Genomic DNA, 57,671 nt, shown 5'->3' on the forward strand with positions numbered 1-57,671 from the left:
AATTTGGCTGATCAGCTTCATGAGCTATGATCTGGGATACATCGACCTGGAGCAGAGAACACTACAGACAATCGACAACCCGTTCGGCACGAGGTTGTAACCCATGTCTCCGGTACAAACTGTTACCTATGTCTCCGGGTCGGACACCGGGGAGAAATGGTCGGAGTGAGAGGATTCGAACCTCCGACCCCCTCGTCCCGAACGAGGTGCGCTACCAGGCTGCGCTACACTCCGATCCAATATATTTCAGGTTTTTAAGGAAAACCCGACGGGAGCGGCGAAGTCTCCCCCGCCGATGTGGAGCGTCTATTAGCACCGTGTGCCGGTGCCCGCAAGGGGGTTGTGCAAGGGCAGGGCAGAAAAAATACATGCCGCCGATAAGCTCTTCAATTTGGAAAGGAATTGCCGAAAAAGACTGGAGGAGAGGGGAGCGCTTGAAGTCCCGGGCGCTGTGCCGTGTGAGGAAAATGCCTGCCAAAAGGGTATGGCGGAGCGCGTTGGGGAAAACTTTCAAAAACCCGCATTTCAGACGGCAGCCGCAGTCTTGCGCTCGCGCCTAAGCCCCGCTATACAGCGGCCTCACATTCTTGGGGTGTAGCCAAGCGGTAAGGCAGCGGTTTTTGGTACCGCCATGCGCAGGTTCGAATCCTGCCACCCCAGCCACCTTTTCTCCCCTCACATTGCCGCCTCGCGTGACATCGCAACCCCTCAGCTTTTCCCTGATCGTGGGCGCGCTGGCCGTCCCACTGGGCAGTCTGCCCCCGATACTGGCCCTTGCCGTGGTCTACTTCGTGACCTCGATCCTGACCGAAATCGTCACCAACAATGCCGTAGCTGTGATCATGACGGCGATTGCCGTCGGCGTTGCGACGCAACTCGGACTGGACCCGCGAGCCTTCGTGGTCGCGGTGATGTTTGGCGCCAGTGCCAGTTTCGCCACGCCGATCGGTTACCAGACCAACACGATGGTCTATAGCGCCGGAGGCTACCGTTTCGCCGATTTCCTTCGCCTCGGCTTGCCGATGAACCTTCTGTCGGGAGTGATCACGGTCCTGCTCGCACCGCTTATCTGGCCGTTGACGCCCTGATCATGGGCGCGTGGCGTAGGGATCGCGGTGGAGAGTGAGGGACGGAGGCGGTCGTGTGCGCCTGTCTTGTTCCTGGTTTGCCGCGGACTGGGAGGCCGACAGAAAGAGGATTACCGCTTGCCGAAGGTTCGTCCCTTGCCGCGGGCCCGGGACACCGATCCGGGAATGCCATCGTTACCGCTGGCGGCGGAAAAGCGCGATGCCATATCCTCGAGATCCGCGGTTTTCCTGAGGTTCGGCAGGGCCTGGTCCGACGGGCGCAGAACCTGGGTCCGTTCGAGCTTGATCGGCCGTTTTTCCGATACGAAATGCACGCCACAGGCCAGGCCGTCTTCCCAGCGCCGTTCACAGGTGACCTCGAACCCTTCCAGCTCGATACGCAGTTCGAATTCCTTCGGAATCAGATACGCTTGGTCGAATTCAAGGCGGGCGCCATGGGGCGAAATATTGCGAACGACGCAAGGGACGCTACGCAAACCTTCCTTGAACAGAACCTTCGCCTTCTTCAGAACGCGGGCCCTGTGTTCGCGCGGGACTTCGAGGTCCTCACGGTCCTCTCTTTCCACGTGGTTGGGTGTGTCTGTATCGTGCATCCGGCAAGTTCCTGACTGGCTTCCAGCCTCTCCACCTAATTTAACAGCTAAGCTATTGATATTCTCTGAACAAATATCGGTTGCAGTATCGGTAATTGTTGCAGTTAAACGTGTGGCGCAATGGGAATGGCGCCCTTTCGGAGTGGTCGAGGGCTGTTTTCAAGCGGAAACACGGCTCCGTGGACGGATTTTACCGGCCGGTTCCAGGCCGGCGGCACGCAGCCTCAGGCTTCCACGCGGATATAGCCGGTCAGTCCCGTTTTCTGATGTTCGATGACATGGCAATGGAACGCCCAGTTGCCCGGATTGTCCGCGACCAGGGCGACTTCCAGGGTTTCTTCCTTCAGCAGCAGAACCGTGTCGGTCACCAGCGGCGGCAGGGCGCGCTTGTTGGAACGCAACAGCCGGAACGAGTGCCCGTGCAGGTGAATGGGATGGGCGTTCGGGGACTCGTTCCTGAAGCGCAGGATATAGGATTTGCCCTGCTTCAGGACAGCGAGCGGATCGATCGGGCTGGGCACATCTCCCTTCCAGGCGACCCGGTTGATCGACCAGAACGTATAGCCGAGCGAGCCGCAGATGCTGGGCAACGGCGCATCTCCCTGGGGCGACCAGCCGAACACGAACTCGACGGTCTCGGCGTTGGCGAGATCGGCATCCGGCACCGGATTGGGCCGGAGCGGTTTCAGGTCTGCGAGGTTCCGTTTGGCGCTCGGCCCGGTCGGGCGGAAGGTCGCAAGGGTTTTCGGACCCTTTTGCGTTTGCAGGCTGAGGCTGACGGTCCGGTCTCCGGTGTCCGGAACCCGGAGCGCAATATCCGCCCGTTGTCCCGGAGCAATGATCAGATCCCTGGGTGCAAGCGGCTGGGGCAGGGGATTGGAATCGAGTGCGATCACCTGTGCGGAGCCGCCGGTCAGGTCATAGGTGCCGATGCGGGTCAGGTCCGTGACCGCCAGCCGCAGGCGCACGAGGCTTCCGGCGGGCAGCTCGTAAGTCGGCGCCATTTCCCAGTTCACGGTGGAAACGGTTCCGAGCGTGCCGCCGCGCGCCGCGTTGCGCGCCTTGAACAGTTTGATGAACTGGCCGTCGCCGCCGAGGCGGAAGTCGCGGATATTGAGCACGAGGTCCTGATCGAAGCCGGCGTCTTCGGCGTCTTCGACCACCAGTACGCCGGTCAGGCCCTTCGCCATTTGCGCTAGCGTGTTGCAATGGGGGTGATACCAGAAGGTCCCCGCGTCCGGCGGTTGAAGGGTGTAGCGGAAGCTTTCGCCCGGTTCGATCGGTTTCTGGGTCAGATAGGGAACGCCGTCCATCTCGTTGGCAACGCGCAGACCGTGCCAGTGAACGACCGTGGCTTCATTGAGATCGTTGACGACGTCGACGGTAAAGCGTTCGCCCTGGCGCATGCGCAGGATCGGCGGCGGCCCGCCCGCGCCGAAGCTCATCATGCCTTTGGTGACGGCGCCGGGCATGATGGAATGATCGAGGGCCGAGACCGGGAGCCTCAGATCCGCCGCGTTTGCCCGGGTTGCGGCAAACCCGCCGCCGGCAAAGGCCGTAGCGGTCGCAGCGCTGCCGATCATGAATTCGCGGCGGGACATACCCAACATGCAATCAGCCTTTCCGGTGCCGAAGAAACAAGACTATCAGGTTCAGGTTTTCTCGCAATCATCCGCCGAATGCAAGTCGTCCGGCGATCCCGGCGCCTACGAGGCCTCCATCTCCCGCATGTGCGCCGGGAACCACCAGCGGGTCGGTGTAGTCGGCAAGGGTCAGCTCCCGGGTCTTTTCGTCGATCAGCGCAATCAGCGCGGCCTCGTTCGACAGTCCGCCGCCGACGGGCACGATATCGGCGCCCGTCAGGTTGACGGCCATGGCAAGCGCGCGCGACAGCAGCGTGGCGTAAATCTCCACGGTTCGGCCCGTCTTCCGCTCGCCGTCCTGCCATCCGTCGGTGATGTCCCTGGCGGAGAGTGCTTCGTCGAACAGCGTCGCATGGATCCGCTTCAAGCCCCGGGCGGAGCCGGCCGCGTCGACGCAATTGGTCAGGCCGCAGCCGCATGGAAAGGGCGGGATCCCTTCGATCGTGCCGCCGGCCGTCGGGTCGATCACCGGTCCGTGGCCCCATTCGCCGGCAATCCCGCCGTGGCCGGTGACCAGCTTGCCGTCGATGACCAGTCCGCCGCCGACGCCGGAACCGAGAATGATCGCAAACACGTTCGCCTTGCCGCGGCCCGCGCCCTGAAGCGCTTCGGCAAGGGCGAAACAATCCGCGTCATTGGTAATCCTGACCGGGCGCTCGAGGGCGGCTGCGAGGTCTGCCTCGGCCCTGCGGCCGGTGAGTGAGGGAATGTTCGCGACCTTCGCCAATCCAGTGCGCCTGTCGTAGGCGCCGGCAAGAGACACCGAAACCGGCGCCTTTTCCGATCCCTTCAGGCAGGATGCGACGGCGGCCACGAACGCCGGCCAGTCCCCCGCGGGTGTCTTGATACGGGCTTCCTCAGCTATGGTGCCGTCTGGCTTCAGACGTCCATGCCGGATATAGGTACCACCGATGTCAAAACAGTCGATCATGGCATTCCTGAATCGCTTCCAGTTGCAGTTCAAAATGACCGCCTAAAGGAAACAGACCGGTGGCCACAGGCAAGGCTTATTTTTCCAGCGCGATTTTCGACGGTACGAACCTGCAAGAAGGCATGGCCCTGCTGGTGGAAGGCAGCCGTGTTGCCGGGCTTGTTCCCGGGGCAGAGGTTCCGCGCGATCATGAGAAGATCGACCTGGGAGACGGGATCCTGTCGCCGGGGCTGATCGATCTTCAGGTCAACGGCGGCGGCGGCCTGATGCTCGGTGAGATCGAAAGCCTTGAGGATCTGGCCGTGATCTGCCGGGCGCATGTCGGGCTCGGCACCACCGCGCTGTTGCCGACCCTGATTACCGACACGCCGGAGAACACCCTCAGGGTGCTGGAAATCGCCGGCATTGCAGCGCGGGAGAAGGTTCCCGGTTTCGCAGGCCTTCACCTGGAGGGACCGCATCTGGATCCGTCCAGAAAAGGCGCCCACGATGCCAGACTGATCCGCCCGATGGCGGCGCGGGACCTGGACGCCTATCTTGAGGCGGCCCGGGCAATGCCGAGCCTGATGATGACCGTTGCTCCCGAAGCCGTCAGCCGGGACCAGATCCGGTCCCTGACCGAGGCGGGCGTGATCGTCAGCCTGGGACACAGCAATGCCACCTACGATGCGGTTTATGCGTCCGTGGAGGCGGGAGCGACCTGTATCACCCATCTTTACAATGCGATGAGCCCGCTGGCGCACCGCGATCCGGGCATGGTCGGTGCTGCGCTCAACATCGGTCAGCTTCATGCGGGGCTGATTGCCGACGGCGTTCATGTGGATCCGGCGGCCGTTGAAATCGCCCTGCGCGCCAAGAAGGGACCGGGCGCAATCTTCCTCGTGACCGACGCCATGGCGGTCGCCGGAACCGGCCGGACCGAATTCTCGCTGGGCGGGCGCAGGATCCTGAGGGCGAACGGACGGCTGACCCTTGAGAACGGAACGCTTGCCGGGGCCGATATCACCTTGCCGGCAGCTCTGCGCTTCCTGCAGGAACAAGTGGGCGTTTCGCTGGAAACGGTGCTGAGGATGGCGACAAGCCTTCCTGCGGCCACGATCGGACGGCAGGACGAACTCGGTTGCCTGGTTTCCGGAGCGAGGGCCGACTTTGTCCAGTTTTCATCAGATGGGTCGGTACGGTCTGTTTGGCTTGGTGGTCTCAAACAACTATAGCGCGGTGAAGCACACGCTCTCGATGTTTTCGCAATTGCGCGAAATTGAGACTAAATTACCAAACAACCGATGTGCCGGAGAAATACCGTTTGTTTCCTGAAGACAGGGAGACCGGTAAAGTCCGCAATGTTCAGATGTGATGCAAGGAGCCGTGGTGACCCTCACCAAGTCAAATACCGTAGAGGCAACAGTTCAGCCGCTGCTCGCCCTGGCGATTGCCGCCGGAGCGAAGATTCTTGAGATTTATGCCGAACCGTTTGAATCGACTGAAAAGTCCGACGGATCTCCGGTGACGGCCGCGGATGCGGCTGCGGAAGAGGTCATACTGGCGGGTCTCGAACGGCTCTTTCCCGGAATTCCGGTTGTTGCGGAAGAGGCGGTCGAAGCCGGAAGCCTTCCCGCCGTTTCCGGACGGTATTTTCTGGTCGACCCTCTGGACGGAACCCGAGAATTCCTGAAGCGCAACGGCGAGTTCACGGTGAATATCGCTCTGATCGAGAACGGTGTCCCGGTTTTCGGCGTCGTGCTGGCGCCTGCCCTTGACGAGATCTACTGGGGCGGGGAACTGCCTGCGGATCTTGTCGGGGGAAAGCCGTCAGTTTCCGGTGCCTTTTCCGGAAAGATTTCGGGAGACGGAATAGCGGATGTGACACCGATAAAGGTCAGGGGCCGGCCGGCCGCCGGCCTGTCGGTTCTGGCCAGCCGGTCGCATCTGTCGGAAGAAACCGCCGCCCTGATCGACAGGCTCGACGTCGTCGAACGGCTGTCGGTCGGCTCCAGCCTGAAACTTTGCTGGGTGGCGGCAGGCAAGGCCGATCTTTATCCGCGGTTGTCGCCGACCATGCAGTGGGATATTGCGGCTGGAGATGCGGTTCTGCGGGCAGCCGGCGGCCATGTGCTTGAGGCGGAAAGCCTGAAGCCGCTCGCCTACACGGTGCCGGCGGGCGCCGAAAAAAGCGATCTTCTCAATCCGCACTTTATCGCTCTGAGCGAACCGGATCTGCTGGCGGCACTTGCCTGATCCGGACATTGAATTTACCGCCGGACGACGGGTCCGGCCTGACGAGTTGGGGTTTTAATACTCATGAACGTGACAGCAAACGGCTTGACGGCGCAGCGCTTGAGCAACTTGCGCCGGCTGGAGGCGGAAAGCATTCACATTATCCGTGAGGTCGCGGCGGAATTCCGCAATCCGGTGATGCTCTATTCCATCGGCAAGGATTCCGGCGTGATGCTGCATCTGGCGATGAAGGCGTTCTATCCGTCCAAGCCGCCTTTCCCGCTGCTCCATGTGGATACCACCTGGAAGTTCCGCGACATGATCACCTTCCGGGACGAAACCGCAAAGCGGCTCGGTCTCGACCTGATCGTCTATACCAATCCGGAAGGTGTGGCACAGGGGATCAATCCCTTCGACCACGGCTCTTCCGTCCATACCCACATCATGAAGACCGAAGCTCTGAAGCAGGCGCTGACCAAATACGGCTTCGATGCCGCCTTCGGCGGCGCGCGCCGGGACGAGGAAAAGTCCCGCGCAAAGGAACGGGTGTTCTCGTTCCGCAATTCCAGCCACGGCTGGGACCCGAAGAACCAGCGGCCGGAACTGTGGAACCTTTATAACGCTCGCGTGGCCAAGGGCGAGAGCATCCGCGCGTTTCCGCTCTCCAACTGGACCGAACTCGATATCTGGCAGTACATCCTGACCGAGAACATTCCGATGGTCCCGCTCTACAAGGCGGCGCGCCGACCCGTGGTGGAACGCGACGGCATGCTGATCATGGTCGATGACGAGCGCATGCCGCTTCTGCCGGGCGAGGTTGTCCAGGAGAAGATGGTGCGGTTCCGCACGCTCGGCTGCTATCCGCTGACCGGCGCGATTGAATCGGATGCCGATACCCTGCAGGCCATCGTCAAGGAAATGCTGATCGCCCGGACCTCGGAACGGTCCGGCCGCCTGATCGATCATGACGACTCGGCTTCCATGGAGAAGAAAAAGCGCGAGGGCTACTTCTGATGTCGATGAACGAACAGATCCTGGCCTCCGAAGAGGCGGTGACCGAATATATCCTTGCCCAGGAAGACAAGGACCAGCTGCGCTTCCTGACCTGCGGTTCGGTGGACGACGGCAAGTCGACCCTGATCGGCCGGCTTCTCTATGACACAAAGCTGATCTTCGAGGATCAGCTGGCGGCGCTCGAACGGGATTCGAAGAAGCACGGGACGGTCGGCGAGGAGATCGATCTGGCGCTTCTGGTCGACGGCCTGGAGGCCGAGCGCGAGCAGGGCATCACCATCGACGTCGCCTACCGGTTCTTTGCGACCGACAAGCGCAAGTTCATCGTCGCCGATACGCCGGGCCACGAACAATATACCCGAAACATGGCGACCGGCGCCTCGACCGCCGATCTGGCGGTGCTTCTGGTCGATGCGCGCAACGGCCTGATGGTGCAGACCCGGCGCCATGCGTTTATCGCCTCCCTGCTCGGCATCCGCCACGTGGTGCTTGCGGTCAACAAGATCGACCTGGTCGATTATTCCGAAACCCGGTTTGAGGAAATCCGGGCCGAATTCGAGAGCTTTGCCAACGGTTTCGATTTCGAAACCTTTGTCGCCATTCCCATGTCGGCGCGCTTCGGAGACAATGTCACCGCAAGAAGCGAGCGGATGGGCTGGTACAATGGTCCGACACTCCTGGAGCATCTGGAAACCGTCGATGTGGGAGAGCATGTGCTCGAGGCGCCGTTCCGCTTTCCCGTCCAGTGGGTGAACCGTCCCAACCTGGATTTCCGGGGCTATTCGGGCACGATAGCCAGCGGCAAGGTGGCCGTCGGCGACAGCGTTGTCGTGGCAGGGCCGGGCAAGACTTCGAAAGTCGCCAGGATCATCGCGCCTGAAGGGGACGTGAAAACCGCACGGGCCGAAGAGGCCGTGACCATCACGCTCGAGGACGAGATCGATATTTCCCGCGGGGATCAGCTGTGCGCCCCGGAGGCCCGTCCCGATGTGGCCGACCAGATGGCCGCTCACGTGATCTGGATGGCGGACGACGCCATGTTGCCGGGCCGGTCCTATCTGATGAAGATCGGCACCAAGACGGTGACGGCGACGGTGACGGAGATCAAGCACAAGATCAACGTCAATTCCTTCGAACATATTGCCGCGAAGAAGCTGGATCTCAACGAGATCGCCTTCTGCAATCTGGCGCTGAGCCAGGCCGTCGCCTTCGACCCTTATGAGGCGAACCGGTCGACCGGTTCCTTCATCCTGATCGACCGCATGACCAATGCGACGGTCGGCGCCGGCATGGTGTGGTTCGCGCTCCGGCGTGCGACCAACATCCATTGGCAGGCGCTGGAAGTGGACAAGGCGGCGCGTGCGGAAAGCCTCGGCCAGAAGCCGGCGGTTCTGTGGTTCACCGGCCTGTCCGGCTCCGGCAAGTCGACCATCGCCTCCATCGTGGAAAAGAAGCTCCACGCGGAAGGCAAGCAGACCTATACGCTCGACGGCGACAACATCCGCCACGGGCTGAACCGGGACCTTGGCTTCACCGACGCCGACCGGGTGGAAAACATCCGCCGCGTGGGCGAGGTGGCACGGCTGTTCGCCGATGCGGGCCTGATCACGCTGGTGTCGTTCATCTCGCCGTTCCGTTCCGAACGCGGCATGGCGCGGGAACTGCTGGACGAGGGCGAGTTTTTCGAGGTCTTTGTCGACACGCCGATCGAGGAGTGCAAGAAGCGCGATCCGAAGGGGCTCTACAAGAAGGCGGCTGCCGGCGAGATCAAGAATTTCACCGGCATCGACAGCCCCTATGAAGCGCCCGAGAATGCCGAGATCCACCTGCACAACGTCAATCGGGATCCCGAAGAGGTCGCCGACGAGGTGATCAGGTTCCTCAAGGACAAAGGCATCGCCTGAGGGCGGGATGCCACAGAAAAGGCCGGGCAAACAGCCCGACCTTTTCTATTGCTCGTCCGTATGCCGGATGATGTCGTCCTCGTCGAGGCAGGTTCCCGACTGAACCTCGATCATGCGCACCGGAATCTTGCCCCGGTTATAGAGCTTGTGCTTTGCGCCGAGCGGCACGTAGGCCGACTGGTTTTCCGATAGCAGCCGGACTTCGCCGTTGATGGTGATTTCGACGGTGCCGGAGACGACGATCCAGTGTTCGGCCCTGTGCAGGTGGCTTTGCAGGGTCAGGTTCTGGCCCGGCCGGATCATCATCGACTGAACCGAAAACCGGTCGCCGGAACTGATGCGCTCGGTGTATCCCCAGGGCTTGTAGGCGCGCGGATGAGCCTTGATCTCCCGCCGTCCTTCCGCTTCGAGTTGCTCGACGATCTTCTTCACGTCCTGGGCCTTGTCCTTGTGAGAGACAAGGACCGCATCCCGGGTCGCGATCACGAAGACGTCCTGGAGGCCGATGACCGAGACCAGGCCTTCGTCCGCATAGGCCAGGCAATTGTCCGAGTTCAGGAACCGGGTGTCGCCGAGGCCGCTGTTGCCGCGGGCATCCTTGTCCAGGACACCCCAGATTGCCGACCAGGAGCCGAGGTCGTCCCATTGCGGCGAGACGGGCACGCAGGAGACATTATTCGCCCGTTCCATGATCGCATAGTCGATCGAGATGTTCTCGATCCGGGAAAAGGTCTCTGCATCGAGCCGTGTGAAGTCGAGATCCCTTGTGCGCGTCGCCATGGCCTCGCGGATGGCCGCGAGCAGGTCCGGCTGATAGGTCTCAAAGGCTTCCAGCATCGCCTTGGCGGAATAAAGAAAGATGCCCGCATTCCAGACATAGTTTCCCGCGCTCAGGAATGTCTTCGCGGTTTCCAGGTCGGGCTTCTCGACAAAGGCCTCGACCTCCCGGACCGGGTCATCCCCGGTCATCAGCCGGATATAACCATAACCGGTGTTCGGTTCGGACGGTGTGATGCCGAAGGTCACGATCCGCCCGGCACGCGCGGCAGAGGCCGCGTTCTGAACCGCCTTGAGAAAAATGTCCTCCCGCCCGATCAGATGGTCGGAAGGCAGCAGCAGGACCAGCGCGTCCGGATCCTTTTCGGCTGCGATCATCGCGGCCATTGCGGCGGGGGCTGCGGTATTGCGCCCCATGGGTTCGAGCAGGATCGTGTCCGCTTCCACGCCGATTTCGGCCAGCTGTTCGCCCATCAGGAAGCGGTGATCGTTGTTGCCGATCACGATGGGCGAAGCGAACGCCTCGCCGCGCACTCTGTGACAGGTTTTCTGGAAAAGACTTTCGCCGTTGAATATGGGCAGGAACTGCTTCGGCCGGTCCTTGCGCGACAGGGGCCAGAGGCGAGATCCGATACCGCCGGAGAGAATGCAGGGAAAAATCATTTGGAGACCTGGGGTTTCGAAGGCCACATGAAACAGCAGCTATATATTAAGTTTTCCTGCTCCATACAGTAGCGGCCGAAGGCTGGCAAAAGGTAAAGGGCATTTCATCGGGATGGAAGCGGCCCGGGCAAGTGTCGCATCGCCCTGAAAGAGCCGTCCGGGCAGCAGGGCATAATTGTGCCCTATGAAAGATTTTTATTGTTGGTCGACCGGTTTTCCCGGAGTTGCGAGAAAAAAGTTACATGAAAACAGTTCTGGTTACCGGGTCCGCCGGCTTCATCGGATATTTCCTGTGCACGCGTCTGCTTCAGGACGGTTTTCGGGTCATCGGGCTCGATGCGATGACCGATTATTACGATGTGTCGCTGAAGGAACGGCGCCATCAGATGCTTCTGCAGAACCAGCATTTCAAGGCGGTTTGCGCGCGGGTCGAGGACCCGGATGTACTGATGAACCTGTTTCGGGCCGAAACCCCGGACATCGTCATTCATCTGGCCGCACAGGCGGGCGTGAGGTATTCGATCGAGGAGCCGCGCTCCTATCTGCAAAGCAATATCTGCGGCACGTTCGAACTGCTGGAAGCCGCGCGCGCCCATCCGCCGCAACACATGCTGCTGGCGTCGACCTCATCGGCCTATGGCGCCAACACCCATATGCCCTACACGGAGACGGACAAGTCCGACCACCAGCTTTCCTTCTATGCCGCGACCAAGAAGGCGACGGAAAACATGGCGCATTCCTATGCGCATCTGTTCGACCTGCCGGTCACCATGTTCCGCTTCTTCACCGTTTATGGCCCCTGGGGCCGGCCCGACATGGCGCTGTTCAAGTTCACCAAGGCGATCCTCGAGGGCAGGCCGATCGACGTCTACAATTACGGCGACATGAAACGCGACTTCACCTATGTGGAGGATCTCGTTGAAGGCATAAGGCTGCTGATCGATGCGGTGCCCGTGCGTCCTGAAGACGGCATCGTGCCGGAAGGCGACAGCTTGTCGCCGGTCGCGCCCTGGCGGATCGTCAACATCGGCAATTCCGAGGCCGTTCAGCTCACCGAGTTCATTTCGGCAATCGAGGACGCGACCGGCCGCAAGGCGGAGCAGAACCTGATGCCGATGCAGGCCGGCGATGTCCCGGCAACCTGGGCCAATGCGGACCTGCTGCAGGCGCTCACCGGTTACCGGCCGAAAACCTCGGTGCGCGAGGGTGTGGCCCGCTTCGTCGAATGGTACCGGGATTACTACCGGGTCTGATCCGGGCGCCTGTTTACGCTGCCGGATCCTGACAGACGTCCACCCAGATGGCGTTGGTGATCTCGGCCATCTGCTCCGGGCTGATGCGCAAGGCCGCATTGGTCGCGCCGGCGGCCGGGATGACCTCGTCGAAATCCTTCAGCGACACGTCGCAGTAGACCTTCAGCGGGTTCGCCAGCCCGAACGGACAGACGCCGCCGACCGGATGGCCGGTGATGTCTTCCACCTCCGCAAGCCCCAGCATCTTGACCTTGCCGCCGAAGGCCGCCTTGGCCTTCTTGTTGTCGAGCCTTGCATCGCCGCGGGCGACCACCAGGAACACCTCGTCCTTGAGCCGGAACGACAGCGTCTTGGCGATCTGTGCCGGCTGTACCCCGTGGGCGGCGGCGGCCAGTTCCACGGTCGCGCTGCTTTCCGGCGTTTCCAGGATTTCAAGATCGGGTGCTGCTTCGGACAGGTGACGTCTTACGCTTTCAAGGCTCATCGGGGTTCCTGATCTGGGGTGAGGCGGGATACGCGGGGAGCGCCGATATGATCAAATTCCGGCACGCTCGACAACAATAAAGGGCCGGCCGAAGGAGGCCGGTCGATAAAGAAATACTAAATTTTAACTAATCGACTTAACCCAATCGAAAGTCAGATGCGCCACTTTCCTGCCTCAGGGGGCTGGCTAAAAGCCGGGAACAGTCGAGATGGTCAAGCCAATGACAGCAATGACGCTCCAGACGGAGAATGGGGTTCGTGCCCGACGCGGCAAACAGGGCTCCGGCCTGTCGTTTCTCGTCCTCAAGAACCTGCTCTTCTGGGGGTCGATCGGCCTGTCCTGTTACGGCATCTACCGCCTGATCGCCTATCTCGTCAGTTAGGCTTTCCTGGAATTTCTCCCGTAAATCTTCAGCGTGTCCGCAGCCGCTCGCTCAGGCGCAATCGGCGCGAAGGGCGTTGGCGCCGAAGTGGTTGTCCGGCCGGAAGCTTTCGGGCAGGGCAACGGCCGGTTCCGTTTCCGTGATGTCCGCCACCAGCGCATCGGCGGCCAGATGGGCGATCCCGAAGGAAATCTTGTAGCCGCCGGTGGCCGCATAAGTCCGCTCATGGCCCGGAAGCAGGCCCAGCAGCGGGTCGCGCTTGTGGCAGCGCGGCCGGATCCCCGCCCAGGAGCCGATCACCTTGCGCCGGGCAAGCGCCGGACAAAAGGCCCGGGCGCGCTCCGCCAGTTCTTCCGCCAGCGCTTCGTTCGGAACGACATCGGTAAAGTCCCGATCTGCCGTCGAGCCGACGGCGACCGTATGGTCGTCATGGGGAACCACGTAGAGCCCGTCGCAATAGACCGCGGGCATGGCCTCCAGACCGGAGCCTTCGATCAGGAGCGCCTGACCCTTTTCACCGGAGCCGACCTTCTCGCCGGTCATTTCCGAAATCCTGTCGAAGGCCGCATAGCCGTTTGCCAGCACCACCCGGTCGGCCGGGAGCGTGTCGCCGTTTGCAAGGCGCACTTCTTTTCGCGCCTCGTCATATCCGGCAAAGCCATTACCGATCAGGAGGTCTGCTTGCGCTTTCAACGGCCCGGTCAGTGACGCGGCGAGCGCATCCAGATAGGCCTGCGGCGCGACCCGGGCCGACAGGGTTTCGTAAACGACGCCGTAGGGCGCGGCTGACGGCGTCAGCCAGGTGGCGTGGGTGTTCGGGTCGTCAAGCTTGTAGGTGAAGCCGGTGTCGGCGCTCTGCCAGCGCGTCCGGCTTTCCTCCACCCTGAGCTTCTGGTGGATAAGCTTGTCTTCCGAAGTGATCGGCATCACCCGGCCGCAGCGCCGGTAACCGGTGGCGGATCCCGTTTCCGCCTCGAGCGCGCGGACATGGCCTTCAAGGGAGATGAGCGCCTGGAACTGGAACGCCTTCTTGTCGTTCCAGCGGGCCGGCATATGGGGCATCAGGGCCCCGAGCACGCCGCCGCTGGCGCCGGCTCCGATGCGCTCAGATTCGATCAGCGCCACCTTGAGCCCGGCCTTTGCGGCACTTCGGGCGACCGACAGACCGAAAATACCCCCGCCGATCACGGCAAGATCGTAACTGTTGGTCATGAGCCCCGCGCTCCCCTAAAACGTCTTTGAGATATTTTGACCAAGGTTCTAATCCCATGGGCGAGCCCACGCAAAAGAAAACGCCGGGACAAATCGTAGCCCCAAGCCTGGACTGGCTCGACGGCGAGGTGCCACGCGCCGAAGCCTTTGACGACACCTATTTCTCCCGCGCCGGCGGTCTGGAGGAAACCCGCCACGTGTTTCTGGCCGGCAACGGCCTGCCGGATCGCTGGCAGGGGCGGGAAAGCTTCACCATCGCCGAATTCGGCTTCGGCACCGGACTGAACTTCCTGACCACGCTGAAGGCGCTGAAAGCGCAACAGCCTCCGCCGCATCTGACCTTCATCTCCTTCGAGCTTTATCCGATGACCCGGGAACAGCTTGCCCGCGCTCTGGGCGTCTTTCCGGACCTGGCAGACGAGGCGGACGAGTTGACCGCTCAATGGCAGCCCGCGCCCGGCTGGTCGAAGCTGACGTTTGACGGCGCGGACCTCTGGCTCGGCATCGGCGATGCCCGCGACATGATCGCGGATCTTGCCCGGGCAGGCGAGGGTACCCCCTCCGGTCCCGTCGACGCCTGGTATTTCGACGGCTTCAGCCCGGCGAGGAACCCGGAACTGTGGGAAGAAGACCTGTTGAAGGCGGCTTTCGACGTCACCGCCGAGGACGGGACCTTCGCCACCTACACCGCCGCCGGCTGGGTCCGGCGCAATCTGGCAGGTGCAGGGTTCATAGTCGAAAAGCAAAAAGGCTTTGCCGGCAAGCGGGAGATGGTCGCGGGGCGGAAGGATTAGGTCTGCGCAGCCTTGGATATGGCTTGTGATTTGACCTGATCGCAGGCGGCCGCTTTAGTGAATTTTGTTTTCAGCCAGGCTTGGGAGGACGGCATGGCAATGACGCTGCAGGTACTTTATCCGGTCGGCCCGGACACCACCTTCGATTACGACTATTACGCCAACAAACATTTCCCGATCGTGCAGGAAGCCATGGGTGACTTCATCGCGTCGGTACATGTGGTCAAGGGACTGGCCGGCGGGCCGGGCACGGCGCCTGAATTTCACGCCATCGCCACCATGAATTTCGCCAGCAAGGAAGCCCTTGAAAGCGCCCTGAAGGCCTCCGGCCCGGCCCTGGCGGACATCCCCAACTTCACCAACGTCCAGCCGCAAATGCTGATCGGCGAGACGCTGGATTAGGGGCTCTTTCACTCGATAGGCGTCAGGCTAACCGCCCGCGACCGGGACGATTTTGTTCAGCCACTCCACCGCATCCTTGTCGATTTCGGTTGTCACCGGTGCGCCGTTTTCATCCGTCAGCTTCGCGTCTTTCATGAGCGTTGCGAAGACGGTGTTCCGGACAAGGGAAGCGTAGGCTTCATCGGCTGGACCTCCCGTTCCTTCACTTCCAGGAAGTTTGGTTTCCTCGGCAAGCAGATACTCCGCCCATTCCGGGTTTTTCGCGAGAATGCCCCAGGACTTCGGATAGCCGATCATCAGCACCACGCCGACCACAAGCTGACGCCAGCGTTTGCCGCCGACCTTTCTGTCTTCCTGTTGCGCCTCGAAGGCCACCAGGCTGTTCTGGTACATGGAGATTGCGTTGATGATCCGCTTGATGTGGCGCGGATTGCCTGGAAGGAAATGGCCGATGGGCTGCAGCCTGTGGCGGATCGCTTCCTCGACCGCTTCGCGCCGGGTGGAGCGTTGCAGAATGACCGCGTCGCGGACCGCCCGTTCGGCCACCTTCCGGTTGGCTCTCGGAGCACTCTGGCGAATGTTTTCGATGGTGGCCGACGCCAGCCTGTCGATATCCTCCAGGGTATGGCCCTTGGAGATGGTATCGGTGATCGAACGCAGCAGTTCCGGGTCGATTTCCGGTTCTGCGCGCGTGGGCTCCCGGCTTTCTTTTTGCTCCGATTTGCCCTGATCGCCCGGCGCGTTCGTGCTGCTCGCAGTGTCGCTGCCATCCTCCGGCTGAGGCTCCTCGGCCGCATCCGCTTCCTGCTGTTGCACCACGCGCCCGATCAGGACCGTGCTGACATAATCTTCCAGCTTCTCGCCCATGTCGGGCAGCACGTAGGACAACTGGATTGCCTTTTCGACGAACCGTCCTCCAAATGTATGTTCCGGCCCGACGTTGATGTGCTTCATGTCGCTGTGGCAGACCTCGAAGGCCTGTTCGATCCAGTTCCTGTCGCCGAGCAAGAGATAGACGACGCGCGGACTTTTCAGGATCGTCTGCAGCCCGCGGGTCATCTCGACGATGAACTTCGGTTCGCAGCGGTCGATGTCATCGATGATGACCAGCACAGGCCGCTCGACCGCCTCCATTATCTCGGCGAAATGCTTCCGGAACCGGCTGAGCGGATCGGCTGAGCCGAGCGAATAGTTCTTGGCTGCTTCCGGTGTGCCGGGCAGCAGTGTCTGGGTGAAGGTCGCGAACAATGACCAGGCCGCCGACGCACCGCCCATCAGGATCGTCAGGAACGTAATCAGGAATTTCGCCGCACCTCCGAGCGCGCTCGTGCCTTCCGGCAGCTTGCCGTCCTTGAAGAAGCTTGTCAGCACTTTCAGGTCGAACAGGCCGAGGCCGAGAAGGAGTACGAATGCAAGAATGACAAAGCCGAATGTGATGAAGGCGTTCTGCACCTTCGGCGTCCAGAAGCGCCACAACAGCTCCCGGACCCAGAGCCCGCGCCAGCGGTCGAAACGATGGAACCGGCTCTCCCGTTTCATCTCGTAGGGTCCGTCCCCATTGAAAACGATGTCTGGACAGCCCTCGGTCCAAATCGTCGAAAAGCAGGCCTTGCGGATCGTCTGGTAGAAACTCCACCAGGGCGGATCCACATGCTGATTGAGCCAGGCGTTAAAGGGAACGATGATCCAGGGCCGCCGCGCCTCGCGGTCGTAGCGGCTTTCCAGGGTGCCGGGCTGCTGCGGGTCGACCTTGTCGCCGGAAAGGAACAGGCCGGTCATGTCCTTCCGGTCCGGATAGAGGGTTTCCAGAAAGTCGGGTTTGGTGCCCGGACCGTCCAGTTCTGGGTTCAGGGTCCGGGCGATCAGGTTTGCAAAACTGGTCTTGCCGCCGCCCCAGGGCGCATCGATATGAGCGACAAATCCGGCCGCGTCCTTTTGCGGCGCGCGCGCCTTGTAGGGTTTCAGCCCCTGCTCGATGCACCAGATTTCATGCAGGATCGTCGCCAACGAGACGGCCAGCGCCCCGCGTCCGAGCGCATCATGATCCCGCTCCGCATCGTCCCGCCGGACACGGATCTCGCCTTCGGGGAGGGGTTCGGTTTTTTCCTCTGCTGGCGGTTCGGATTCTGCCACCGAAGGGTCTGATCCCTGGTTCTCGGACAGTTCCGGCCAGCCCTGATCCTGCAGAAAATCCCGCAATCGGGCGACTTCTTCCGGCTTGAGGCTGAGGACGGCGCCGCGCCAGTTGCGCCGGGTGATGCCGGCTTCATTGATCACCTGATCGCGGGGCAGGGGATTGTCATCGTCGAATTGCCGAACCCGCGTCGGAAACCGCAGGGTGCCGTCCTCGTCCTCGGTCTCGGTCGAAATGACCTGCCCCAAGCCGACAAGCCCGCCCCGGTCGTCGCGGTTTTCCGGGTCTATGGCGCGCCAGTAGACGACAGGGTCGCCGGCTTTCATGGCCTTCGGCAGCGCCTTGCCGGATTTCCAACGCAATGTGGATCCGGGAACAGCCTCCGCAGTCCAGCGCGCAACCCGGTCGTTTGGCGTGTACTGGAGGATCCAGACCTTGGGGAGGGAGGGAGATTCCGGCTCGTCGTTAGCATCGTCGGCCGGCGCCTGATCCGTTCCAGATTCTGTCGCTTCCGGAGATTTGGCAAGATCGTCCAGGGCCGGAATATCGAGGTCCTCGACCTTCATATTCTCGGCGACCTGCCTAACCTGTTCCGCGACCGAGGGGCGTGCCTGGCTATCACCGGAAACGCTGGATACGCTTGATCCCGCTTCCGGCAGAACGTCGCCTTCAGGCGGGGCGGCTTCCTCCGGATACTGCTCCCGAAGCTCCGCCATCCGCGCTTCGAGCATTTCCGGGCCGCCCTTGTTGTATAGCTCGGTCAGTTCTTTGATCGTCGCGTTGACCAGTTTCGGTCCTTGATGCCAAATAGGCTCTGGCAGTGTCGCACCCGCAACTGCAAGCGCTTCATCTTCGGGCGCTTTGCCCGCGAGACGGTCTTCATACCACTCGGTCCAGACGTCCCAGCCTTCGTCAAGGATACCGAGTTTGGCTTTCAACTCTTGCCAGTATTTGATGAGGTCGTCTGGCATATGGCCGTCAGGCCAGAGAGGTTGAGCCGCGAGCATATCAGCCGGCAAGCCTGAATCGATCGATCTTCGATCAGTAGATAGAGCGATCGTGGAATTGTTGGCAGAGTTGGCGACGATTGCAGCTTCCGTAGCGAGGGTTGCAACATCGGTAGAGGGGGCAGCGACGTTGACGGCGGCACGGGCAGTGTAGGCGGCTGCGTAGGCGGGGGCTTCCGCAGCGGTGAGGGCGGCGGCGCTGGCGGCGGTGAGTGCAGCGGCTTTGGCCGATTCGACTAGCCAATCTTTGGTATTTTCTGAGACCCAACTATAAGAAAACGCTAAAAAATTAGCGCGAAAGATCGGCAGAATAATTGCGTTGGATGAATTTAATAGATCCGGAGCCGAAAGAAGAAGTGGCAGAACCCGAAGAGTACAGCGCGCAGCAATCGCCGCGGAGACCTCAGGCGGCTGCTCCCTCAGCCACGCCTCCAGCTCGTCCCTGTCAAATTCCCGCTGTTCCGCAGCCACGTGCCATCCTCCCCCATAACAGCTTATGCGGGAGCGGTGACCTTAAGCAATATGTGAGGGAATCCGCCAAACATGCAGCGGTCATCCCCGACTTGATCGGGGATCCATTAGCCTGAGCGGCAAATCGGAGAAGTGGGAAGGGGTACTGGTTGGCTGCTGTGCCCTGCCTGAACAGCATTTGCTCTGGGAACGATTGGATCCCCGCTCGGAGGCGGGGATGACGGTTGTGCAGTGACTCGGAGCTTTGCTCGCCTCACCCCCGGCCGATGAACGGCATCTTGGTCGCCATGATGGTCATGAACTGGACGTTGGCGGAAAGCGGCAGGTCGGACATCTGGACGACCGCGTCGGCGACGTGCTGAACGTCCATGACCGGTTCCGGCATGACGGTGCCGTTGGCCTGGGGCAGGCCTTTCTGGAAATGCTCGGTCATCTCCGAGGCCGCATTGCCGATGTCGATCTGGCCGCAGGCGATGTCGAAGGCCCGGCCGTCGAGGGAAAGCGTGCGGGTCAGGCCGGTGATGGCGTGCTTGGTCGTGGTGTATGGCACGGAGCCCGGCCGCGGCACATGGGCGGAGATCGAGCCGTTGTTGATGATCCGCCCGCCCTGCGGGTCCTGGTGGCGCATCATGCCGAAGGCGCCGCGGGCGATCAGGAATGCGCCGTGCAGGTTGACGTTCAGAACCGTCAGCCACTCGTCCACGCTGAGTTCGTCGATCGGCTTGGCCGGCACGTTGTTGCCGGCGTTGTTGAAGCAGACGTCGAGCCGGCCGTAGGTGGACTTGATGGCGGCAAACAGCGCATCCACCTGGGCGGTATCCGAGACGTCGCAGGCAACGCACAGGGACTGTCCGTCCGTGGCACCCGCACAGGCTTCCTTCAGACGCTCCTCGCGCCGTCCGGTCAGGATGACCTTCGCGCCTGCCTCCAGAAAGGTCTGCGCCGTTCTCCGCCCGATCCCGGAACTCGCGCCCGTGACCAGAACCACCTTGTCTGCAACTGACATGACATCTCCCCAAACTCTCCGGCAGGATCGCCGGTCCGATGTTTTCGGTGAGACTAGAAAGCGGGCCTCGGCGAGGCAAGGGGCGATGATGGCCGATCAGTTTGCCCGCAGCATGAATAATGCCCTGGCCTGAACAATACAGATGAGGTCGCACGGACCGACCGGGAGACCGGCTTCGGTCTCGCATCAACCTTGCGTTTTCGGGAAATACACGGCCGGTTTGTGCCCGTGCTTGGATATTTCCGGCGGATCGCTTATCTTCCAATCCAAGATCGCGTTCGCCGGATGTGTCCTGGCAGATGGATCACCGGCTCTCGTTGGGTTGAGGGAGGGCCGGATGGAGGGAGGAAGGCCGTAGATGACCGTTGCGCACGAGCCGTGGCTCGTCGTGCTGTCCCTGATCGTTGCATTTCAGGGAAGTTTTGTCGGGCTGAGCCTTGGGGTTCAGGTCACCGACGCGGTCGATCCGCGGCGGCGGTTCCTCTTGGCGAGTGCCGCGCTCACCCTTGCCCTTGCCATCTGGTCCATGCATTTCGTCGGCATGCTGGCCGCCCGGTTGCCGGTCGTCGTCGATTTTCTGGTGCTGCCGACGCTGCTCTCCTTTCTCGTCTGCGTGCTTGTGGTCGGGGTCGCCGTTTTCGCGGCCAGCAACGGACCGCTGACGCCGGTGCGCCTCGGCCTGTCCGCGCTGGTCATGGGGGCAGGCATTTGCACCATGCATTATCTGGGCATGTATGCGCTCCATGCGTCCTCGCGGATGGTGCACGATCCGGTCTATGTGGTGGCAAGCTTCCTGGTTGCCTTCAATGCGGCCGGCCTTGCCCTGTGGCTGAGCTTCGGTTCCGGCAAACGGCCGCCGATCGTCGTCTCGGCTGCTGTGCTCGCATTGGCAATCTCCGCCATGCACTACACCGCCATGGCCGGCATGCTGATCTTCCCGCGGACCGAGGGCGTCTCCTTTATCGCGCCGGCGGTCACGCCCGGAACGCTGGCGATCATCGTTGCCTGCGTCGCCTTCCTGGTCTCCGGCCTGTTCCTGCTGACGCTGGTTCCCGACACTCAGCGCACAGCCGCCAATTCCGGGAACGGGCAGCGGGATAGGGGAGGCAATGGCCCGTCATGGACCGCCGAAAGCGGGCAGGGGATAGGCGTCTTCTCCGGCCTGAATGCGAGGCTCCATGAGGCCGGCGCCATCGAGGGTCTCATTCATCCGGCAGACGGCAGCGGAGAGGCACCCAGGCGGGCCGCCGGGCTTCAGGCCGCGCCGTCGCAAAAATCGGCTTCGGCGCATGGCTGCCGGGCCTTGCCGGTGGAACGCGACGGCGCCAAGGGCATGGTCAACACGTCCGACATTGTCGCAGTCCATGCCGATGCCCATTACACCCAGCTGTTCGACGGCACGCGCAATCACTTCTGCCCGCTTGCCATCAGCGAGGTCGAGCAGCAGCTCGATCCGAAGACGTTCAGCCGGGTCCACCGCAGCCATATCGTCAACCTGACGCGGGTTTCCAGCTACAAACGCTCCGGCGACGGTGGCGTGCTCACCATGGAAGGCGAGGGCCGCCATTGCGTGCCGGTCAGCCGCTCCCGCTGGACCCGGGTGAAGACCCGGCTTGCCGAACAGACGTCCGAAGAACCGCTGCTGGCGGTGCAGACGGCTGCGGCCGAGTAAGCGCCTGTCCGGTCCCGCTCGAAGCGGTTGCCTCCCAATTCTCAGGTCATTTAACCGAAAAAAGCTTAGTGCGGGTTCGCGCAATACGTGTTGCTGCGCTGCCCATTCCCGACTTTGCGGGTTTCTGCCGGCCAATTGCACGAAATACGGATGGTGCGAGCTGAGAAAGTTCCCGAGACGCTACGGAAACCTTCGGCCCGAGAGGCTTGAATCCCCGATTTCTCCTGCGCCGGTAAAACGAATTTGTCGTCGGGAAACACATGAAATGCGTCAGTATAGCTGACGTAATTCGTGCGGAAAAACGCGCATTCCGTGTAATTTCCCGGTGCTCCGTGCACCGGTCGTTGTCATTGCACTGCACTGCTTCTCACCATGAGACAGGTTGTCGCGCTTCGGTGCCTATCCGCATTGGAGGATGCGTCGAAACGGGTGGTCGGCAGACGCTCTGCCGCAAGGATCCGGTTTCGGGTGATGACCGCAGAGACGAGGTCGGACTGCTGACAGCTTAATGCTGAGCGGTTCGTCGACTTGAGGGAGGAAATGACGTGATTCCCGGTGAATTCACCTATCACAGGCCGTCGACCGTGGCTGAGGCCGTGGCGATCCTGGCCAGCCATGGCGATGAGGCCCGTCCGCTTGCAGGCGGGCACAGCATCATCCCCATGATGAAGCTGCGCATGGCAGCCCCAGAACACCTGATCGACCTGAGCGGCGTCGCCGATCTGAAAGGTATCCGCGAAGAGGGCGGGGCGATCGTGATCGGCGCGATGACGACGCAGCACGAGCTGATCGCATCCGATCTGCTGGCGAGCAAATTGCCGATCATCCGCGAAACGTCGCTGCTGATCGCCGATCCGCAGATCCGTTACCTGGGCACCATCGGCGGCAACGTCGCCAACGGCGACCCGGGCAACGACATGCCGGCGCTGATGCAGTGCCTGAACGCGTCTTATAAGGTCGTCGGCCCGAACGGCGAGCGGGAAATCGCCGCCCGCGATTTCTACGAGGCGGCCTATTTTACCGCCCTTGCCCCGGAAGAACTGGTCACGGCCGTTGTCATCCCGGTTCCGCCGGCAGGACACGGTTTTGCCTATGAGAAGCTGAAGCGCAAGGTCGGCGACTATGCCACCGCCGCGGCCGCCGTCGTGCTGACCATGTCCGGCGGGTCCGTGTCCTCCTGTTCGGTGGCACTGACCAACGTCGGCGATACGCCGCTTTATGCGGCCGAGGCCTGCGACATCCTCACCGGCTCCACGCTGGATGCGGACACGGTGAACCGTGCTGTCGCCGCCGCCGAAGCCATCACCCGGCCGGCGTCCGACGGCCGCGGTCCGGCGGAATACCGCACCAAGATGGCCGGCGTGATGCTGCGCCGCGCGCTTGCCCGCGCCGCCGAACGCGCAAACGGTTGAGGGAGAGACCGAGAATGAGTGATATCGAACAGGTACCGGTCACCCTGACCGTCAACGGCAAGAAGGTGCAGCGCTTCGTCGAGCCGCGCACGCTTCTGATCCACTTTCTGCGCGAGGAGCTGAACCTCACCGGCCCGCACATCGGCTGCGAGACGTCCCACTGCGGCGTCTGCACGGTCGAACTGAACGGCATGTCGGTGAAGTCCTGCACGATGTTCGCCGCCCAGGCGAACGGCGCGGAAATCACCACCATCGAAGGCATGGCCAATGAAGACGGCACCTTGTCCGCCCTGCAGGAAGGCTTCCGCCAGATGCACGGCCTGCAGTGCGGTTTCTGCACCCCGGGCATGATCATGCGCGCCCATGTGCTTTTGAAGGAGAACCCGGACCCGACGGAACAGGAAATCCGCATGGGCATCTCCGGCAACCTGTGCCGCTGCACCGGCTATCAGAACATCGTCAAGGCGATCCAGTACGCCGCGGCGAAGCTGCAGGGACGTGACTTTCAGGAGGCTGCAGAATGAATGACATGACCCCCACACGGGAACAGCGCGAAGCCGCCCTGGAAGGCATGGGCTGCAAGCGCAAGCGCGTCGAAGACGTCCGCTTCACGCAGGGCAAGGGCAATTACGTCGACGACCTCAAGCTGCCGGGCATGCTGTTCGGCGACTTCGTCCGCTCGCCCTACGCCCACGCCAAGGTCACCAAGATCGACGCCAGCAAGGCGCTTGAACTGCCCGGCGTGATCGCCGTCCTGACCGCGGAAGACCTCAAGGGCGTGAACCTCGCCTGGATGCCGACGCTCGCCGGCGACGTCCAGATGGTGCTGGCCGACGGCAAGGTGCTCTACCAGAACCAGGAAGTGGCCTTCGTCATCGCCGAAGACCGCTACATCGCCGACGACGCGATCCAGCTGGTCGAGGTGGAGTACGAGGAACTGCCGGTTCTGGTCGATCCGTTCAAGTCCATGGACCCGGATGCACCCGTGCTCCGCCCGGACCTGGAAGGCAAGACCGAGGGCGCTCACGGGCCGCGCAAGCACCACAACCACATCTTCACCTGGGAAGTGGGCGACGCGGAAGAAACCGACCGGGCGTTCAAGGACGCCGACGTCACCATCAAGGAGCTGATCTCCTATCACCGCACCCATCCGTCGCCGCTGGAAACCTGCCAGTGCGTGGCGTCCATGGACAAGGTGACCGGTGAACTGACGGTCTGGGGCACCTTCCAGGCACCGCATGTCATCCGCACGGTGGCCTCGCTGCTGTCCACCATTCCGGAGCACAAGATCCACGTGATCGCGCCGGATATCGGCGGCGGTTTCGGCAACAAGGTGGGCGCTTATCCGGGCTATATCTGCTCGATCGTCGCCTCCATCGTCACCGGCCGTCCGGTGAAATGGGTCGAGGACCGCATGGAGAACCTCTCCACCACGTCCTTTGCCCGCGACTATCACATGACCGCTGAAATCGCGGCCAAGAACGACGGCACGGTCACCGGCCTGAAGGTGCATGTGCTGGCCGATCACGGCGGCTTCGACGCCTGTGCCGACCCGTCCAAATGGCCGGCCGGCTTCTTCAACATCGTCACGGGTTCTTACGACTTCCCGACCGCCCATCTGGCCGTCGACGGGGTCTATACCAACAAGGCTCCGGGCGGTGTCGCCTACCGCTGCTCCTTCCGCGTGACGGAAGCTGCCTACTGCATCGAGCGGGCCATGGATATCCTCGCCCAGAAACTCGGTATGGATCCGGCGGATCTTCGCATGAAGAACTTCGTCAAGCCGGAGCAGTTCCCGTATCACTCGGCCCTCGGCTGGGAATACGACAGCGGCGACTATCACACGGCCATGCAGAAGGCGATGGACACCATCGGCTACCGGCAGCTGCGTGAGGAACAGAAGGCCAAGCAGGAAGCCTTCAAGCGTGGCGAGACCCGTGAAATCATGGGCATCGGCATTTCGTTCTTCACCGAAATCGTCGGCGCCGGCCCGTCCAAGAACTGCGACATCCTCGGGGTCGCCATGTTCGACAGTGCGGAAATCCGCGTCCATCCGACCGGCTCCGTGATCTCGCGCATGGGCACCAAGTCCCAGGGCCAGGGCCATGAGACCACCTGGGCGCAGATCATCGCCACCGAGATCGGTATTCCGGCGGCCGACATCATGGTCGAGGAAGGCAACACGGATACCGCACCTTACGGTCTCGGTACCTACGGCTCGCGGTCGACCCCGGTCGCCGGTGCCGCGATTGCCCTTGCGGCGCGCAAGATCCGCAACAAGGCGCAGATGATCGCCGCTCACATGCTGGAAGTTTCCGAATACGACCTTGAGTGGGACGTGGACGGGTTCCAGGTGAAGGGCAATCCTGAGCTGCGCAAGTCGATGAAGGAAATCGCCTGGGCCGCCTATAACGCTCCGCCTCCGGGCATGGAGCCGGGCCTTGAGGCCGTGTCCTATTACGACCCGCCCAACATGACCTATCCCTTCGGCGCCTACTTCTGCGTCATGGACATCGACGTCGACACGGGTGTCTCCAAGATCCGCCGCTTCTACGCGCTGGACGATTGCGGCACCCGCATCAACCCGATGATCATCGAGGGCCAGGTGCACGGCGGTCTGACGGAAGGCTTCGCCATCGCCATGGGCCAGGAGATCCGTTACGACGAGATGGGCAACGTAATGGGTGCGTCCTTCATGGACTTCTTCCTGCCCACCGCGGTCGAAACCCCGCATTGGGAAACCGACTACACCGTGACCCCGAGCCCCCATCATCCGATCGGTGCCAAGGGTGTCGGCGAAAGCCCGAATGTCGGCAGCGTGCCGGCCTTCTCCAACGCCGTGAACGATGCCTTCGGCTTCCTGGGCAACACCCATATCCAGATGCCTCACGACGCCTGGCGCGTCTGGCAGGCCGCCAAGGATCTGGGCGCCCACGGTTGAAGATGATGTGATCCGGGCCCCCACAGCCCGGTAATCAGGAGCCGCTTGCCGAAACCGTCGGTTTCGGCGGGTAGGTCGGCAAGCGGCTCCTCTTCGAATTGGCCCGGCGGGGCATGGAAAATACGCTGAACCGGTCACGAAGGGACCGGGTGGGCAAGTGTTCCCTGCAAACATGGTGAGGAAACGAGAGGTCGACATGGCCCTGGACAAGAAAGAGTTGGCAAAAGCGCTCAGCGAGACCGGGTACGTCGCCGATGAAGGTCTGGCGACGGCTCTTGTTCTCACCGAACTTCTGAAGCGGCCGTTGCTCCTTGAAGGCGAGGCGGGCGTCGGCAAGACCGAAGTCGCCAAGGCCCTGGCCGATCTTTACGACACCAACCTGATCCGGCTGCAGTGCTACGAGGGGCTGGACCGCTCCGACGCCATCTACGAATGGAACTACCAGCGCCAGCTTCTCGCCATCAAGGCCCACGAAGGCTCAGGCGAGAGCGCCGATGAGGTCGAGGACGCGGTCTTTTCCGAAAAATATCTGCTGGAACGGCCGCTGCTGGCGGCAATCCGCCAGGACAAGGCGCCGGTCTTGCTGATTGACGAGATCGACCGGGCGGACGAGGAATTCGAGGCCTTTCTTTTGGAAATCCTGTCCGATTTCCAGGTCTCCATTCCAGAGATGGGAACGATTGCAGCGAGATCGATCCCCAAGGTGGTGCTGACCTCCAACGGCACGCGCGAACTCTCCGACGCTCTGCGCCGCCGTTGTCTCTATCACTATGTCGATTACCCGGCGCCGGACCGGGAAGCCCGGATCCTGATGAGCCGGGTGGAAGGGCTCGATACGGCCCTGGCGCTTCAGATCGCCGAACTGATGGCAAAGCTGCGCAAGGAGGATCTCGCCAAGGTTCCGGGCGTTGCCGAAACCATCGACTGGGCCGCCGCCCTTGTCGGACTGGGGACGAAGAACCTGCAGGAAGACCAGGACCTGGTCTTCGAAACGCTCGGCTGCGTCTTGAAGACCCGCGAGGACCAGGCGCGGGTGACCAGGGAAGTCACCGACCGGCTTTTGGGGAAAGTCGCCTGAGCCATGGCCGCGTCCGCCCTGAAACCCCCCGCCCTGAAACCACATGAAATCGAGACCGCCGACGACGTCGGCGCAGCCCTGCGCCTGCGCCTGGCCGGTTTCATGCACACCCTGCGCGACAACGGGTTCAAGGTAGGCCTGGCGGAAACCAATGACGCGGTGAGGCTGCTGCTGTCGCCGCTGGCCCGCCGCCCGCATGAACTCAGAGACGCCTTCCGCGCCCTGTTCTGCGGACGCCTCTCCGACTGGCAGGCCTTCGACGAGATCTTCGACGCCTACTGGTTCGCCAAGGGCATGAAGGGCATCGTCAAGACCTCAGGCACCAGCACGAAGAAGGGCGGCAAGACCATCCGCGAAATGGTCGAGGCCCAGGGCAACCGTCAGGACGGCCTTGCTGGCGATGTGGAACGCACGCCGGGCGAGGAAGACGAGGACACCGACGACGAAGCCGCCGGCCGCCGCGAAGGCGCAAGCATTGCGGAAAACCTGGAAAAGATCGATTTCCGCAAGATCCACGATCCGGATGCGGTCGAAAGAGCCAACGAACTTGCCGAGCGGCTGGCCCATGCCATGCGCGTACGCCTGACCCGGCGCGACCGCCACCGGCGCAAGGGGCCGAGGCTCGACCTGCGCCGGACGATCCGTCATTCCATTGCCCATGGCGGAACGCCGATCGAGCTGATCCGCAAAGGTCCGCGCGAGCGCCAGCTCCGTCTTGTGATCCTGCTCGATGCCTCCGGTTCCATGAACAATTACACCGGCGTCTTTACCCGGTTCGTGCATGGCTTGTTGTACAATTTCCGCGAGGCGGAAGCCTTCCTGTTCCACACCCGGCTGGTGCATGTCTCCTCCGCCCTGAAGGAGAGGGACGCGGCCCGCGCCCTCGACCGCATGGGGCTGATGGCCCAGGGCGTCGGCGGCGGCACGAAAATCGGCGAGGCGCTTGCTGACTTCAACCGCTGGCATGCCGCCCGTGTGATCCATTCGCGCACCTGCGTGATTATCCTGTCCGACGGCTACGACACCGGCGATCCGGAGCGTCTCGGCCACGAAATGGCCACGCTCCGCCGCCGTTGCAATCGCATCGTCTGGATCAATCCGCTGATCGGCTGGCAGGGCTACGAGCCGACCGCCGGCGGCATGTCCGCGGCCCTGCCTTTCGTCGATCTGTTCGCGCCGGCTCACAACCTTGAGAGCCTGGCCGCGCTCGAACCCTATCTGGCAAACCTGTGAGAGGTACGCTCATGACCCCGTCTCCGATCGATCGGCCGCCTGAAGCCGCCCGCGAAGACCTTCACGACCTGATGAACCGCCTGCGCCGGCAGGGAAAGCCGTTCGCGCTGGCAACCGTGGTCCGTACCATATCGGTGACCGCCGCCAAGGCCGGCGCCAAGGCGGTGATCAGCCCGGAAGGCGAGATTGCCGGCGGCTGGATCGGCGGGGGTTGCGCCCGCGGCGCGACCCTGAAGGCGGCCCGGCAATCTCTGGAGGACGGCCAGACCCGGCTGATCTCGATCCAGCCGGAAGACCTGTTGAAGGACCACGGCGTCTTCCCCGGCGAGGAACGCGAAGGCATTCGCTTTGCAAAGAACATGTGCCCGAGCCAGGGCACCATGGACATCTTCATCGAACCGGTGTTGCCGCGCCCGGCCCTGGTCATTCTCGGTTCCAGTCCGGTCGCCGTCGCGCTTGCCGATCTCGGTCCCCGTGTCGGCTTCGACATTGCCGTCTGCGCACCGGCCGACGAGCAGGCCGCCTTCGCGGAGGCCAACGAGCGGATCGAAGGCTATGCCCTGCCGGTCGAAGCCGCGGGCGAGCGCTATCTCGTCGTGTCCACGCAAGGCAAGGGCGACCTGATCGCCCTGAAGGCCGCGATCGGCGTGGACGCCCGGCATATCGCCTTCGTCGGCAGCCGCCGCAAGGCGGAAAGCCTGCGCCAGAAGCTGCTGGCCGAAGGTGTCGCGGAAGAAAAGCTGAACCGCATCAAGGCGCCGGCCGGGCTTGACCTCGGAGCCATCACGCCGGAAGAAATCGCCCTTTCCATCCTTGCCGAGATCCTGCGCGTGCGCCGGAAGGACCAGCGCGGCGAGGGCCTCGGAACCACCCCATCCAGCGAAAACGGAGATGAACACTCATGAAAATGTCCGAAACCCAGCGGATCGAAGCCCCCCGGCAGAAAGTCTGGGAAGCGCTCAACGATGCTGAAGTCCTGAAAGCGTCGATCCCCGGTTGCGAGGAACTCACCAAGCATTCCGACACGGAGATGGAGGCCAAGGTCAAGCTCAAGGTGGGTCCGGTGAAGGCGACCTTCGGCGGCAAGGTGACGCTCGAAGACCTCAATCCGCCGGAAAGCTACCGGATCGTCGGCGAAGGCTCCGGCGGTGTCGCCGGTTTCGCCAAGGGCGGCGCCACCGTGCGTCTCGAGGAAGACGGCCCGGACGCCACGATCCTGCATTATGACGTCGACGCCCAGATCGGCGGCAAGCTCGCCCAGCTCGGCGCACGCCTGATCGACAGCACCGCCAAGCGCCTGGCCGGCGAATTCTTCAAGACCTTCGGCGAGCAGGTCGCGCCAACCCAGCCGCAGGAAGAAGAAGCAGCAGTTTCCGAAGACGCGGACGCGCCGGCGGAAAAGAAGGGCTGGCTCGGCGGCCTGTTCGGCGGCAAAAGGGAAGAAAAAGCGGAAGAAACCGCCGCATCCTGACGATTGCCGGACGCCCGTTCACTTGACGGGCGTCCGCCCGGTCCGGTTACTTGAGGGAGGAATGGAATGACTGCACAGGCAATTCAGGCATCCGAGGCATCGACCATGCGCGAAATTGCGCAGGATCCGTGGCTGATGACGGCCCTTGGCCTCGGCATGCTGCTCACGGGCTTCTTTTTCTTCGCCCACGCATGTTGCTTCGGAGCGGACGCCGCCATGTTGAAGTCACTGTCGGTGATCTGCTCGTCTGCGGGCTGATCGCGATCAGGCATTGCCGGCGTCCGGCTTCGGCGACGCATCCGGCGCGTTCATGGATTGCCGTTCACTGGACAGGCGATCCATGTGAGCCTTGAGGTCCGGTGTCTTCTGCAGGAGTGTGCGGAACGCCGAAGCCGACAGGCCGAGGAGCTGGCAATAGCCGAGCGCGGTGACATCCGCCGATCTGGGTTTCCCCGTCACCAGCGCCATTTCCCCCACCACATCGCCGCGTCCCAGGCGGATCGTGTCCGTTCCGGTGCGGACCTCGACGGCGCCTGAGGCGATGAAATAGACCAGATCCCCTTTCTCGCCCTTGCGCATGAGCTTTTCGCCGGGAGTTGCGAACGTCGGCCGCATCATCCGCGCAATGTCGCTCAGATGCTCCGCCGAAAGATCCGCAAACAGCGAATGCTTGGCCAGCAGGTCTTTCGTCTGCAGCCCGAGATCGAGGTCCGGTCTGTCTCGTGTTTCGTGCCTGAGGCGCATCAGATCGCCGTGCAGGTCGTTGTAGAGCTCCGCACCGATCAGCGCCTGGCTGTGGGCCATCGCATAGGCGGTGTCCTCCAGGCGGAACCCGGTCATGCGCAGGAACTTGGTTTCCAGGGCGTCCGAATAGTCCGGATATTGCAGACGAAGCGCGTCGATGGCGCGCAGGATGTCGTCCCGGCGGGCACAGAGCGTGTCGTTCAGGATCGTTCCGACCCGGTCGCCGACCAGCGGGCGGATCCGGGTATGGTTGAAGGCGACCAGTTCGTTGGAAATGATCCGGCAGACGAGGAGGTATTCGAACCGGTCTGCCAGGAGGATCGCAAGCGGTCGATGGATCTTCAACCGCCGCTGGAGCCACTGGGCAAATCGGAAGTTGAACCGGAACCGCAGCGCCTGACGGCTCGCCTTGTTGTAGCCGGCGCGGCCCTCCGAGCGGGTCAGGTCGGCGATCTGTCCGGCGGTCGCCAGATGAAGAGCTATCGCCCTGCGGGAGACGGTCTTTTCGTTGAAGTGGTTGAGCACCAGGTAGCGTTCCCGGTCGGCAAGGGCGATCAGCCCGAGGATGACCCGCTCCTTATCCTTGAGATCCGCGAAAGCCTGACTGGCGTCGGCGGCTGCTCTGGCCCGTTCGGCATAGGTCTCCGTGACCGGATCGGCAATGCGCGGTTCGATCTGGTAGTCCTGCGCTGTCTGTTCGACTTCCTGGCGGACATCGGCCAGCGCGAGCGCCAGGAACTGACCGCGCAGGGCTTCATCGCGCGCGCTGAGCCTGTTCAGTCCCAGGAGCCTGATCAGCGGTTTCAGGCTGGTACCGTAGACAAGCAGGGTGAACAGCACGAAACCGGTGGCGAGCTTGGTGACAAAGGTCGCGACTTCCGGAGAAAGCGCCTGGTGTTCGGAAACACTGAGCGCCAGCGTCAGGGTGACGGCGCCGCGCATCCCGCCCCACAGCATCACCGTCTTGAATTTCGTGCTGACGCTTTCCCCCATGCGAAACAGGCTCAGGAGCGGCAGCAGGCCGAAGATGACCAGCGCGCGGGAGACAAGGGCCGCGGCCGCGACGACAAAGAGCAGCAGGATATCGATCGGCTGAAACCCCTCCACGAGACGCGGGATCAGGATCGAGGCGAGCACGAAGATGAGCGACGACGCCCAGAAGGCGATCTGGTCCCAGACGTGATGAAGAAAGTCCCAGTCCTCCAGAGTGATCCGGGAGGGGCCGTAGAGATTGAAGACAATGCCGGCGGAGACGACCGCGACCACGGCGGAGACATCGGCGAACTGGTCGCTGAGTACATAGATCACGTAAGGAAGGGCGAGGCTGAGCGTGACCTGTGCGAGCGGCAGGTCGCGCATGATCGGCAGCAGCATGACGAACAGACGGGCGACCAGGGCGCCGACGATGGCCCCGCCGATGAAGGACCGCAAGAACGCCATCAGCGCCTTGGCCAGATCCAGCTCGTGACTGCCGGTCAGGATGCCGAGCAGGAGAATGAAGATGACGATTGCAGCCGCATCATTCAGCAGGCTCTCGCCCTCCACGATGCGCCCGAGCCGGGCCGGGGCGCCGATATCGCGGAAAATCGCGACGACGGCCACGGGGTCGGTGGTCGCGACGATGGCGCCAAGCAGCAGGCACGCGACCAGCGAGACGTTGCCCAGCGGATAAAGCGCCAGGCCGATAAAAAAGGTCGCGGCGAAAACCGCGACGACGGCCATCACCAGGATCGGGCCGATATCCTCGAATATGCGCCGGACATCCAGCGTCAGCGACGTCTGGAACAGCAGGATCGGCAGGAAGATATAGAGGATCTTCTCCGCGTCGAGCGGCGGGTCGACAAAGACAATCGCAATCGTGTTGAAGGCGTCGGTGTATTTGGTGTTCAAGAGAAAGATCGCACCGATGCCGATCAGCGTGCCGACCATGGCAAGCAGCACGCTTGGCGCGAGGCCCAACCGGCGGGCGAGCGGCTGCAGCAGCGAGATCGTTATGAGCAGACCGGCAAAGCAGCCGACGACGATTGGTGTTTCCATGCGGCTAATTTGCCTTGGGTTTTAAATTTATCCAAGGCACGGTGCCGGGTTTCGAACAGGCTTCGGTGCTGCTTAGGACGATTTTCGCTTGCGTTCCGACAGCCAGATACCGCCGAGGACGAGAACCAGAGCCAGACCGTGATGCCAGCGGAAGGGTTCGCCCAGGATGAGAATGCCGAGGGCGGCGGCGAAGATCGGCACCAGGTTGAGGAAGACGCCGGCACGCGCCGGACCGACCAGTTCCACGCCGCGTATGAAGAAGATCTGCGCCAGGCAGGACGGGAACAGGGCAATATACAGCGTCACCAGCCAACCCGACGGGGTCGGCCAGAGCGCGGTGCCGTTTGCCATCTCGTAGATCAGCCCCGGAATGGAGATGAAGGCGGCAATAACGGATAGGACCGCAAAGAACACCAGACCCGAAACCTGGGGCCGGTTGCGCAAGGTGATCGTGTAGCCCGCATAGAAGAAACTGGCGATCAGCATCAGGCCGTCGCCGGGGTTGATCGACAGGTTCAGGAGTGTCTCCAGGCTGCCTTGTGCCGCAACGAGGGCGACACCCGCCAGCGTCGCGACGATGCCGACGACCTGCAGCAGCCTGACCCGGGCGCCGAGCAGAAGAACGGACCCGATCAGGACGAAGATCGGCATGGATCCCTGCAGAATCCCGAGGTTGACGGCCGTGGTGTAATGCGCCGCCATGTAGAACAGCATGTTGAAGCCGGTGAAGCCGAACAGCGCCATCAGGCACAGCTTGCCGAAATGAGGGCGCATGATCGGCCATTCCTGGCGCACCCGGGGCAGCATAGTCACGGTCAGGATCACGCTCACGATGGCCCAGCGCAGGAACACGACCACCATCGGCGACACCCGGCCGACTGCCAGCTGGCCTGCGATCGTATTGCCGCCCCAGAACAGGGTGGTCAGGACCAGCATGATGACCGCGTTGCCGAAAACCCGATCTGTGAAAAGCGTTGCCGCTCGGCTCATAGGTATTCCTTGTGGGCGTAAATGCTTGATGGTTTGCTGCTTTGCCGACGCCGGCTGAACATGTCCCCGGCCCGGGGACAACAGGCGTCTGCATGTGGTTCGGCTAGCGTTGTGAAGAGAAAATCGCCCGTGCGCAAGGGCTGCCCGGGATGACTTGGTTGGCTTGAATGCAGTCTATCGGAGAAAATAAATTTGATTATTTCCATTTTGGAAAAAGTAATTCCGAACTGCGGCTGATTGACCCGGAGGCCGGTTCCAGACAAAAAAGGCGTCAATTCGCCACCAAAGTCGCAATTTTATATAAAAGAACGGGAGACGCCGAAGATGACAGCGCGTATCGAAGTTCACGGCCTTCAGGTCGCCAGCGAACTCTATGACTTCGTCAACAGCAAGGCCCTTCCGGGAACCGGCGTCGATCAGGACCGTTTCTGGGAACAGCTTTCCGCCATCGTGCATGACCTTGCGCCCAAGAACCGTGCGCTTCTGGCAAAACGCGATGCGCTTCAGGAAAAGATCGATGCCTGGCACCGGGCCAATTCCGGCGTGCCGGACATGGCCGCCTACAAGGCGTTCCTGACGGAGATCGGCTATCTCGTGTCCGAAGGCGGCGATTTCGCGGCCACGACCGCCAATGTGGATCCCGAGATCTCGACCGTCGCCGGCCCGCAGCTGGTCGTTCCGGTCATGAATGCCCGCTATGCGCTGAACGCTGCCAATGCGCGCTGGGGTTCGCTCTATGACGCCCTTTACGGCACCGATGCCATGGGTTCGCTTCCCTCAGGCGGCGGTTACGATCCGGCGCGCGGCGCCGAGGTGATTGCCTATGCCCGCAAGGTTCTGGACGAAGCTGCACCGCTCAGCCAGGGCTCCTGGGCCGACGTCACCGGTCTTTCGGTTGCCGGCGGCGCCCTCAGCCTTGCCACGGCCGACGGCTCGGTCGCCCTTGCCGATCCGTCCCGTTTTGCCGGCTATGACGGCGATGCGTCCGCCCCTTCGAAGGTACTGCTGACCCAGAATGGACTGCATCTGGAAATTGTCGTTGATGCCGGTCACCCGATCGGCAAGACCGACAAGGCGCATATCGCCGACGTGATCGTCGAATCCGCCATGTCCACGATCATGGACTGCGAGGACTCCGTCGCCGCCGTCGATGCGGAAGACAAGGTCGTCGTTTACGGCAACTGGCTCGGCCTGATGAAGGGCGATCTGGAAGAGACCTTCGAAAAGGGCGGCAAGATGATGACGCGCCGGATGAACGGCGATCGCACCTATACCGCTCCGGATGGCTCGACGCTGACCTTGCACGGCCGCTCGCTGCTGCTGGTGCGCAACGTCGGTCACCTGATGACCATCGATGCGGTTCTGGACAAGGACGGCAACGAAGTTCCGGAAGGTATTCTCGACGGCATGGTCACCTCGCTGATCGCGCTGCATGACATCGGCCCGAACGGCAGGCGGACCAACAGCCGCGCGGGCTCGGTCTATATCGTCAAGCCGAAGATGCACGGGCCGGAAGAAGTCGCCTTTGCGTGCGAACTCTTCGACCGGGTCGAGGATGCGCTCGGCATGGCGCGCAACACGCTCAAGATGGGCATCATGGACGAGGAACGCCGCACCACGGTCAACCTCAAGGAATGCATCCGTGCAGCCAAAGACCGCGTGTTCTTCATTAACACCGGCTTCCTCGACCGCACCGGCGACGAGATGCACACCTCCATGGAGGCCGGGCCGATGATCCGCAAGGGCGACATGAAGACCGCCACCTGGATCGGCGCTTACGAGAACAACAACGTGGACGTCGGCCTGGCCTGCGGTCTGCCGGGCCATGCCCAGATCGGCAAGGGCATGTGGGCCATGCCGGATCTGATGCACGCCATGCTGGAGCAGAAGATCGGCCATCCCATGGCCGGCGCCAACACCGCCTGGGTGCCGTCGCCGACGGCGGCCACGCTGCATGCCCTGCATTACCACAAGGTCAATGTCGCCGAGCGCCAGAACGAGCTGAAGTCGCGTGAGCCGGCAAAGCTGGAGGATATCCTGTCGATCCCGGTCGCGACCCGCCCGAACTGGTCGCCGGAAGACATCCAGGCCGAACTCGACAACAACGCGCAAGGGATTCTCGGCTACGTGGTCCGCTGGGTCGAGCAGGGGGTCGGCTGTTCCAAGGTGCCGGACATCAACAACATCGGCCTGATGGAAGACCGCGCCACCTTGCGCATCTCGTCCCAGCACATCGCCAACTGGCTGCGCCACGGCGTCTGCACCAAGGAGCAGGTCATGGAAACCATGAAGCGCATGGCCGCACTCGTGGACGAGCAGAATGCCGGCGATCCGCTGTACCGGCCGATGGCTGCCGACTTCGACGCCTCGGTCGGCTTCCAGGCCGCCTGCGATCTGGTGTTCGAAGGCTGCGCCCAGCCGAACGGCTATACCGAGCCGGTGCTGCACCGCCGCCGGATCGAATTCAAGGCAAAGATGGCGTCGTAACGCCTGCGCTTCTGACGAAGCGCCTTCGGGACGTCTCGAATTGACGATCAGAGCCGCAGGTTCATCGAGGATCTGCGGCTTTTTTCGTATTTCGGCGCCACTGGTTGGATGACGCCGGGGACTCTTGGGAAAATTCGAGAAGAATGCACACAGTACGCCTTGATAAGTGCACGCAGTGCGCTATATTCGTGCGTATCGGGCCAAAACACCACAAAAAGGAGATGCCCAAATGAATGTGCACATCGCAAGATGCCTGATCGTGGATCATCGGCAGGATTATAGCCGTGACCGGCTGCGCTGGCTGCCGTCACGGCTATATCGCCTGTTTCGGGAAGCGCGTCCCGCAACCTGATAACCGCCGGCCATCGCAGCGGTGGCCGGAAAAGAACGCTCAGGCCTGAAAGGCACAAGAGCGCAAAAGGGGCGGGCGTTGATCCCGAGCCTTGAAGACCCGGCTTCGGCCGGGTTTTTTATTCTGAAGCAGGGGAGGGAACGCCTCCATCAGGGTGTAATCTCAGGCTTCACAGAAATTCAGTTTCGCAAAGATCGCACGTTTCTCACGCTGGCTTCGGGCGGTATATCTTCATCGCAAAAGAGGCCGGAGGAGCAGCAATGATCGCCATCATTTTCGAAGTCGAACCGCATGCGGAACACAAGGACCGTTACCTGGAAATCGCGGCCAGCCTCAAGCCCGTCCTGGAGGAGATCGATGGCTTCATCTCCGTGGAACGGTTCCAGAGCCTGACCAATCCGGGCAAACTATTGTCGATCTCGTTCTTCCGCGATGAAAAGGCGCTGGATGACTGGCGCAACGTCATGGCCCACCGCAAGGCGCAGGCCGCGGGCCGGAACGTGCTGTTCAAGGACTACAGGCTGAAGGTGTGCAGCGTCATCCGCGACTATGGCCTCAATGACCGCGCGGAAGCGCCGGAGGACAGCAAGGCGGCGCTTTAGGTCCGTGACCTAACCCCCGATCGGCAGTCGCACCACCGCTTTAAGGCCGCGGTCGTCACCGTTCTTCAGTTCGATCGTGCCGCCGTGGGCGTGGATGATGGAGCGGGTGATGGCAAGGCCGAGACCGATGCCGCCGGTCTCCTCGCTGCGCGATTCCTCAAGGCGAACAAAGGGTTCGAACACATCCGCAAGCCGGTCCTCGGGAATGCCCGGTCCCTGGTCGGATATGGTGATCACCGCGTCCTTTCCATCGCGGGACAGATCGATTTCGACCGCCTCGCCGTAGCGGATGCCGTTTTCGATCAGGTTGCGGAACGCGCGTTTCAGGGCAACCGGCCGGCAGGTAATCACCAGCCGGTCGGCTTCGTTGACCGTTGCCTGATGGCCGAGGTCCTGCTGATCGCCGGCAAGGCTCTCCAGAAGAGACCCGAGATCGGTCGGCCTTGCTTCTTCCTTTGCCGCCTCGTCGCGGGCAAAGGCAAGGGTCGCCTCGGTCATCTGGCCCATTTCCTCCAGGGTTTCGATGATCTTTTCCCGGTTTTCATCGTCCTCGATGAATTCCGCGCGCAGCCTGAGCGAGGTGATCGGCGTGCGCAGGTCATGGCTGATGGCCGCCAGCATCCGCGTCCGGTCGCGCACGAAGCGGGTCAGCCGGTCCTGCATGCTGTTGAAGGCCTCCGTCACCGTGCGCACCTCCATGGGTCCGGCCGCCTCCAGATGAGAGACATCCTCGCCCCGGCCGAGCCGTTCGGCCGCATTGGCAAGATCCCGCAAGGGGCGTGAGACCCGTCTGACGGCAAAACCCACGATCAGGATCACCGCCAGCGCCATCAGGCCGAGCTGCACCAGGAGCGGCATCAACGTGCGCGGCGGAGGCCGGTAGCTGGTTTCCACATTCAGGAAAGAGCCGTCCGATAGCGGGATGCTGAGCGCGAGGTCGATGTGGCCGTGCATGATCTTGCGCAGCCGGCCGCCGTGCTTGCCGTTGGACGGACCGCGCCAAGAGGGGCGTTTCGGCTGCTCGTCATTCCCGTCGTCGTCGGTCGAAACCGCGCTGTCCGGCTGGCGGCCGCGCGGGTCTATCAGGTCAAGCCGGACGTCGCGCGGCGGTGAAAACCGGTTCGACAGGATCTGCTGAAGGCGGGTTTCCGTACCGTCGTCGCCGGTTTCGCGAACGACGGGCGCCTCACCGATCCAGAAGGCGGTGAACCTGCTGGAGGAGGCTTCCAGAACCCGGTCATGCAAGGGCTTCGGCGTCTCGTCGATCAGCTTGGCGATCGAGACGGCGCGCATCAGGATATTGTCGCGCGCGACCTCGATCAGCGCGATCCGCCGTTCGTCATGGAATATCCAGATACTGATCGCCTGGGCGACGAACAGGGCGATCAGCAACAGCCCGATGAGCTGGCCGGCCAGACTGCGTGGATAGGGAAACCGCCAGGAAGAAAGCGTCATTCAGCACTGCCTTTGACATCCGCCGTCAGCATATAGCCGCCCCCCCAGACGGTCTTGATCAGTTTGGGATCCTTCGGGTCCACCTCGATCTTGCGCCTGAGCCGCGACACCTGGTTGTCGATGGATCGGTCGAACACGGTCGGTGTCCGTCCGGTGGTCAGGTCCAGAAGCTGGTCGCGGGTCAGCACCATCTTGGGCCGTTTCAGGAAGGCGCACAGGAGCTGGAATTCGCCGCTGGAGAGCGGAACCACGACACCGTCCGCGTCGAGCAGTTCCCGCTTGGAGACGTTGAGGCGCCAGCCCTCGAAGCCCAGTTCCTCCTGTTCGATCGGATCGCGTTCCCTGGGCACGATCGATGTCCGCCGCAGGACCGCACGGATGCGGGCCAGCAGTTCGCGCGGATTGAAGGGCTTGGTGACATAATCGTCGGCGCCGATTTCAAGACCGATGACGCGGTCGGTGTCATCCGCCATGGCCGTCAGCAGGATGACGGGAATCGAGCCCGTTTCCACCAGGTGGCGGCAGAGCGACAGCCCGTCTTCGCCGGGCATCATGATGTCCAGCACGACAAGATCGATGGAAGCCGCCTTCAGCGCCTTGCGGGCATGGGCAGCACTTTCCGCCGTGGTCGCCCTGAGGCCGTTCTTGACCAGATAACGCGCAAGCGTCTCCCGGATATCGCGGTGGTCGTCCACGACGAGAATATGGGGACTCGGGTCGTTCACTGTCGGCTCCAGTCGATAATACGTCTTTGTAATCTTAGGGTCAGGACTCACTAATTTTACACATTCTGCGGGAGTGGGTTTGTCTTCTGACAAGGCAGAGAGCCGCAGGAAACCATCCGGTTTTCAAGGATCTCTAACGCTGTCAGCAGGCAAAGACGCCCCGCCCTTCGGGTTTGCCAGGGAAGGCCGGCCTGACCGCAACATCGAGCTTGGATAGGGACAACCTGTCCTGCGCTCGCTCTTACGCTCATTCCAACCCTCCCTGGCAAACAGAATGAGCAAAATTAATGGGTCCTGACCCTAACTAATGCGTAGCGAACGCGTTTGCGCGCAGATTTTGTAACAGGATGTAACAGGGCCGCAAATGCGGACATTTGGCGACACTTCCCCCGGTTTCCGACCGTATTTCTGAGACAATTCCCACCTATCTCTTGGTCATCGCAACGACGAACCACGGAGTAATGTGGGATGAAAACGCTTAAGACATTCGCAATTGCGGCGCTGGCAGCAGGTGTTGCGGGCACGGCTCTCACCACATCCATGAGCGCATATGCCCAGGGTTGGGGTGGCGGAAACGGTCCGCACGGCTGGCATATGATGGGCGGTCCGCGTGACGGCATGCGCGGCGGCCGTATCATGGAGCGTTTCGACGTCAACGGCGACGGCGCCATCACCCAGGTCGAAGTCGATGAAGCTGCGGCGACGCGGTTTGCCGAGGCTGATACGGACGGAAACGGTTCGATCGATCTGGCCGAGGCCAAGGCCGCTTTCGCCAAAATGAGCAAGGACATGCAGGTCCGTGCCTTCCAGCGCCTGGACAAGGATGGCGACGGTACTGTCACCGAAGAAGAATTCAACGCACAGACCGACCGTATGTTTGCCCGTCTCGACCGGGACGGCAACGGCGAACTGGAAATCCTGCGCGGCCGTCCCGGCGGCCCCGGCTTCGGTCCCGGTCCGCGGATGAAGCCGGGCAGCGCCACGGATTCCGATGACGATGCCACCCCCAGCCGCGGAATGGGCCAGGGAATGGGCCAGGGAATGGGTCAGGGAATGGGCCCGGGAATGGGTCAGGGAATGGGCCCGGGAATGGGTCAGGGCTACGGTCCCGGCCAGGGCCGCGGAATGCGCGGGAACGACGATGACGGTATGCGCGGCGCACACCATCGCTGGGGCTGGCATGGACGTGATGACGACGGCCGCAATGGCCCGCGTTGGGGGCATGGCTGGGGCATGGGCGGCGGCGCTCGCGGTCATATGGGAATGGGACCGATGGGCGGTCACGGCATGATGGCCGGCCTGTTCCAGGTCTTTGACACGGACGGCAACGGCAAGATCACCCGTGAGGAGTTCAACGAGGTTCGCGGCAAGCTCTATGCCTCTGCCGATACGGACAAGTCGGGGTCCTTCAGCCTGGATGACTTCTCCGCGATCTGGATGACCCTGCAGGAACCGCGTGTCGTGCGCATGTTCCAGTCGATGGATGCCGACGGCGACCTTAAAGTCACCGCCGAAGAACATGCCGAGCGGACAAAGGATCTGGTCGAGCGCATGGACCGCAACGATGACGGTGTCATCACCTCCGCCGACTTTGGCCGCAAGGGCAGGGGCTATCACGGCTCCTTCGGCCACGGCCATCATGGCGGCAAGAATTGCGGCCGCGGCAACCGCTGAGGTCCGGTTGATTCGGCCGGAGATTGCCTTCCCCGGCCTGCAGAATTGGCAGCAGCCGTCAGTCAATGCCCCCCACCCGCACTGGCGGCGGCCTGTCAGAAGAAGGGGTCCGTTCGGGCCCCTTCTTTCGCTTTTGAATTTTTTTGAGTTTCCAGAAAAAAATCTCTTGAACTGAAAGGCGAATTGGCCCATTTACGGCTTGCCCAAATTCGCACGTGCCCGTGGTCGTTCATGGGATGGCTGACACAGACATCTCTTAAGGGGCCGCTGCCGCAAAACACCGCCAAGGGGCGGGGCAGCATGATCCGGACGGCTTAAAGCAACGACGTAAGAGGGTTTTTTCGGTCTCTGCCGGGGTTTCCAACCTCCGGGGTCACTGAAGAGGCACTTGTTACATCATTGCCCGACGTGCGGTTCGGTTTTCCGATCCAATCAACGGCATTCCCGACGCGGGAAAGCTTTGCGCGGCCTCCGGCCTGCATTGCCCAACCGTCGCCGCTATTGCACGCCGCCCCCGGCTTCCACCACGGGGATCACGGTCCTGCATTCGCGGCATCCTGCGACGTGAAGCTGCGAAGCGGCCAGCAAAGAGAAAGCCGGCTTCGCACGACAGATTGGAAAAAGGGCATACCCCGATGAGCGAACGTATCCGCGAATTCCTCCGCCGCCGCGCAGACGAAGGTCCGTGCGTTGTCGTCGACACCGACATTGTCCGTGAAAACTACCTGACCTTTGCGAAGGCCCTGCCGGACACCTCTGTCTACTACGCCGTGAAAGCCAATCCGGCGCCCGAAATCCTGACCCTGCTGGAAAGCCTGGGCTCCTCCTTCGATTGCGCCTCCGTCGGCGAAATCGAGATGGTGCTGGCGACCGGCGCCGATGCGTCCCGCATTTCCTACGGCAACACCATCAAGAAGGAACGGGACATTGCCCGTGCCTTTGAATATGGCGTGCGCCTGTTTGCCGTCGACAGCGTGGAAGAAGTCGACAAGATCGCCCGCGTTGCCTCCGGTTCCCGTGTTTTCTGCCGTGTGCTTTGTGACGGTGTCGGCGCCGAATGGCCGCTGTCGCGCAAGTTCGGCTGCGCCCCGGAAATGGCGGCAGACGTTCTGGAACATGCTCACCGCTCGGGCCTTGAAGCCCACGGCGTGTCGTTCCATGTCGGCTCGCAGCAGGCGAACCTGGGTGCCTGGGATGCAGCGCTCTCCATGGCCGCCGGCGTATTCCGCGAAATGGCGACCCGCGGCATCGAGCTGAAGATGGTCAACATGGGCGGCGGGTTTCCGACCCGTTACCTGAAGGACGTCCCGGGCGTGCCGAGCTACGGCGAGGCGATCTTCCGTGCGCTCACCGATCACTTCGGCAACCGCCTGCCGTCGACCATCATCGAACCGGGCCGCGGCATGGTCGGCAACGCCGGCATGATCGAGACGGAAGTGGTTCTGATTTCCAAGAAGTCCGCTGACGACGACGTCCGCTGGGTCTTTCTGGACATCGGCAAGTTCCATGGCCTCGCCGAGACCATGGACGAGGCGATCCGCTATCCGATCCGCACCCCGCGCGACGGCGACCTGACGGCTCCCTGCGTGCTGGCCGGCCCGACCTGCGACAGCGTGGACGTTCTTTATGAAAAGACGCCCTACGAACTACCGGTCAGCCTGTCGATCGGCGACAAGCTGCTGATCGAGGCCTGCGGTGCCTATACCACCACCTACTCGTCCGTGGGCTTCAACGGCTTCGCGCCGCTTGCCTCCTACGTGATCTGAGGATCGCCGGTGATGATACACATTGTTGACGAGGCGCCGGCCCATGTCGGCGCCCGCGAGGCGCTGCTCGATCTGAGCTTCGGCTTCGACCGGCATCAGAAAACCAGTGAGCGGCTGCGCGAAGGCCGCCTTCCTGCCTTTGCCTATTCGGCGCTGGACGAAGACGGCGAACTTGTCGGCACCGTCCGGCTCTGGCCGGTTTCGGATGGTACGGGCCAGGGGTCGCTCATGCTTGGACCGCTTGCGGTTGCCAAGACCTGTCAGGGACAGCGTATCGGCGACCGGCTGATGCGTCATGCGCTGACCCAGGCAGCCCTCGCCGGTCACGGTTCCGTTCTGCTCGTGGGCGATCTGGCCTATTATGAGCGGTTCGGCTTCGCACGCGGGCTCCTGGACGGTGTCGTGCTGCCGGGTCCGCTCGAGCGGGAGCGTTTCCTCGGTCTGGAGTTCACCTCCGGCCATCTGGAGCGGCTTTCCGGTTGCCTCGCGGGCGCCGGCCAGATCGATCCGGTTGCGGCACTTGGTCTGCCGTCCGTCGATTTGCCCTATCACAAGGTTGCCTGAAGGACCTTTCAATATGAACATGTGCCGGCAATGCCAGTGCCGGCACATTTTTTTTGTCTGAGGTGGAGAGAGATGACCGACGAAACCCCGTCCAAAGCACGAACTCCCGGATCCGGAACCCGCAAGCCTGCCAGCCGCAAGCCTGCCGTGCGCAAACCGGCAGCCGCCAAAACCTCGGCATCGAAACCGGCTGCTGCGAAACCTGCAGCCTCTCGCAGGACTCCGATCCGAAAGGCCCCGGCCAGAAAGCCTGCTCCGAAGAAGGGGGCAGCTCCGGCATGGCCGAAACACGGCAAGATCACCGGTCCGGTCGTCATGATCGGCTTCGGGTCCATCGGCAAGGGCACGTTGCCCCTGATCGAGCGTCATTTCGATTTCGACGCCGGTCGATTCACCGTGATCGATCCGGTGGACCGGGATGCCGCGCTGATCGCCGGTAAGGGTTATCGTTTCGAGAAGGCCGCCCTGACCCCGGAAAACTACAAGGAGATCCTGACCCCCTTGCTGACCGAGGGCGAGGGCCAGGGGTTTTGCGTCAATCTCTCCGTCGACACGTCTTCCCTCGACATCATGAAGCTCTGCCGCAAACTGGGCGTGCTCTATATCGACACGGTCGTGGAGCCGTGGCCCGGCTTCTATTTCGACGATGAGGCCGACGCCGAAGCCCGGACGAATTACGCCCTGCGCGAGACCGTGCGCAAGGAGAAGAAGAAAAATCCGGGAGGCACCACTGCCGTTTCCTGCTGCGGCGCCAACCCGGGCATGGTCTCCTGGTTTGTCAAGAAGGCGCTGGTCGATATCGCCCGGGACATCGGCCTGGAGTTCAAGGAACCCGCCAGCCGCAAGGACTGGGCGAAGCTGATGAAGAAGGCCGGCGTCAAGGGCATCCACATCGCCGAGCGCGACACGCAGATCGCCAAGGGGGCAAAGCCGCTCGACGCATTCTGGAACACCTGGTCCGTGGAGGGCTTCCTGTCGGAGGGCTTCCAGCCGGCGGAACTCGGCTGGGGCACCCATGAGAAATGGAAGCCCGGCAACGCGAAGGCTCACGAGAAGGGATGCCGGGCGGCGATCTATCTGGAACAGTCCGGGGCCAACACCCGCGTGCGCACCTGGTGCCCGACGCCCGGCGCGCAGTACGGCTTCCTGGTGACCCATAACGAGGCGATCTCCATTGCCGACTACTTCACCGTGAAGAAGGACAAGAAGGCCACCTACCGGCCGACCTGCCACTACGCCTATCACCCGGCGAACGTGGCCGTGCTGTCGCTGCACGAACTCTTCGGCGCCGCCGGCCGGATCCAGCCGGAGCTGCATGTCCTCAACGAGGACGAGATCGAGACCGGCATCGACGAGCTCGGCGTACTGCTCTACGGCCACGCGAAGAACGCCTACTGGTACGGCTCCCAGCTTTCGGTTGAAGAGACCCGCAAGCTTGCACCTTACCAGAACGCGACCGGCCTGCAGGTCTCGTCCGCGGTGCTGGCCGGCATGGTCTGGGCGCTGGAAAATCCGGAAGAGGGCATCGTGGAAACCGACGAGATGGATTACAGGCGCTGCCTGGAAATCCAGATGCCCTATCTCGGTCCGGTGAAGGGCTACTACACCGACTGGACGCCGCTGCAGGGGCGCCCCGGTTTCTACCCGGAAGACATCGACGAAAGCGATCCCTGGCAGTTCCGGAACATCCTGGTTCACTGATCGGTTGAACACGCTGACTCAGGGAAAGGCGAATGAGAAAACGGCGGCAATTCAATCAATTGCCGCCGTTTCCGGAATCAGTTTCATCGTGTGGTTGAAGAACTTGAATCACTTTCTCAATTCGACCCTGTCAAAAATGACAATGTTGAATCAATTTCTGAAGAAAGCCGGGTAATCAACCCGCATCCAGATTAAGCCGGATGACCTCAACCGGCCTGTCCTTGCCCTTGACCTTCTGCTCTCCCAGCCGGGTAAAGCCGATCCCGCCGGGCAGGCTGTCGCCGAACTCCCGTGACGCAAGAATGATGACCTCGGCCGTCGGATCGACTTCACGTCCGAGGGATTCCAGCCGCGAGGCCACATTCACCGTGTCGCCGATGACGGTGTAGTTGACCCGGCTTGGCGCGCCGATGTCGCCGACGACCAGAGCGCCTCCGTGAAGCCCGATTCGGATATGCACCGGCGGCAGGCCTTCGGTCTTTCGTTTCAGATTGTCCTCATGAATGATCCGGGCGATGTCCAGGGCTGCCCGGGCGGCCGGTTCGACCGGGTTCTCGATCCTCTCCGGCGCGCCCCAGAACGCCATGACGCTGTCGCCGACATATTTGTCGATGGTGCCGCCGTGGGCCTCGATGACGGAGCCGATCAGCGTCAGGTGATGGTTGACGAAGGCCGCGACCTCCGTCGCGCTCATGGATTCCGACAGGGACGTGAAGCCGACGATGTCGGTGAACAGCACCGTGAGGTCGCGTTCCTCCGGCGGCGTGTCCGCGCGGCCTTCGCGGATGAGCTTGGTGACCAGGGTCTTTGGCATGTAGCGCATGAAGGCCGACAGGCCGCCGACCATGGCGTTGAAGCCGGTGGACAGGTCGTCCAGTTCACGCACCATGGAGTGGGGCAGGGGGAGGACGGCATCGAGATCGAGCCGGGCCACGGCTCTGGCCCCCTTTGCAGCCCGTCTGATGGGCGAACCTATATGGTGGGACAGGATGCCGGCGCCGATCAGGGACAGACCCAGAAGGGCCACGCCGATCAGAGCGGCGTCGCTGAGCTGATGCAGCGGCTGTTCGAGAACCTCTGCCGGAAAATGCGCGCCGAGGCGGACCGGAAAGCCTTTGAGGCCATGGGCACCGTTGTCCAGGAGGATAAACCGCCTGTGTCCCTGGGCGTCATACCCGACGCGCAATTCATGCCCCCGGTTCTTCCCGTCTGTCCCGCTTTCCACGAGTTCGGTCGAGGCCAGGTTTGAGAGAAACTCGTCCGGGACGTGGGCCACGTCCATCAGCGGACGGGATACCGTCGCCTGGTCGTTTTCGGCGGTAAGCGCCGGGTGCGCGAAAATATTATTGGTGCCGGGTTCCATGAGGAACACGGTGATCATGTCGCTGGAAATATCCCGGGTGATATCGGAAACGCGGTGCAGCGACATGGCGACAATGACGATGCCCGCGAATTTTCCCTCGATCCGCACCGGGGTAATGTGCCCGATATAGCTGTGTCCGCGCCCGGGAAGGTATTTCGCCTTTGTCCAGAACGGTTCATCGGATTTGGCAGCCTCGTCCAGAAGCGGGCCGAGGATCGGATCGTTTTTTGCGTTCCTGATGAAATTGGGGATGGAGATATCATCCGCCTTACCGCGGTCGATCTCCACCGTGTTTCCATCCTGGTCCGATACGGCAACGAAGGAGACATGAGGCATGGCCGCCAGCGAACCGTAGAGATACTCGGCCACCGCATCCGGGTCATCCCGCGGAATTCCCCCCGACTTGAGGCCCTCCGCCGTGAAATGTCCCATCTCCACCACGGCATCGAGCTTGTCGTTAAACGCCCCTTCGAGCGAGCGCATGCCCGTGTCGACCAGTTCGCCGCCGAGGTGGCGGACCACTTTCTGCGACGTATAGGCCTGAACCAGAAGAACGAGGGCGGCGGTGATGAAGACGAAAGCTCCGATCACCGATGTCAGCGTCGGGGTGATGCGAAAGCGCTTCGGCAGCATGGAGGGCAGAATCCGTATTCAAGAAGGACGGGCCGAGTATCGGCGACGGGCGGGCTCTGCGTAAAGATCGGGTCGTAATTTAGCGCGGGACAAGAAAAAAGGGCGGCTTTCGGGAAAGCCGCCCTTCGGTATCCTTTGGGAGGGAAGGCCGTCAGCGGGCCTTCTCGACCGGGTCGAACTTGTGGCCATAGTCGACCGCGACCTCGTAGTCCGGGTCTTCCAGGATCGAGACCTCGACCAGGCTGCCGGCCTTTTCCAGGAGCTTCTGGCAATCCGGCGACAGGTGGCGCAGATGCAGGCGTTTGCCCGCAGCCTCGTATTTGGAGGCGAGCGCGTCGATCACCTCGAGCCCGGAATGGTCGACCACCCGGCTGTCGATGAAGTCGATGACGACATCGTCCGGATCGTTGTTGATGTCGAAAATATCCTGAAAGCGGGTGGTGGATCCGAAGAACAGCGGTCCGGAGAGGCGGTAGACCTTCCAGCCTTCCTTGCTGACGCCGATCCGCGCGCTGATCCGGCTGGCGGCGTTCCAGGCATAGGCAAGTGCGGAGATGATCACCCCGACCACGACGGCGGTGGCAAGATCGGTCAGCACCGTGACCACGGTGACCAGAACGATCACCAGCGCGTCGGTCATCGGGATCCGGTGCATGATCTTCAGGCTCGTCCAGGCGAAGGTGCCGATCACGACCATGAACATGACGCCGACCAGGGAGGCGACCGGGATCTGTTCGATCAGCGGCGAGGCGAACAGGATGAAGGACAGCAGGAACAGGGCTGCCGCCGTGCCGGCGATGCGCGTGCGTGCGCCGGATTTCACGTTGATCATCGACTGGCCGATCATGGCGCAGCCGCCCATGCCGCCGAAGAAGCCGGTGACCACGTTGGCCGCGCCCTGGGCCAGGCATTCCTTCGAGGCGCCGCCCTTGGTGTTGGTCAGATCAGCGACCAGGTTAAGCGTCAGAAGGGACTCGATCAGGCCGACGGCGGCCATCACCACCGCATAGGGCAGGATGATCTTGAACGTGTCCCAGGTCAGCGGCACCATCGGAATGTGGAATTCCGGAAACCCGCCGGCGATGGAGGCGAGATCGCCAACCGACCGCGTGTCGAGATCGAGACCGATCACGAGTGCGGAAACCGCCAGAATACCGGCGAGCGGCGCCGGAAACGCCCGGGTCACCTTCGGCAGCAGCCAGATCACCGCCATGGTCAGGGCCACCAGGCCGAGCATCAGGTAGAGATCGGTTCCGCCCATCCAGGTGAAGCCGCCGGAGCCGTCCGGCACCTTGAACTGGCCGAGCTGGGCCAGGAAAATGACGATCGCCAGGCCGTTGACGAAGCCGAGCATGACCGGATGGGGCACCATGCGGATGAACTTGCCCCATTTCAGGAGCCCGACGCCGATCTGGATGAGGCCCATCAGCACCACCGTGGCGAAGAGGTATTCCACGCCGTGCTGGGCAACCAGCGAGACCATCACCACCGCAAGGGCGCCGGTGGCGCCTGAAATCATGCCCGGCCGGCCGCCGGCAAGAGCGGTGATCAGGCCGACGAGAAAAGCGGCGTAAAGGCCGACCAGCGGATTGACGCCTGCGACGAAGGCAAAGGCGACGGCTTCCGGCACCAGGGCAAGCGCCACGGTCAGGCCGGCCAGCAGCTCGGTCTTGATACGGGAGAGGGACAGTTCTGTCGAAACAGGCGCAAGGGCCTCGGCGCGTGCGGTCAAGGGGCACTCCAGCTCGTTGTCGTTTTTTCGATCACGCGCCGGGGGTCTTGGGAGGAAGGCGCCTCGGATCAGATGGAATTACGGGTGTTTCTACAGATTTTATTGCACCGCAGCAAGGGTGCGCTGCGGGAAGCGGCTATGTGCCGCGCGCATGGAACGGGCAGGCGCACCAGCGCCTGCCGCGCAATCTGACCGATCAAGCGGGGGACGGCTAAACGCTATGGACAGTCGCTGTCGCGCACGTAGCGGGCCTTCACCCAGCCATGGGAGACGAAGTCGCCGTTGTAGTGGCTGACCGGGCACCAGCGGCTGGGCCAGGGCCGGGAAGGCGGTTCGCAGGGGGCATCGAGATGAATGATCCCGTGGCGGCCGGGTACGAGCGTATCGACAATGCTCGAGGACGCCGATGGGCGGGACCGCATGTTGAGCGCGTCATTTGCCGCGACATTGACCACGACGAGGCATCCCGGACCACTGGTGGCGGCGGCGGGCCCGGGCAGAGACAAGACCATTGCAACTGTGCAGGCGATCAGGGCTGCTGATCGGAAACCGGTCTTTCGCATGTCACCTCTCCCCCCGTCTGCAGGTCAGCGGGCAACCGAACCTGTAGAGGCCAATCTACTTGGCAAGGGCCCGCTTGCAAACCGCGTTTGAGGCTGCTTGCGGCGGTCAGCCGGCCGGCGAGGGCGCTGAGCAACAAGGATCCGGATCGTCACCGCCTCCGGGCTAGTATTGTTCTTCCGCTGCGGCACACGCGTGGGTTCCTGACCTGGTTGTGGTGAACGCTGTGCCTGTCCCTATAATTGACGAGGCAGGGAAAAAGGAGGGGTATCGCAGGGGAGGAACAAGCCATGCGAACCATTAGCCATGCCCGATTTCTCGCAATTGCCGGTCTGATGGCCGTCGGGGGCGCCGGTCCGGTCAATGCTCAACCAGAGCAGCAGCCGACTCCGGTCCCGCGGACCGAGAGGACCGAGCCGGTCGAACTGACCCGCCCGGCGGAACCCGGGGAACCGGTCCTGACAGGGGTCGACGCGCCGGAGCGGTTCGAACTCGGCAATCCGAATGACCTGACGCTGCTGGTCGGGATCGAAACCGAAAACCTGTCGCCGCTTCTCGATGCGGAGATCTTCGTCAGGGTCTTCGACATGTGGGGCAAGCCGATTGAAGTGCCCGTTCTGAACACCTTGAGCGCGCGCGACATTCTTTATGGTGACAAGCTGATCGGCATCGATATCGGCCACGCGCTCCAGTACAGGGGGGAAAGATTTTCGGTCAAGATCTGTGCCTATTCCAAGCAGATCACGGGGAAACCTTGCTCGGTCGTTGACCTGTACGACCGGGGCTCTCCGCTCGATGAACCGGTCAAGGATCAGAAAATTCTGATCGATCTCGTGAAAAAGCGGTTTCCTGGCATTGGATGCCGGTGCAAGTCAGGCGTCATTCGCCTGTCTGCCAAGGATACCAGCCACGGAAGTCTCGGCAAGTTCACGGCTGTGACGGGAGGACCGAACTACGGTCCCTACCACGCGACCGACAAGGTCAAGAAACTGATCAACAGCAATTTCAAGTTCGAGCCGCATTTCGAGATCGAAATCCTGAACCGCCCGGACAAGCCGAAGGGAATGGATGCAGAAATCTGGTCACTCTACGAAAAGATGTTTCCGTCGCTTTGTACCGAGGGCCAGCGGGTCAACGGCACCACGGTTTTCAACGCGGGCACGCCTGCGAAGCGTGAATACGATGTGAAGGAGACGGTCGGAGGCAACACGGTCAAGAAGCCTTATACGGAAACCAAGGACACTTCCAAGTTCACGTGGGACGCCCATGGCTATCGCGTTCCGGGCACCGGCAGGAGAACCGTGACCGGCGACGTGAAGGCGCATGAAAAGAATATCGTGCATTGGCTTGATACGCCGGGGCTCAACCAAAAGGATCAGAGCCATTTCGTCGGTCTCGGACCAGCCTATGCGAACAACTTTTTCCATTCCTTCGTTCATGGGACCACCGGCAAGGATGCAGACAATTGCGACTGCTTCTTCGGTGTTCAGACCGGTGTCGTCGATGCCAATGCGGACGCCCAGGCGCCGAAGATATTGAAAAAACCGGAGTGCAAATAAGCAAATGCCGGACGGGATCACTCCCGTCCGGCACGTTCATCAGCCGTCAGCCGCTCAGGAATGCGAAGCCGATGCCCCCGCCGTTGCCGACCGGGAGGTGTAGCTCAGCAGGAGGTAGCCCAGAACGGCGCTGGCGATCGAACCGGTCAGAACGCCAAGCCGCAGCTGGGCCACATAGGACTGTGTTTCAAAAGCAAGTGTTCCGATAAACAGGCTCATGGTGAAGCCGATGCCGCACAGGAGAGCCACGCCGTAGATCTGGCCCCAGTTTGCGTCGCGCGGCATGGGCGCCACCCGCAGAGTCACCGCCAGCCATACGGTCAGGAAAACGCCGATCTGCTTGCCCGCGAACAGGCCGAGAGAGATGCCGAGCTTGACCGGCTCGGTAAAGCTGTCCCACCCGATGCCGGCGAAGGAAACGCCGGCGTTGGCGAAGGCGAACAGGGGCAGGATACCGAATGCGACCCACCGGTGCAGCCCGTGTTCCAGTTCTTCCAGGACCGAATGGTGCGCCCCTTCTGCTTTCGTCAGAGGTATGGCGAAGGCGGTGATCACGCCGGCCAGGGTCGCGTGTACGCCTGACTTGAGCACGATTGTCCACAAGACAACGCCGACAACGATATAGGGCGAGGCTTTTGTCACTCCCATGCGGTTGAGGATGAAGAGGATGGCAATCGGGATAACCGCAAGCGCAAGGACCGTCAGGGACAGGCCGCTGGTATAGAAAATTGCGATGATGACGATTGCGCCAAGATCGTCGAAAATCGCAATCGCCAGAAGCAGGATTTTGAGACTGCCGGGAACGCGGTTGCCGAGCAGCGACACCACGGCGAGCGCAAAGGCGATATCGGTGGCGGCCGGAATGGCCCAGCCGTTCAGGCCGCCCGGATCGGACAGGTTGAACAGGGTGTAGATCCCGGCGGGGACCAGGATGCCGCCGATGGCGGCCAAACCGGGCAGCGCCACCTGCGCCGGCGAAGACAGCTCACCGATGCGGAATTCGCGTTTGATTTCCAGACCCACAAGAAAGAAGAAAATGGCCATCAGGCCATCGTTGATCCACAACAGAAGCGGCTTTGCAATCTCCAGTTCGCCGAACTGGACGGCGACCGGAATGCCCAGGAACGCCGTGTAAGTATCCAGAAGCGACGAGTTGGCCATAACCATCGCCAGAACAGTGGCGGCAACCAGAAACAGCCCGCCGGTGGCTTCCATCTTGAGAAAGTCACTGATTGCTTCGGTCAATTGCCGGTGCTTTGCCCGGATCACTTGGATCATTTGCCTGCTTCCAAATCCTGTCTGTCGGTTCTAATTCCGCTTGTAAGTATGGTCGGAATTTGAAAATTCAAATGGTGCGGTGGCGTCTTGGTTCGAATGTCGGCGACCGGGGTAAATAAGTCGTTGTAAAGTGGCGCTGGCAAGCCTGTTTTATCTCTTTCCTCAACGTTATATCGATCAGTGCTCAGGTCAAATGCGGAAGCGCATTTCCCGGACCGTTTCAGACTTGAACCGGGGCTCAGGCAAGCGTCTGAAGGTCGGCATCGATGCTGATCGCCTGGCCGGAGATGGTCCTGCCGCGGGGCGAGGCCAAAAACAGCATCATGTCGGCAAGCTGGCGGGGGTCGATCATTTCCTTGATCGAGGCATGGGCGAGAAAGTCCGTTTCCGCTTCGCTGTAGGTCTTGCCGAGCGCGTCCGCCTTGGCGGCGATCACCCGCGTGAGGCGGTCGCCTTCCACCAGTCCGGGCAGGATGGTGTTGCAGCGGATGCCGAACGGTCCGAGTTCGCGTGCGATCGTCTTGGTGAAACCGACGATGCCCCATTTCGCGGCCGAATAGGCGCTTCGAAACTGAAACCCGAATTTTCCGGCCGCCGACGACAGATTGATGATCGAAGGATTGGCGGAGGCTTTCAATGGCTCGACGGCGAGCCGGGTGCAGTTGAACTGGCTGGTCAGGGTGACGGCGATGCAGCGGTCCCAGTCGGCCGGGTCCATCTGCTCCACCGGAGCGGTTGCCCCCGAGATACCCGCATTGTTGATCAGGCAGTCCAGACCGCCAAGGCTTTCCAGGGCCGTGTCGAACAGCGCCTGCACCTGGTCCCGGTCGGCGACGTCGCACAGGCTGGCGCCGATATCGGGATTGTCCGCCCGAAAGGCGCTGATTGCTGCTTCGTCGATATCACAGATGTGCACCCGCGCGCCCTCGGCGGCAAAGGCCCGCGCCGTATGCAGGCCGATACCTGACGCGCCCGCAGTGATCAGCACCCGCAAACCCTCAAGTCCAAGATCCATTCCCGTTCCTCCCGTTCCAGCGCAATCCCTCGATTGGGCTCAACTCCTAGCCGGAATCGCTCAGCCGGTCGAGCCGGAGGCGATGGCGGGGATCGGTCAGGCGCCAGGCACTGGCGAGCACGGCCATCAGGACGCCAAGGCCGGTCGCGCCGCCGATCAGGAACATGATCAGCAATTGATACTTCACCGCTTCCTGGGGATCGGCGCCCGACAGGATCTGGCCGGTCATCATGCCCGGAAGGGCAACGGCGCCGGTGGCGGCCATGGAGTTGATGATCGGCGTGAACCCGCTGCGCAGAGCACGTCGGAGCGGCGGCAGCAGTGCGGTCAGGCTTGTCTCGCCGAGAAGAAGCTGGGCCTCGATGGCGCGCCGTTCGCGGTCGACCAGCGAATGCAGGGAATCGAGCCCGAGGCTGACGCCGGTCATGGTGTTGCCGAGGATCATGCCGAACAGGGGAAGCGCGTATTGGGGCGACCACCAGGGCGCGGGTTGGATCTGGGTGGTGAGCGCGAAGACGGTGACGAGCGTGCCTGAGAAGGTCATGGCGGCCGCACCCAGGCCGTAGCCCCAAAGCCCCGTGTGGCGCCGCTCCTGCCGGGCGCGGATTTCTCGGCCCGCAAACCCGATCATGACAATGGCGACAAGGGCCGTGATCCAGGGCGATGCTGCTGCGAACACCACCTTGAGGACGAGGCCGACCAGGAGCAATTGCAAAATCATCCGAAAGGCGGCGATCAGCAGTTGCCGCTCCAGCCCAAGACGGAGGGCAAGCGACAGTCCGGCGTTGATGAGGATGAACAGGGAGGCGAGGGCCAGGTCCCAGGGCGAGAGGACGATGTAGCCGCTCATGCCACGGCCTCCGCTACCGGTGACAGCCGTCCATGCTCCATCAGGAAATGGCGCCCGCCCAGACGCTGCGCCTGCGCCTGGTCGTGGGTGACGAGCAGGATCGCGACACCCTCGCTCATCTGCCGGCGCACGATGTCTTCCACGCGAGCGGTCGCCTGTTCGTCGAGCGCGGATGTCGGTTCGTCGAGCAGCAGGACCTTGGGCTTGTTGTGGAGTGCCCTGGCGAGAGCAAGACGTTGCTTTTCGCCCGTGGAAAGCCGGTTGACTTTCCAGTCGAGGGCTTTCGGCAGGTCGACGGCTTCAAGGAGTGCGGCGGTCTCGGGACCGGGTTTGAAATGGTCGGCCACGTTGTCGGTCCACCATCCGCTTTCCGCCGGTATCATTGCCACAAGACGGCGCCATTGCGGGGCCGGCATCCGGTTTCGTGACTGCTGATCCAGCCGGACGTCGCCCTCGTTCGGATCGAGATCGGCAATGGCCCTGAGCAACAGCGATTTGCCGGTTCCCGAGGGGCCGCGAAGGGAAACGCACTCACCGGGCGCGATCGAAAGGGAGATCGGGCCGATGAGGGGCGTCTTCAGGTTTGAGATTTCAAACATGGCGGCGGCTGGTGTTTGAGACTGACCGTCCTACGCTATCGGGTTTGCGCAGGAATTACACCCGCCTGACATATGAAAAGGGCCGGTCGCATATCGCACCGGCGCTTTCGAAGAGCGGGAGGCTTACTGTCCCGCAGGTTTGGGCGGTTGTCCGGTGTTCTGGCCGCCGATGCTTGCCCCGAGAAGGGCCGCCGCACCCGCAAGTCCGGCGCCGTCGCCACCGACGATGGTATTCGGCACCAGCTTGCCGACCAACCCGACAAGCTCGGGTTTGCGTTCCAGTGACGCAAGCAGCTTTTCAAGGGCCTGGAGCAGGGCGACCCGATCCTGGCCGAGCACGTCGACCTGGGCGCGCTGGCCGCGGGCAAGCTCCTCCAGATACTGGCGTTCGGCGCGGCCGAGAGCGGCGCGCTCCTGCTCACGCTGGGTGGCGACCTGAACCGCGATCTGGGCTTCCACCAGGCGCGGCTGTTCGTCGGCGGTGGAGCGGGCCTGTTCGGTCTCGATGCGCTTTTGCTGGGCGTCGGTTTCCCGCTCATAGGCGATCGACAACTGGTCTGCGAGCTGGACGCGCAGGCGCGACACCAGGAGTTCCGGCGGGATCGCCGGTTCGCCGAGGCGGATTTCGCGGATGTCGACGCCGGCCTTGTTGCCTTCAATCTTGATCTGCGCCTCGATGGTTTGTTCCAGTGCGTCCCGGTTTTCAATGAGGTCCAGCACCCGCGTCGGGCGGACGGTGTAGGTGATCGGGGAGACCACCGCGCCGCTGGCATCCTTGTTGGGAACCCGGATCGAGGCGCCGGCCACGTTGCGCACGATGGAACGGATTGCGGGCGTCAGGATGCGGTTCTCGATCTCTTCAAGACCGCCGACCGAGCCGACCACCACGGGCGCATTCGCCGGATCCACCTGGACCAGGGCGCGCAGCTCCAGCGGAATGTCCCAGCCCTCGACCTTGACGAAGACCGCCCGGTCGGCGGCATCATCCGGCATCGGTTCGTTGACCGACCGCTCGGTCTGCTTGATATCGCCTTCCTGATCGACGGAAAGGTCGATGATCCGCTTGGTGTAGCCGCCCTTGTATTCCCAGGTCTGGACACGGGTGTCGACCAGGGTGACCTCATAGGCCTGGCGATTCAGGTAATAGGCGCCGGGGAAAAGCGGGTCCTTCCAGATGCCGACGCAGCCGCGCGGCACCAGCGGCACGGACAGCGCTTCGCGGGAGGCTTGCGATGCCGAGACTTCCTCCTCCACGCAGTTGATGCCCGGCTGGCTGACGTTGGACTTGACCACGCCCACGTGGCCGGCCGGAATGATCGTGGCGTTGGTCCCCTGGTCGAGCCGGACATCGAACAGATAGCGGTTCAGGCGGTATTGGCCCGGCTTCAGCACCGTTTCCTGGGGACCGCGCAGACCGCCCTTGGTCAGGAACACATCGGCCTTCAGCATGTCGCCCATGTCTTCGTCCGGGATGGCCGGCGCCATGAACATACCCGACGGCATGGCCTTACCGTCCAGGGTGGTCAGCTGGCCGTAGTAGCCTTCGGGAATCGTGACCACGTCGAATTCCTCGAAGTCATAAAGGACGCGCACCAGCGGAATGAAGTGAAAACCGGGGCCGAGAATTTCCGCCTGCGGGCCCTTTTCGCCGTTGAGCGCGATGATTCTGCCCGGCGGCAGTTCCTTGAAGGCGTAGATCCGCTTCAGGTGGCCGACCTGGTTGGCGTCCACGAATATGAAGGAGGTCGACGCCAGCATGAACAGGCCGATACCCAGGGCGACGATCCCGCCGAGTGGGCCATAAATGAGCCGGCCGATTCTGGATACGGGCGTCGAAGGACCCGGGCGGCGGACAATCATGATGATGCCTGCGATAACGGCGACGACGCCGATCAGGACTTCGAGCATGGCATTTCTCCGAATCGTCTTTCTGGTGCCTTTGGAGCGAGTCGCTCTTGCAGCTTACGCAACGAAATCAGGCTTCCAAAACAGAATTGTGTCTGAGGGGGGCTGCGGGCGGTCAAAATGGCCGAACGTGCAAAGACCTCCGGGTGGTCCGGAGGTCTTTCGCAATCAGGTGATCTGCTCTTGTCGGATCAATAGTTGCAGACGCGGCGGTAGCCGACGACCACATACTGGCCGTAATAGGGATCCCAGCGGCGAACGGCCCTGCTGTGGCAGTGATACGGGCGGGGAGCCGGGCGATAGCCGTAGCCGTATCCGGGGCCATATCCGTTGTTGTATTGCGAGCCGATGATGGCTCCGGTTGCCAGTCCGATGACGGCGCCGGCCGCGAACGCGCCGTTGCGGCCGTTCTTGGCATCTGCGGTCTGGGTCGTGACGGTCATAGCGGACGTGGCGATGACTGCGACGGCCATGGTGGTCACTGCGATTTTCTTGAACATTGTCTTTCCCTCTGCTTTCCGGCGGGTCGGAAATTCCCGCCGCCGATGAGGAAAAGCTACACGTAGATGACCTTGCGTAATGTGATGGCGGTCACGCTTGGTGCGTTTGCCTGAACAGGCGCGCCGGGCGGCTTTCCCGACGCGCCAACCAGGTTTTCGGCCGCGCTAGGCCGCGATACGTGCGGCAGCCTCCAGCCCGGCAATGTCGATCTTCTTCATCGACATGAGGGCATCGAAGACGTGCTGCGCTGTCTGCGGCCCGCCGGAGCGGATGAGCCGCGGCAGGGCCTTGGGCACGATCTGCCAGTGGACGCCGAACCTGTCCTTGAGCCAGCCGCACTGGCCTTCCTCGCCGCCGTCGGCAATCAGCTCCCGCCACAGCCGGTCGGTCTCCTCCTGGGTGTCGGTCAGGACCGAGATCGAGGCGAGATGGGACGAAACCGGGTTCGGGTTGCCGTTCATGGTCATGTAGGCGGTGCCGGCGAGGGAAAACTCGACAACCAGCGCCGGGCCGTTCGGGTCCGGCCGGACGACGGAGTCGATCCTGCTGTCGGGCAGGAGAGACACATAGAAGCGGGCGGCCTCTTCGGCCTGCTCGGGCAGGAAGAAGCAGGGCCGGGTCTTGGCCGCGAATTCCGGTTGGCCGGGGATAGGGGCGTCGCTCGCTTCGAGCGAGCGCGCCAGTGCATCAAGCTGTGCCGATGCAGCGGTCCAGCCGGGTTCGAAACCCATCTCCAGATGCTTGTTCTTGTCCTCTTCGTTTTTGTGCCTTGCGCCCCAGATCATCCGGGTATGACCAT

At 62.3% G+C, this 57,671-nt stretch carries 47 protein-coding genes and 2 tRNA genes (1 of these 49 running past the window's edge); 26 read left to right on the forward strand and 23 right to left on the reverse strand.

All coding sequences use genetic code 11. The features are described 5' to 3' along the window. Nucleotides 1-157: 157 nt before the first annotated feature. Nucleotides 158-234: transfer RNA gene (locus tag HK439_RS02435), tRNA-Pro, on the reverse strand. Nucleotides 235-588: 354 nt separating this feature from the next. Between HK439_RS02435 and HK439_RS02440 the strand changes: the two genes are divergently transcribed. After that, nucleotides 589-663: transfer RNA gene (locus tag HK439_RS02440), tRNA-Gln, on the forward strand. A gap of 29 nt (nucleotides 664-692) precedes the next feature. Further along, a complete protein-coding gene (locus HK439_RS02445; protein ID WP_328804087.1) occupies nucleotides 693-1,088 on the forward strand; it encodes an SLC13 family permease in 396 nt (131 codons plus the stop codon). 110 nt (nucleotides 1,089-1,198) lie between these two features. Here the strand turns inward: HK439_RS02445 and HK439_RS02450 are convergent, their stop codons facing one another. The 3 genes from HK439_RS02450 to HK439_RS02460 form a co-directional block, all read right to left on the reverse strand. Beyond that, nucleotides 1,199-1,681, reverse strand: coding sequence for a PilZ domain-containing protein (locus tag HK439_RS02450; RefSeq protein ID WP_190289786.1), 483 nt, complete (start codon nucleotides 1,679-1,681; stop codon nucleotides 1,199-1,201). Between the two features lie 224 nt (nucleotides 1,682-1,905). Continuing rightward, a complete protein-coding gene (locus HK439_RS02455; RefSeq protein WP_190289787.1) occupies nucleotides 1,906-3,291 on the reverse strand; it encodes a multicopper oxidase family protein in 1,386 nt (461 codons plus the stop codon). Between the two features lie 58 nt (nucleotides 3,292-3,349). After that, entirely contained in the window at nucleotides 3,350-4,255 is a 906-nt protein-coding gene (locus HK439_RS02460) for an ROK family protein (protein ID WP_190289788.1), read from the reverse strand. A 59-nt stretch (nucleotides 4,256-4,314) separates the two neighbouring features. Between HK439_RS02460 and nagA the strand changes: the two genes are divergently transcribed. The 4 genes from nagA to cysN all read left to right on the forward strand — a co-directional run bounded on the left by nagA (nucleotide 4,315) and on the right by cysN (nucleotide 9,387). Beyond that, nucleotides 4,315-5,469 carry an N-acetylglucosamine-6-phosphate deacetylase gene (nagA, locus tag HK439_RS02465; protein ID WP_328804088.1) on the forward strand — a complete coding sequence of 385 codons (1,155 nt, stop codon included), beginning with the start codon at nucleotides 4,315-4,317 and terminating at the stop codon, nucleotides 5,467-5,469. A 154-nt stretch (nucleotides 5,470-5,623) separates the two neighbouring features. Then, nucleotides 5,624-6,490 (forward strand): 3'(2'),5'-bisphosphate nucleotidase CysQ, encoded by an 867-nt coding sequence (gene cysQ, locus HK439_RS02470; protein WP_328804089.1) that lies wholly within the window; start codon nucleotides 5,624-5,626, stop codon nucleotides 6,488-6,490. Nucleotides 6,491-6,553: 63 nt separating this feature from the next. Beyond that, nucleotides 6,554-7,483: a sulfate adenylyltransferase subunit CysD gene (gene cysD, locus HK439_RS02475; RefSeq protein ID WP_190289790.1), complete on the forward strand. Its 930-nt coding sequence runs from the start codon at nucleotides 6,554-6,556 to the stop codon at nucleotides 7,481-7,483. Further along, on the forward strand, nucleotides 7,483-9,387 hold the full coding sequence (cysN, locus tag HK439_RS02480) for a sulfate adenylyltransferase subunit CysN (RefSeq protein WP_190289791.1): 1,905 nt from the start codon (nucleotides 7,483-7,485) through the stop codon (nucleotides 9,385-9,387). The genes cysD and cysN overlap by 1 nt, the downstream gene beginning before the upstream one ends. Before the next feature lie 45 nt (nucleotides 9,388-9,432). On the opposite strand, the gene HK439_RS02485 is transcribed toward cysN, so the two are convergent. Next, nucleotides 9,433-10,827 (reverse strand): mannose-1-phosphate guanylyltransferase/mannose-6-phosphate isomerase, encoded by a 1,395-nt coding sequence (locus HK439_RS02485; RefSeq protein WP_190289792.1) that lies wholly within the window; start codon nucleotides 10,825-10,827, stop codon nucleotides 9,433-9,435. A gap of 242 nt (nucleotides 10,828-11,069) precedes the next feature. Between HK439_RS02485 and HK439_RS02490 the strand changes: the two genes are divergently transcribed. Continuing rightward, nucleotides 11,070-12,080 carry an SDR family NAD(P)-dependent oxidoreductase gene (locus HK439_RS02490; RefSeq protein WP_190289793.1) on the forward strand — a complete coding sequence of 337 codons (1,011 nt, stop codon included), beginning with the start codon at nucleotides 11,070-11,072 and terminating at the stop codon, nucleotides 12,078-12,080. A 13-nt stretch (nucleotides 12,081-12,093) separates the two neighbouring features. Here the strand turns inward: HK439_RS02490 and HK439_RS02495 are convergent, their stop codons facing one another. Then, nucleotides 12,094-12,564, reverse strand: coding sequence for a YbaK/EbsC family protein (locus HK439_RS02495; protein WP_190289794.1), 471 nt, complete (start codon nucleotides 12,562-12,564; stop codon nucleotides 12,094-12,096). A gap of 220 nt (nucleotides 12,565-12,784) precedes the next feature. Between HK439_RS02495 and HK439_RS02500 the strand changes: the two genes are divergently transcribed. After that, nucleotides 12,785-12,946, forward strand: coding sequence for a hypothetical protein (locus HK439_RS02500; protein ID WP_190289795.1), 162 nt, complete (start codon nucleotides 12,785-12,787; stop codon nucleotides 12,944-12,946). A 51-nt stretch (nucleotides 12,947-12,997) separates the two neighbouring features. Here the strand turns inward: HK439_RS02500 and HK439_RS02505 are convergent, their stop codons facing one another. Continuing rightward, nucleotides 12,998-14,158: an NAD(P)/FAD-dependent oxidoreductase gene (locus HK439_RS02505; RefSeq protein WP_190289796.1), complete on the reverse strand. Its 1,161-nt coding sequence runs from the start codon at nucleotides 14,156-14,158 to the stop codon at nucleotides 12,998-13,000. 56 nt (nucleotides 14,159-14,214) lie between these two features. Here HK439_RS02505 and mnmD point away from each other — a divergent pair, with 56 nt between their 5' ends. Continuing rightward, a complete protein-coding gene (gene mnmD, locus HK439_RS02510) occupies nucleotides 14,215-14,952 on the forward strand; it encodes a tRNA (5-methylaminomethyl-2-thiouridine)(34)-methyltransferase MnmD (RefSeq protein WP_190289797.1) in 738 nt (245 codons plus the stop codon). 93 nt (nucleotides 14,953-15,045) lie between these two features. Then, nucleotides 15,046-15,354, forward strand: coding sequence for an EthD family reductase (locus HK439_RS02515; protein ID WP_190289798.1), 309 nt, complete (start codon nucleotides 15,046-15,048; stop codon nucleotides 15,352-15,354). 27 nt (nucleotides 15,355-15,381) lie between these two features. Here HK439_RS02515 and HK439_RS02520 read toward each other — a convergent pair whose 3' ends face one another. Then, nucleotides 15,382-18,459 (reverse strand): KAP family P-loop NTPase fold protein, encoded by a 3,078-nt coding sequence (locus HK439_RS02520; RefSeq protein WP_190289799.1) that lies wholly within the window; start codon nucleotides 18,457-18,459, stop codon nucleotides 15,382-15,384. 760 nt (nucleotides 18,460-19,219) lie between these two features. After that, complete coding sequence (locus HK439_RS02525) at nucleotides 19,220-19,972, reverse strand: SDR family oxidoreductase (RefSeq protein ID WP_190289800.1); 753 nt, start codon at nucleotides 19,970-19,972, stop codon at nucleotides 19,220-19,222. A gap of 358 nt (nucleotides 19,973-20,330) precedes the next feature. On the opposite strand from HK439_RS02525, the gene HK439_RS02530 reads away from it, so the two are divergent. The 9 genes from HK439_RS02530 (at nucleotide 20,331) to HK439_RS02570 (ending at nucleotide 30,037) form a co-directional block, all read left to right on the forward strand. Continuing rightward, entirely contained in the window at nucleotides 20,331-21,644 is a 1,314-nt protein-coding gene (locus HK439_RS02530) for an MHYT domain-containing protein (RefSeq protein ID WP_190289801.1), read from the forward strand. A 545-nt stretch (nucleotides 21,645-22,189) separates the two neighbouring features. Then, nucleotides 22,190-23,056: an FAD binding domain-containing protein gene (locus HK439_RS02535; protein ID WP_190289802.1), complete on the forward strand. Its 867-nt coding sequence runs from the start codon at nucleotides 22,190-22,192 to the stop codon at nucleotides 23,054-23,056. A gap of 14 nt (nucleotides 23,057-23,070) precedes the next feature. Continuing rightward, complete coding sequence (locus HK439_RS02540; protein WP_209011520.1) at nucleotides 23,071-23,580, forward strand: (2Fe-2S)-binding protein; 510 nt, start codon at nucleotides 23,071-23,073, stop codon at nucleotides 23,578-23,580. Continuing rightward, nucleotides 23,577-25,997: an aerobic carbon-monoxide dehydrogenase large subunit gene (locus HK439_RS02545; protein WP_190289803.1), complete on the forward strand. Its 2,421-nt coding sequence runs from the start codon at nucleotides 23,577-23,579 to the stop codon at nucleotides 25,995-25,997. The genes HK439_RS02540 and HK439_RS02545 overlap by 4 nt, the downstream gene beginning before the upstream one ends. A 196-nt stretch (nucleotides 25,998-26,193) precedes the next feature. Further along, nucleotides 26,194-27,075 (forward strand): AAA family ATPase, encoded by an 882-nt coding sequence (locus HK439_RS02550; RefSeq protein ID WP_190289804.1) that lies wholly within the window; start codon nucleotides 26,194-26,196, stop codon nucleotides 27,073-27,075. 3 nt (nucleotides 27,076-27,078) lie between these two features. Next, complete coding sequence (locus HK439_RS02555) at nucleotides 27,079-28,308, forward strand: vWA domain-containing protein (RefSeq protein ID WP_190289805.1); 1,230 nt, start codon at nucleotides 27,079-27,081, stop codon at nucleotides 28,306-28,308. Between the two features lie 11 nt (nucleotides 28,309-28,319). Then, the gene (locus tag HK439_RS02560; RefSeq protein ID WP_190289806.1) at nucleotides 28,320-29,213 is read left to right on the forward strand and encodes an XdhC family protein; all 894 of its coding nucleotides are present in this window, start codon (nucleotides 28,320-28,322) and stop codon (nucleotides 29,211-29,213) included. Beyond that, nucleotides 29,210-29,779, forward strand: a complete 570-nt coding sequence (locus HK439_RS02565) for an SRPBCC family protein (protein ID WP_190289807.1) — start codon at nucleotides 29,210-29,212, stop codon at nucleotides 29,777-29,779. The genes HK439_RS02560 and HK439_RS02565 overlap by 4 nt, the downstream gene beginning before the upstream one ends. A gap of 66 nt (nucleotides 29,780-29,845) precedes the next feature. Then, nucleotides 29,846-30,037 carry a hypothetical protein gene (locus HK439_RS02570; RefSeq protein WP_190289808.1) on the forward strand — a complete coding sequence of 64 codons (192 nt, stop codon included), beginning with the start codon at nucleotides 29,846-29,848 and terminating at the stop codon, nucleotides 30,035-30,037. Nucleotides 30,038-30,043: 6 nt separating this feature from the next. Here HK439_RS02570 and HK439_RS02575 read toward each other — a convergent pair whose 3' ends face one another. Next, nucleotides 30,044-32,560: a cation:proton antiporter gene (locus tag HK439_RS02575; RefSeq protein ID WP_190289809.1), complete on the reverse strand. Its 2,517-nt coding sequence runs from the start codon at nucleotides 32,558-32,560 to the stop codon at nucleotides 30,044-30,046. Between the two features lie 72 nt (nucleotides 32,561-32,632). Continuing rightward, a complete protein-coding gene (locus HK439_RS02580; protein WP_190289810.1) occupies nucleotides 32,633-33,550 on the reverse strand; it encodes a DMT family transporter in 918 nt (305 codons plus the stop codon). Between the two features lie 324 nt (nucleotides 33,551-33,874). Here HK439_RS02580 and HK439_RS02585 point away from each other — a divergent pair, with 324 nt between their 5' ends. Then, entirely contained in the window at nucleotides 33,875-36,037 is a 2,163-nt protein-coding gene (locus HK439_RS02585) for a malate synthase G (RefSeq protein WP_190289811.1), read from the forward strand. A 612-nt stretch (nucleotides 36,038-36,649) separates the two neighbouring features. Continuing rightward, nucleotides 36,650-36,991, forward strand: coding sequence for an antibiotic biosynthesis monooxygenase family protein (locus HK439_RS02590; RefSeq protein WP_190289812.1), 342 nt, complete (start codon nucleotides 36,650-36,652; stop codon nucleotides 36,989-36,991). 9 nt (nucleotides 36,992-37,000) lie between these two features. Here HK439_RS02590 and HK439_RS02595 read toward each other — a convergent pair whose 3' ends face one another. Together HK439_RS02595 and HK439_RS02600 are read right to left on the reverse strand one after the other, a co-directional pair. After that, complete coding sequence (locus HK439_RS02595; RefSeq protein WP_190289813.1) at nucleotides 37,001-38,446, reverse strand: ATP-binding protein; 1,446 nt, start codon at nucleotides 38,444-38,446, stop codon at nucleotides 37,001-37,003. After that, a complete protein-coding gene (locus tag HK439_RS02600; protein ID WP_190289814.1) occupies nucleotides 38,443-39,171 on the reverse strand; it encodes a response regulator in 729 nt (242 codons plus the stop codon). The genes HK439_RS02595 and HK439_RS02600 overlap by 4 nt, the downstream gene beginning before the upstream one ends. Before the next feature lie 468 nt (nucleotides 39,172-39,639). Between HK439_RS02600 and HK439_RS02605 the strand changes: the two genes are divergently transcribed. From HK439_RS02605 to HK439_RS02620, 4 genes are all read left to right on the forward strand, one after another. Then, nucleotides 39,640-40,845, forward strand: a complete 1,206-nt coding sequence (locus HK439_RS02605) for an EF-hand domain-containing protein (protein WP_190289815.1) — start codon at nucleotides 39,640-39,642, stop codon at nucleotides 40,843-40,845. Nucleotides 40,846-41,480: 635 nt separating this feature from the next. Continuing rightward, on the forward strand, nucleotides 41,481-42,611 hold the full coding sequence (locus HK439_RS02610) for a type III PLP-dependent enzyme (protein WP_190289816.1): 1,131 nt from the start codon (nucleotides 41,481-41,483) through the stop codon (nucleotides 42,609-42,611). 12 nt (nucleotides 42,612-42,623) lie between these two features. Continuing rightward, a complete protein-coding gene (locus HK439_RS02615) occupies nucleotides 42,624-43,175 on the forward strand; it encodes a GNAT family N-acetyltransferase (RefSeq protein WP_190289817.1) in 552 nt (183 codons plus the stop codon). A gap of 315 nt (nucleotides 43,176-43,490) precedes the next feature. After that, a complete protein-coding gene (locus HK439_RS02620) occupies nucleotides 43,491-44,876 on the forward strand; it encodes a homospermidine synthase (protein ID WP_190290014.1) in 1,386 nt (461 codons plus the stop codon). A 175-nt stretch (nucleotides 44,877-45,051) separates the two neighbouring features. On the opposite strand, the gene HK439_RS02625 is transcribed toward HK439_RS02620, so the two are convergent. The 3 genes from HK439_RS02625 to HK439_RS02635 form a co-directional block, all read right to left on the reverse strand. Beyond that, nucleotides 45,052-46,872 (reverse strand): adenylate/guanylate cyclase domain-containing protein, encoded by a 1,821-nt coding sequence (locus HK439_RS02625; RefSeq protein WP_190289818.1) that lies wholly within the window; start codon nucleotides 46,870-46,872, stop codon nucleotides 45,052-45,054. A 151-nt stretch (nucleotides 46,873-47,023) separates the two neighbouring features. Continuing rightward, nucleotides 47,024-48,604 (reverse strand): SulP family inorganic anion transporter, encoded by a 1,581-nt coding sequence (locus tag HK439_RS02630; RefSeq protein ID WP_190289819.1) that lies wholly within the window; start codon nucleotides 48,602-48,604, stop codon nucleotides 47,024-47,026. A gap of 218 nt (nucleotides 48,605-48,822) precedes the next feature. Next, nucleotides 48,823-49,167 carry an SH3 domain-containing protein gene (locus HK439_RS02635; protein ID WP_190289820.1) on the reverse strand — a complete coding sequence of 115 codons (345 nt, stop codon included), beginning with the start codon at nucleotides 49,165-49,167 and terminating at the stop codon, nucleotides 48,823-48,825. A gap of 288 nt (nucleotides 49,168-49,455) precedes the next feature. Here HK439_RS02635 and HK439_RS02640 point away from each other — a divergent pair, with 288 nt between their 5' ends. Continuing rightward, complete coding sequence (locus HK439_RS02640; RefSeq protein WP_190289821.1) at nucleotides 49,456-50,724, forward strand: hypothetical protein; 1,269 nt, start codon at nucleotides 49,456-49,458, stop codon at nucleotides 50,722-50,724. Between the two features lie 54 nt (nucleotides 50,725-50,778). Here the strand turns inward: HK439_RS02640 and nhaA are convergent, their stop codons facing one another. The 7 genes from nhaA to HK439_RS26780 form a co-directional block, all read right to left on the reverse strand. Next, complete coding sequence (nhaA, locus tag HK439_RS02645) at nucleotides 50,779-52,002, reverse strand: Na+/H+ antiporter NhaA (RefSeq protein ID WP_190289822.1); 1,224 nt, start codon at nucleotides 52,000-52,002, stop codon at nucleotides 50,779-50,781. Nucleotides 52,003-52,240: 238 nt separating this feature from the next. Beyond that, on the reverse strand, nucleotides 52,241-53,017 hold the full coding sequence (locus HK439_RS02650) for an SDR family oxidoreductase (RefSeq protein WP_190289823.1): 777 nt from the start codon (nucleotides 53,015-53,017) through the stop codon (nucleotides 52,241-52,243). Nucleotides 53,018-53,063: 46 nt separating this feature from the next. Beyond that, nucleotides 53,064-53,867, reverse strand: coding sequence for an ABC transporter permease (locus HK439_RS02655; protein WP_190289824.1), 804 nt, complete (start codon nucleotides 53,865-53,867; stop codon nucleotides 53,064-53,066). Continuing rightward, a complete protein-coding gene (locus tag HK439_RS02660; RefSeq protein WP_190289825.1) occupies nucleotides 53,864-54,466 on the reverse strand; it encodes an ABC transporter ATP-binding protein in 603 nt (200 codons plus the stop codon). The genes HK439_RS02655 and HK439_RS02660 overlap by 4 nt, the downstream gene beginning before the upstream one ends. 123 nt (nucleotides 54,467-54,589) lie before the next feature. Beyond that, complete coding sequence (locus tag HK439_RS02665) at nucleotides 54,590-56,374, reverse strand: SPFH domain-containing protein (protein WP_190289826.1); 1,785 nt, start codon at nucleotides 56,372-56,374, stop codon at nucleotides 54,590-54,592. 188 nt (nucleotides 56,375-56,562) lie between these two features. Further along, nucleotides 56,563-56,871 carry a tyrosyl-tRNA synthetase gene (locus tag HK439_RS02670; RefSeq protein ID WP_190289827.1) on the reverse strand — a complete coding sequence of 103 codons (309 nt, stop codon included), beginning with the start codon at nucleotides 56,869-56,871 and terminating at the stop codon, nucleotides 56,563-56,565. 165 nt (nucleotides 56,872-57,036) lie between these two features. Further along, on the reverse strand, nucleotides 57,037-57,671 hold the 3' portion of the coding sequence (locus HK439_RS26780; protein WP_235987540.1) for a VOC family protein. Its footprint extends 346 nt past the window's final position; the window shows 635 of its 981 coding nt (coding positions 347-981); its start codon lies beyond the right edge, outside the window — the gene reads right to left on this strand; its stop codon occupies nucleotides 57,037-57,039.

The organism is Roseibium aggregatum (assembly GCF_014692675.1).
Lineage (GTDB): Bacteria > Pseudomonadota > Alphaproteobacteria > Rhizobiales > Stappiaceae > Roseibium > Roseibium aggregatum_C.

Coding starts and splice junctions, on each gene's coding strand:
- HK439_RS02450 (WP_190289786.1), bottom strand. CDS start 1,681: ATGCACGATACAGACACACCCAACCACGTGGAAAGAGAGGACCGTGAG.
- HK439_RS02455 (WP_190289787.1), bottom strand. CDS start 3,291: ATGTTGGGTATGTCCCGCCGCGAATTCATGATCGGCAGCGCTGCGACC.
- HK439_RS02460 (WP_190289788.1), bottom strand. CDS start 4,255: ATGATCGACTGTTTTGACATCGGTGGTACCTATATCCGGCATGGACGT.
- cysD (WP_190289790.1), top strand. CDS start 6,554: ATGAACGTGACAGCAAACGGCTTGACGGCGCAGCGCTTGAGCAACTTG.
- cysN (WP_190289791.1), top strand. CDS start 7,483: ATGTCGATGAACGAACAGATCCTGGCCTCCGAAGAGGCGGTGACCGAA.
- HK439_RS02485 (WP_190289792.1), bottom strand. CDS start 10,827: ATGATTTTTCCCTGCATTCTCTCCGGCGGTATCGGATCTCGCCTCTGG.
- HK439_RS02490 (WP_190289793.1), top strand. CDS start 11,070: ATGAAAACAGTTCTGGTTACCGGGTCCGCCGGCTTCATCGGATATTTC.
- HK439_RS02495 (WP_190289794.1), bottom strand. CDS start 12,564: ATGAGCCTTGAAAGCGTAAGACGTCACCTGTCCGAAGCAGCACCCGAT.
- HK439_RS02500 (WP_190289795.1), top strand. CDS start 12,785: ATGACAGCAATGACGCTCCAGACGGAGAATGGGGTTCGTGCCCGACGC.
- HK439_RS02505 (WP_190289796.1), bottom strand. CDS start 14,158: ATGACCAACAGTTACGATCTTGCCGTGATCGGCGGGGGTATTTTCGGT.
- mnmD (WP_190289797.1), top strand. CDS start 14,215: ATGGGCGAGCCCACGCAAAAGAAAACGCCGGGACAAATCGTAGCCCCA.
- HK439_RS02515 (WP_190289798.1), top strand. CDS start 15,046: ATGGCAATGACGCTGCAGGTACTTTATCCGGTCGGCCCGGACACCACC.
- HK439_RS02520 (WP_190289799.1), bottom strand. CDS start 18,459: ATGCCAGACGACCTCATCAAATACTGGCAAGAGTTGAAAGCCAAACTC.
- HK439_RS02525 (WP_190289800.1), bottom strand. CDS start 19,972: ATGTCAGTTGCAGACAAGGTGGTTCTGGTCACGGGCGCGAGTTCCGGG.
- HK439_RS02530 (WP_190289801.1), top strand. CDS start 20,331: ATGACCGTTGCGCACGAGCCGTGGCTCGTCGTGCTGTCCCTGATCGTT.
- HK439_RS02540 (WP_209011520.1), top strand. CDS start 23,071: ATGAGTGATATCGAACAGGTACCGGTCACCCTGACCGTCAACGGCAAG.
- HK439_RS02545 (WP_190289803.1), top strand. CDS start 23,577: ATGAATGACATGACCCCCACACGGGAACAGCGCGAAGCCGCCCTGGAA.
- HK439_RS02550 (WP_190289804.1), top strand. CDS start 26,194: ATGGCCCTGGACAAGAAAGAGTTGGCAAAAGCGCTCAGCGAGACCGGG.
- HK439_RS02555 (WP_190289805.1), top strand. CDS start 27,079: ATGGCCGCGTCCGCCCTGAAACCCCCCGCCCTGAAACCACATGAAATC.
- HK439_RS02560 (WP_190289806.1), top strand. CDS start 28,320: ATGACCCCGTCTCCGATCGATCGGCCGCCTGAAGCCGCCCGCGAAGAC.
- HK439_RS02565 (WP_190289807.1), top strand. CDS start 29,210: ATGAAAATGTCCGAAACCCAGCGGATCGAAGCCCCCCGGCAGAAAGTC.
- HK439_RS02570 (WP_190289808.1), top strand. CDS start 29,846: ATGACTGCACAGGCAATTCAGGCATCCGAGGCATCGACCATGCGCGAA.
- HK439_RS02575 (WP_190289809.1), bottom strand. CDS start 32,560: ATGGAAACACCAATCGTCGTCGGCTGCTTTGCCGGTCTGCTCATAACG.
- HK439_RS02580 (WP_190289810.1), bottom strand. CDS start 33,550: ATGAGCCGAGCGGCAACGCTTTTCACAGATCGGGTTTTCGGCAACGCG.
- HK439_RS02585 (WP_190289811.1), top strand. CDS start 33,875: ATGACAGCGCGTATCGAAGTTCACGGCCTTCAGGTCGCCAGCGAACTC.
- HK439_RS02590 (WP_190289812.1), top strand. CDS start 36,650: ATGATCGCCATCATTTTCGAAGTCGAACCGCATGCGGAACACAAGGAC.
- HK439_RS02595 (WP_190289813.1), bottom strand. CDS start 38,446: ATGACGCTTTCTTCCTGGCGGTTTCCCTATCCACGCAGTCTGGCCGGC.
- HK439_RS02605 (WP_190289815.1), top strand. CDS start 39,640: ATGAAAACGCTTAAGACATTCGCAATTGCGGCGCTGGCAGCAGGTGTT.
- HK439_RS02610 (WP_190289816.1), top strand. CDS start 41,481: ATGAGCGAACGTATCCGCGAATTCCTCCGCCGCCGCGCAGACGAAGGT.
- HK439_RS02615 (WP_190289817.1), top strand. CDS start 42,624: ATGATACACATTGTTGACGAGGCGCCGGCCCATGTCGGCGCCCGCGAG.
- HK439_RS02620 (WP_190290014.1), top strand. CDS start 43,491: ATGATCGGCTTCGGGTCCATCGGCAAGGGCACGTTGCCCCTGATCGAG.
- HK439_RS02625 (WP_190289818.1), bottom strand. CDS start 46,872: ATGCTGCCGAAGCGCTTTCGCATCACCCCGACGCTGACATCGGTGATC.
- HK439_RS02635 (WP_190289820.1), bottom strand. CDS start 49,167: ATGCGAAAGACCGGTTTCCGATCAGCAGCCCTGATCGCCTGCACAGTT.
- HK439_RS02640 (WP_190289821.1), top strand. CDS start 49,456: ATGCGAACCATTAGCCATGCCCGATTTCTCGCAATTGCCGGTCTGATG.
- nhaA (WP_190289822.1), bottom strand. CDS start 52,002: ATGATCCAAGTGATCCGGGCAAAGCACCGGCAATTGACCGAAGCAATC.
- HK439_RS02650 (WP_190289823.1), bottom strand. CDS start 53,017: ATGGATCTTGGACTTGAGGGTTTGCGGGTGCTGATCACTGCGGGCGCG.
- HK439_RS02655 (WP_190289824.1), bottom strand. CDS start 53,867: ATGAGCGGCTACATCGTCCTCTCGCCCTGGGACCTGGCCCTCGCCTCC.
- HK439_RS02660 (WP_190289825.1), bottom strand. CDS start 54,466: ATGTTTGAAATCTCAAACCTGAAGACGCCCCTCATCGGCCCGATCTCC.
- HK439_RS02665 (WP_190289826.1), bottom strand. CDS start 56,374: ATGCTCGAAGTCCTGATCGGCGTCGTCGCCGTTATCGCAGGCATCATC.
- HK439_RS02670 (WP_190289827.1), bottom strand. CDS start 56,871: ATGTTCAAGAAAATCGCAGTGACCACCATGGCCGTCGCAGTCATCGCC.